Source organism: uncultured Victivallis sp., assembly GCF_944391105.1.
Lineage (GTDB): Bacteria > Verrucomicrobiota > Lentisphaeria > Victivallales > Victivallaceae > Victivallis.
The window spans coordinates 57672-107262 of sequence record NZ_CALXSK010000006.1; the positions used below are offsets into that span (position 1 = coordinate 57672).

The 49591-nt window shown below is 58.7% G+C and carries 50 protein-coding genes and 1 pseudogene (1 of these 51 running past the window's edge); 36 read left to right on the forward strand and 15 right to left on the reverse strand.

What is annotated here, in order from left to right; translation table 11 throughout:
- Positions 1–468, forward strand: the 3' portion of a protein-coding gene (locus Q0K10_RS03615) for a TPM domain-containing protein (protein ID WP_294503267.1). The gene continues 237 nt to the left of window position 1, outside the view; only the last 468 of its 705 coding nucleotides appear in the window; the start codon falls outside the window, past its left edge; the stop codon is at positions 466–468.
- Between the two features lie 6 nt (positions 469–474).
- Here the strand turns inward: Q0K10_RS03615 and Q0K10_RS03620 are convergent, their stop codons facing one another.
- Positions 475–1395, reverse strand: coding sequence for a LacI family DNA-binding transcriptional regulator (locus tag Q0K10_RS03620; protein ID WP_294503269.1), 921 nt, complete (start codon positions 1393–1395; stop codon positions 475–477).
- Positions 1396–4470: a glycoside hydrolase family 38 C-terminal domain-containing protein gene (locus Q0K10_RS03625; RefSeq protein WP_294503271.1), complete on the reverse strand. Its 3075-nt coding sequence runs from the start codon at positions 4468–4470 to the stop codon at positions 1396–1398.
- A gap of 409 nt (positions 4471–4879) precedes the next feature.
- Here Q0K10_RS03625 and rpsP point away from each other — a divergent pair, with 409 nt between their 5' ends.
- From rpsP to Q0K10_RS03660, 7 genes are all read left to right on the forward strand, one after another.
- The gene (gene rpsP, locus Q0K10_RS03630; RefSeq protein ID WP_294503274.1) at positions 4880–5293 is read left to right on the forward strand and encodes a 30S ribosomal protein S16; all 414 of its coding nucleotides are present in this window, start codon (positions 4880–4882) and stop codon (positions 5291–5293) included.
- 101 nt (positions 5294–5394) lie between these two features.
- Positions 5395–5727 carry a KH domain-containing protein gene (locus tag Q0K10_RS03635; protein ID WP_294503276.1) on the forward strand — a complete coding sequence of 111 codons (333 nt, stop codon included), beginning with the start codon at positions 5395–5397 and terminating at the stop codon, positions 5725–5727.
- Positions 5728–5748: 21 nt separating this feature from the next.
- A complete protein-coding gene (trmD, locus tag Q0K10_RS03640) occupies positions 5749–6471 on the forward strand; it encodes a tRNA (guanosine(37)-N1)-methyltransferase TrmD (protein ID WP_294503278.1) in 723 nt (240 codons plus the stop codon).
- Positions 6446–6793, forward strand: a complete 348-nt coding sequence (gene rplS, locus Q0K10_RS03645; protein ID WP_294503281.1) for a 50S ribosomal protein L19 — start codon at positions 6446–6448, stop codon at positions 6791–6793. Before trmD ends, rplS begins: the two co-directional genes overlap by 26 nt.
- 5 nt (positions 6794–6798) lie before the next feature.
- Entirely contained in the window at positions 6799–7455 is a 657-nt protein-coding gene (locus Q0K10_RS03650; protein ID WP_294503284.1) for a ribonuclease HII, read from the forward strand.
- A gap of 38 nt (positions 7456–7493) precedes the next feature.
- The gene (locus tag Q0K10_RS03655) at positions 7494–7964 is read left to right on the forward strand and encodes a YhcH/YjgK/YiaL family protein (RefSeq protein ID WP_294503287.1); all 471 of its coding nucleotides are present in this window, start codon (positions 7494–7496) and stop codon (positions 7962–7964) included.
- A 123-nt stretch (positions 7965–8087) separates the two neighbouring features.
- Complete coding sequence (locus Q0K10_RS03660; protein WP_294503291.1) at positions 8088–9215, forward strand: glycosyltransferase; 1128 nt, start codon at positions 8088–8090, stop codon at positions 9213–9215.
- Here the strand turns inward: Q0K10_RS03660 and Q0K10_RS03665 are convergent.
- Positions 9166–9690 carry a metal-dependent hydrolase gene (locus Q0K10_RS03665; protein WP_294503294.1) on the reverse strand — a complete coding sequence of 175 codons (525 nt, stop codon included), beginning with the start codon at positions 9688–9690 and terminating at the stop codon, positions 9166–9168. The two genes, Q0K10_RS03660 and Q0K10_RS03665, sit on opposite strands and share 50 nt — an antisense overlap.
- A gap of 1 nt (position 9691) precedes the next feature.
- Complete coding sequence (locus Q0K10_RS03670) at positions 9692–12493, reverse strand: alpha-L-rhamnosidase C-terminal domain-containing protein (protein ID WP_294503297.1); 2802 nt, start codon at positions 12491–12493, stop codon at positions 9692–9694.
- Positions 12494–12657: 164 nt separating this feature from the next.
- Between Q0K10_RS03670 and Q0K10_RS03675 the strand changes: the two genes are divergently transcribed.
- The 3 genes from Q0K10_RS03675 (at position 12658) to Q0K10_RS03685 (ending at position 15006) form a co-directional block, all read left to right on the forward strand.
- Positions 12658–13665 (forward strand): Gfo/Idh/MocA family oxidoreductase, encoded by a 1008-nt coding sequence (locus Q0K10_RS03675; protein WP_294503301.1) that lies wholly within the window; start codon positions 12658–12660, stop codon positions 13663–13665.
- 82 nt (positions 13666–13747) lie between these two features.
- Positions 13748–14338: a hypothetical protein gene (locus Q0K10_RS03680; RefSeq protein WP_294503303.1), complete on the forward strand. Its 591-nt coding sequence runs from the start codon at positions 13748–13750 to the stop codon at positions 14336–14338.
- Positions 14287–15006 (forward strand): hypothetical protein, encoded by a 720-nt coding sequence (locus tag Q0K10_RS03685; RefSeq protein WP_294503305.1) that lies wholly within the window; start codon positions 14287–14289, stop codon positions 15004–15006. Before Q0K10_RS03680 ends, Q0K10_RS03685 begins: the two co-directional genes overlap by 52 nt.
- Here the strand turns inward: Q0K10_RS03685 and Q0K10_RS03690 are convergent.
- The gene (locus tag Q0K10_RS03690) at positions 14978–17449 is read right to left on the reverse strand and encodes an alpha-galactosidase (protein ID WP_294503309.1); all 2472 of its coding nucleotides are present in this window, start codon (positions 17447–17449) and stop codon (positions 14978–14980) included. The genes Q0K10_RS03685 and Q0K10_RS03690 overlap by 29 nt on opposite strands.
- Positions 17450–17567: 118 nt before the next feature.
- On the opposite strand from Q0K10_RS03690, the gene Q0K10_RS03695 reads away from it, so the two are divergent.
- The 14 genes from Q0K10_RS03695 to Q0K10_RS03760 all read left to right on the forward strand — a co-directional run bounded on the left by Q0K10_RS03695 (position 17568) and on the right by Q0K10_RS03760 (position 30558).
- Positions 17568–18392, forward strand: a complete 825-nt coding sequence (locus Q0K10_RS03695; protein WP_294503312.1) for an AraC family transcriptional regulator — start codon at positions 17568–17570, stop codon at positions 18390–18392.
- Positions 18393–18521: 129 nt separating this feature from the next.
- A complete protein-coding gene (locus Q0K10_RS03700; protein ID WP_294503315.1) occupies positions 18522–19238 on the forward strand; it encodes a hypothetical protein in 717 nt (238 codons plus the stop codon).
- 81 nt (positions 19239–19319) lie between these two features.
- Positions 19320–20483 carry a hypothetical protein gene (locus Q0K10_RS03705; RefSeq protein ID WP_294503318.1) on the forward strand — a complete coding sequence of 388 codons (1164 nt, stop codon included), beginning with the start codon at positions 19320–19322 and terminating at the stop codon, positions 20481–20483.
- Positions 20480–21091, forward strand: a complete 612-nt coding sequence (locus Q0K10_RS03710) for a hypothetical protein (protein ID WP_294503321.1) — start codon at positions 20480–20482, stop codon at positions 21089–21091. Before Q0K10_RS03705 ends, Q0K10_RS03710 begins: the two co-directional genes overlap by 4 nt.
- A complete protein-coding gene (locus Q0K10_RS03715) occupies positions 21088–21954 on the forward strand; it encodes a hypothetical protein (protein WP_294503324.1) in 867 nt (288 codons plus the stop codon). Before Q0K10_RS03710 ends, Q0K10_RS03715 begins: the two co-directional genes overlap by 4 nt.
- A 52-nt stretch (positions 21955–22006) precedes the next feature.
- Positions 22007–24301 carry a secretin N-terminal domain-containing protein gene (locus Q0K10_RS03720; protein ID WP_294503327.1) on the forward strand — a complete coding sequence of 765 codons (2295 nt, stop codon included), beginning with the start codon at positions 22007–22009 and terminating at the stop codon, positions 24299–24301.
- Positions 24298–25896, forward strand: a complete 1599-nt coding sequence (locus Q0K10_RS03725; RefSeq protein WP_294503330.1) for a GspE/PulE family protein — start codon at positions 24298–24300, stop codon at positions 25894–25896. The genes Q0K10_RS03720 and Q0K10_RS03725 overlap by 4 nt, the downstream gene beginning before the upstream one ends.
- Positions 25897–25899: 3 nt before the next feature.
- A complete protein-coding gene (locus Q0K10_RS03730; protein ID WP_294503333.1) occupies positions 25900–27114 on the forward strand; it encodes a type II secretion system F family protein in 1215 nt (404 codons plus the stop codon).
- The gene (gspG, locus tag Q0K10_RS03735; protein WP_294503336.1) at positions 27111–27533 is read left to right on the forward strand and encodes a type II secretion system major pseudopilin GspG; all 423 of its coding nucleotides are present in this window, start codon (positions 27111–27113) and stop codon (positions 27531–27533) included. Before Q0K10_RS03730 ends, gspG begins: the two co-directional genes overlap by 4 nt.
- 9 nt (positions 27534–27542) lie before the next feature.
- Complete coding sequence (locus Q0K10_RS03740) at positions 27543–28055, forward strand: hypothetical protein (RefSeq protein WP_294503338.1); 513 nt, start codon at positions 27543–27545, stop codon at positions 28053–28055.
- Positions 28052–28462 carry a type II secretion system protein gene (locus Q0K10_RS03745; RefSeq protein ID WP_294503340.1) on the forward strand — a complete coding sequence of 137 codons (411 nt, stop codon included), beginning with the start codon at positions 28052–28054 and terminating at the stop codon, positions 28460–28462. Before Q0K10_RS03740 ends, Q0K10_RS03745 begins: the two co-directional genes overlap by 4 nt.
- Positions 28437–29090, forward strand: coding sequence for a type II secretion system protein J (locus Q0K10_RS03750; protein WP_294503343.1), 654 nt, complete (start codon positions 28437–28439; stop codon positions 29088–29090). The genes Q0K10_RS03745 and Q0K10_RS03750 overlap by 26 nt, the downstream gene beginning before the upstream one ends.
- On the forward strand, positions 29087–30157 hold the full coding sequence (locus tag Q0K10_RS03755; RefSeq protein WP_294503345.1) for a hypothetical protein: 1071 nt from the start codon (positions 29087–29089) through the stop codon (positions 30155–30157). The genes Q0K10_RS03750 and Q0K10_RS03755 overlap by 4 nt, the downstream gene beginning before the upstream one ends.
- 23 nt (positions 30158–30180) lie before the next feature.
- Positions 30181–30558, forward strand: a complete 378-nt coding sequence (locus Q0K10_RS03760) for a hypothetical protein (RefSeq protein WP_294503347.1) — start codon at positions 30181–30183, stop codon at positions 30556–30558.
- Between the two features lie 30 nt (positions 30559–30588).
- Here the strand turns inward: Q0K10_RS03760 and Q0K10_RS03765 are convergent, their stop codons facing one another.
- Both Q0K10_RS03765 and Q0K10_RS03770 read right to left on the reverse strand, forming a co-directional pair.
- A complete protein-coding gene (locus tag Q0K10_RS03765; protein WP_294503349.1) occupies positions 30589–30807 on the reverse strand; it encodes a hypothetical protein in 219 nt (72 codons plus the stop codon).
- 26 nt (positions 30808–30833) lie between these two features.
- Positions 30834–31907, reverse strand: a complete 1074-nt coding sequence (locus tag Q0K10_RS03770; protein WP_294503351.1) for a M42 family metallopeptidase — start codon at positions 31905–31907, stop codon at positions 30834–30836.
- 262 nt (positions 31908–32169) lie between these two features.
- Here Q0K10_RS03770 and Q0K10_RS03775 point away from each other — a divergent pair, with 262 nt between their 5' ends.
- From Q0K10_RS03775 to Q0K10_RS03785, 3 genes are read left to right on the forward strand one after another with little or no spacing between them, the layout of a single operon-like run.
- Positions 32170–33228 carry an NAD(P)-dependent oxidoreductase gene (locus Q0K10_RS03775; protein WP_294503353.1) on the forward strand — a complete coding sequence of 353 codons (1059 nt, stop codon included), beginning with the start codon at positions 32170–32172 and terminating at the stop codon, positions 33226–33228.
- Positions 33225–34505: an amidohydrolase gene (locus tag Q0K10_RS03780; protein WP_294503355.1), complete on the forward strand. Its 1281-nt coding sequence runs from the start codon at positions 33225–33227 to the stop codon at positions 34503–34505. The genes Q0K10_RS03775 and Q0K10_RS03780 overlap by 4 nt, the downstream gene beginning before the upstream one ends.
- Entirely contained in the window at positions 34502–35353 is an 852-nt protein-coding gene (locus tag Q0K10_RS03785) for a discoidin domain-containing protein (RefSeq protein WP_294503357.1), read from the forward strand. The genes Q0K10_RS03780 and Q0K10_RS03785 overlap by 4 nt, the downstream gene beginning before the upstream one ends.
- 274 nt (positions 35354–35627) lie before the next feature.
- On the opposite strand, the gene Q0K10_RS03790 is transcribed toward Q0K10_RS03785, so the two are convergent.
- The 5 genes from Q0K10_RS03790 to Q0K10_RS03810 are packed head-to-tail and all read right to left on the reverse strand — an operon-like array spanning position 35628 to position 40312.
- A complete protein-coding gene (locus tag Q0K10_RS03790) occupies positions 35628–37142 on the reverse strand; it encodes a sodium/solute symporter (protein WP_294503359.1) in 1515 nt (504 codons plus the stop codon).
- Positions 37143–37164: 22 nt separating this feature from the next.
- Positions 37165–37560, reverse strand: coding sequence for a hypothetical protein (locus Q0K10_RS03795; RefSeq protein WP_294503362.1), 396 nt, complete (start codon positions 37558–37560; stop codon positions 37165–37167).
- Positions 37493–38572 carry a hypothetical protein gene (locus Q0K10_RS03800; RefSeq protein WP_294503365.1) on the reverse strand — a complete coding sequence of 360 codons (1080 nt, stop codon included), beginning with the start codon at positions 38570–38572 and terminating at the stop codon, positions 37493–37495. The genes Q0K10_RS03795 and Q0K10_RS03800 overlap by 68 nt, the downstream gene beginning before the upstream one ends.
- Positions 38573–38593: 21 nt before the next feature.
- Positions 38594–39355: a prepilin-type N-terminal cleavage/methylation domain-containing protein gene (locus Q0K10_RS03805; protein ID WP_294503368.1), complete on the reverse strand. Its 762-nt coding sequence runs from the start codon at positions 39353–39355 to the stop codon at positions 38594–38596.
- A gap of 12 nt (positions 39356–39367) precedes the next feature.
- Complete coding sequence (locus Q0K10_RS03810; protein ID WP_294503371.1) at positions 39368–40312, reverse strand: dihydrodipicolinate synthase family protein; 945 nt, start codon at positions 40310–40312, stop codon at positions 39368–39370.
- Between the two features lie 213 nt (positions 40313–40525).
- Here Q0K10_RS03810 and Q0K10_RS03815 point away from each other — a divergent pair, with 213 nt between their 5' ends.
- Both Q0K10_RS03815 and Q0K10_RS03820 read left to right on the forward strand, forming a co-directional pair.
- Positions 40526–41434: a helix-turn-helix transcriptional regulator gene (locus Q0K10_RS03815; protein WP_294503374.1), complete on the forward strand. Its 909-nt coding sequence runs from the start codon at positions 40526–40528 to the stop codon at positions 41432–41434.
- 101 nt (positions 41435–41535) lie between these two features.
- Positions 41536–42240 carry an SGNH/GDSL hydrolase family protein gene (locus Q0K10_RS03820; protein WP_294503377.1) on the forward strand — a complete coding sequence of 235 codons (705 nt, stop codon included), beginning with the start codon at positions 41536–41538 and terminating at the stop codon, positions 42238–42240.
- A 58-nt stretch (positions 42241–42298) separates the two neighbouring features.
- Here Q0K10_RS03820 and Q0K10_RS03825 read toward each other — a convergent pair whose 3' ends face one another.
- A complete protein-coding gene (locus Q0K10_RS03825) occupies positions 42299–42691 on the reverse strand; it encodes a pyridoxamine 5'-phosphate oxidase family protein (RefSeq protein ID WP_366942954.1) in 393 nt (130 codons plus the stop codon).
- A 336-nt stretch (positions 42692–43027) separates the two neighbouring features.
- On the opposite strand from Q0K10_RS03825, the gene Q0K10_RS03830 reads away from it, so the two are divergent.
- The 6 genes and pseudogenes from Q0K10_RS03830 (at position 43028) to Q0K10_RS03855 (ending at position 48221) form a co-directional block, all read left to right on the forward strand.
- Positions 43028–43450: a MarR family transcriptional regulator gene (locus Q0K10_RS03830; protein ID WP_294503382.1), complete on the forward strand. Its 423-nt coding sequence runs from the start codon at positions 43028–43030 to the stop codon at positions 43448–43450.
- Between the two features lie 5 nt (positions 43451–43455).
- Complete coding sequence (locus Q0K10_RS03835; protein ID WP_294503385.1) at positions 43456–44106, forward strand: DUF6198 family protein; 651 nt, start codon at positions 43456–43458, stop codon at positions 44104–44106.
- A 120-nt stretch (positions 44107–44226) separates the two neighbouring features.
- The gene (locus tag Q0K10_RS03840; RefSeq protein WP_294503387.1) at positions 44227–45312 is read left to right on the forward strand and encodes a substrate-binding domain-containing protein; all 1086 of its coding nucleotides are present in this window, start codon (positions 44227–44229) and stop codon (positions 45310–45312) included.
- Positions 45313–45450: 138 nt separating this feature from the next.
- Positions 45451–45606, forward strand: a pseudogene (locus tag Q0K10_RS15575) (type II secretion system protein); the annotation flags it as partial.
- 268 nt (positions 45607–45874) lie between these two features.
- Positions 45875–46126: a hypothetical protein gene (locus Q0K10_RS03850; RefSeq protein WP_294503391.1), complete on the forward strand. Its 252-nt coding sequence runs from the start codon at positions 45875–45877 to the stop codon at positions 46124–46126.
- Between the two features lie 16 nt (positions 46127–46142).
- Positions 46143–48221 carry a hypothetical protein gene (locus tag Q0K10_RS03855; protein ID WP_294503394.1) on the forward strand — a complete coding sequence of 693 codons (2079 nt, stop codon included), beginning with the start codon at positions 46143–46145 and terminating at the stop codon, positions 48219–48221.
- A 217-nt stretch (positions 48222–48438) separates the two neighbouring features.
- On the opposite strand, the gene Q0K10_RS03860 is transcribed toward Q0K10_RS03855, so the two are convergent.
- On the reverse strand, positions 48439–48645 hold the full coding sequence (locus tag Q0K10_RS03860; RefSeq protein ID WP_294503397.1) for a hypothetical protein: 207 nt from the start codon (positions 48643–48645) through the stop codon (positions 48439–48441).
- Between the two features lie 289 nt (positions 48646–48934).
- Positions 48935–49591 (reverse strand): IS256 family transposase (locus Q0K10_RS03865; protein ID WP_294503400.1); only part of this gene is annotated, 657 nt, incomplete at its 5' end.

Consider the following 49591-nt stretch of genomic DNA (forward strand, 5'->3'; position numbering starts at 1 on the left):
ATCGCGCTTGGAGACGCCTGGAAGGTGGGAAGTAAGGGAAAGGACAACGGGGCGATTCTGATCATTGTGCCTGCGGATCGTCAGATACGGCTCGAGGTCGGATACGGCTGGGAGGGCGCAGTCAACGATGCGCGTGCCGGGGATGTGATTCGTGGGCTTCAGGAGTTTTTCCGCAGGAACGATTATGTCGGAGGTGCGGTCTACGCCGTCAGCAAGGTTCAGGAATTTGTGACGGGCAAAGCGCCGGACGGGGGGAGCACTCCGCCGGAGAAGGGACGCTCTCTTCCCCTTCGAGGCCCGAAATTGTTTTTCATCGCGTTGTTTGTGGTCGTTTTTCTGCTTTTGAGCCGCTTCTCGGGGGGCGGATTCGGGGGCTTTCACTTCGGCGGAGGCCGTTTCGGCGGTGGTGGTGGATTCCGGGGCGGCGGCGGCCGTTTTGGCGGCGGCGGTGCTTCCGGCCGCTGGTGAGGCCGGTCAATACTCGAGATATTCGAGCGGCGCGATCTCCGTGAAGCCGGGGGCCGGGGCACCGGGGGTGTGCAGCAGATCGAAGAGGATCGATGCGGCGCTCCTGGCGATCTCCGGGAAGTTCTGGCGGCAGACGATGACATGGCGGTAAACACGCAGAGCGGCTGCGTCGCAGGAGTCGAAGAATCCCCCGTACAACTCGCTCCGGCTTTCCGGGAGCATACGGCTCGAATTGCCGATGACGGCGGCGGGTTTCTGCGACTCGATCCGGTTGGTGGCGGGGTAGGGGTGAAACGGTATGCCGCGGGCGGAGAGTTCATGCTTCGCGGTCTCTTCCCGCAAATGCGAGACGGGGTTGTCTCCGCCGTATTCAAGGTAGAACTCCCGGGCGCCCCATTCGAGACAGCGTTCCACAAGCCGGCGTGTTCCCGCCCGGTTGTCGGTGGTCACGACCGGGCAGGCGGCCTCCTCCCAGTAACGGTCGATCAGCACGTGCGGAATCGGCAGGGCGTTGAGCAGCCTGTTCAGCTCCGTGGTTTCTTTCAGGTCGCCCGGGGGGATGATGAGTGCGCCGTCCGCGACCTGCTGGCAGAGTTTTTCCAGCAGATGTTCGAGTCGTTCGGTTGAGTTGCCATGCAGTACAAGCAGCAGATCATGATGTTCCCGGGTTACGAATTCATCCAGTTTGATCGCTGTTTCCAGTTCGACCGCCGCTTCCGGGGAGCCGAAGCAGAACCAGATGTTGCCGGTTTTCCCGGCGGCGAGCTGGCGTGCCGGGAGATTCGGCGCATATCCGTGCTTGCGGGCGAGTTTCCGCACCAGTTCGCGGGTGGTTTTACGAACGCGCGGATCGTTCCGCAACGCACGCGAGATCGTCGAGGCGTTCAGCCCCGACAATTTCGCGAGATCGTGGATGGTGACCGACATTCAGCGAACCACCTTGAACGTGCGGATTTCAAACGGCTTGAAGGTCAGGGAGACCCTGCCGTTTTCCGGCTTCACGACGCCGTCGCGGGTCCACTCGAGCAGATTCGTCTCGACGAGATGCGTCCCGCCGGGGAGCGCAAGTGCGGCTTCGGATGTGCGCCCGGCAAGTTCAACCAGCCGGATCACAAGACACTCCTCCTTTTCCGCCTTCTTGATGACCGTAAGCGCCACGTCATTGGCTTCGATCGAGACCGGGGAGCACGCCGTCGCGGAGACGCCGGGAACGGCGAACGCGGGCCGGTTCAGTTTCGCCGCCTCGGCGCGGACGCATGAGCGGTTCAGATTCCCCGTGTGCGGCAGAAACGCGTAGGTGAAGAGATGGCTTCCCTGGTCCGCGTCCCAGTCCGGGAATTTCGGTGAACGCAGCAGGCAGAGGTCGATCGTCGTTCCGAATACCTTGTGACCGTACTTGCAGTCGTTCAGCAGCGCAACGCCGTAGTTCTCCTCGGAGAGGTCGGCAAACTTCTGACCGCAGACCTCGAAACGTGCCGCGTCCCAGCTCGTGTTGCGGTGGGTCGGACGGCGGATCGTGCCGTACTGAATGTCGAAACTTGCCTCTTCCGTGAACACTGCCGCCGGGAAGGCGACACGCAGCATTTTGCGGTCCTCATGCCACTCGGCCTTCGTCTCGAAGTCGAGCCGTTTCGTTCCTTCCGCGAGTGTGACGCGCTGCACGAGCGAGGAGTTGCCGACCTTGAGTCTGAATTCGACGCCGGAGCGAACCGCCCCCTTCCAGGCGCGCGGCGGCTCGGTGCTCTTCGCGGTTCCGAGTTTCTGCTGTTCGTAATAGATCTCGATGTCCCACGCCTCGTGATTGTTCGGGCGGTCGACGTAGAGAGAGAAGTCGTTGGCGACGGTTCCGGTCGGAAGCACTTCGCGGTTCACCTCCTTGTCGAACGCGCTTATGAGGCGGCCGTCGGCGTCGAATTCATAACGGATCAGACTGTTTTCAAGCACCGGGGCGGCCAGCGGGGAAACGGCCTTTTTCTTCGCATCGCCGCGTTTCAGCACGGCCAGTCCATTCGCGGGTACGGTTGCGGAAACGATGCTGCGGCCGTCCTCCTCCTGGAGCGGCAGTTCATTCCCGGCGGCATCGAGAACGGCGAACCCGTTCCAGCTCTCCGGCAGTACGACCGGATCGTTCTGGGGGAGCGAGAGCGAGTTCACGAGCGTGAGCGCGCTGTCATCTGCCGTGCCGAGTTTTCGGATTGCCTGTCCTATGAGTGACGCGCAGGCGGCCAGCGCCGTGGCGTGTTCCTGCTCGGTCGTCTCGTAGACCTTCCGGATGGAAGACCCGGGGATGATGTCGTGGAACTGATTGATGAGAAGAGTCTTCCAGATTTTGTCAAGTTCTTCGGCCGGATATTCGCAGAGCGGGAGAAGCGCGTTGGCGAACTCGGTCGTCGCGAGCAGTTCCTCCAGTTTGCGGTTGTTGCGCTTTGTCCGCGCCTGAACCGAGAGCGTGCCGCGATGCAGTTCCAGATAGAGTTCCCCGCTCCAGGTCGGCAGTTGGTCGCGGTGGCGGTTGAGACGTTCGAAGAAGCGGTCGGCCCGGTCGAATTTGACCTTCGGGCACCCCTCGAGATCTGCGAGCCGCAGCGCCCGTTCGACATACTCCTCCTTGGGGCCGCCTCCGCCGTCGCCGATGCCGTAGAGACTCATGAATTCATCGAGGAACCAGTTTTCGTTGAACCGGGTCTCCGCGGCGACGAGTTCGCGCGGAACGACCGAGGCATTGTAAGTGTCCTCAGGCGGAAAGTGGGTCAGCACTTCGCTGCCGTCGATGCCGCGCCAGAGGAAGGTGTGGTACGGAAATTTGTTCGACCAGTTCCACGAGATCTTCTGGGTCAGAAAGTAGTCGCATCCGGCCTTGCGGATGATCTGCGGCATCGCCGCTGAGTAGCCGAACACGTCCGGAATCCAGAGATTCTTGACTTCCACGCCGAATTCGTCCATGAAGAAGTTCTTGCCGTGCAGGAACTGGCGGACCATCGATTCGCCGGAGATGAGGTTGCAGTCCGCTTCGACCCACATTCCGCCCTGAAGCTCCCAGCGGCCCGATTTAACGGCGGCTTTGATCTCCTCGTAGAGGGCGGGATAGTACTGTTTGACGAAGGCGTAATGCTGGGGAGAGGAGGCACCGAAGATGTAGTCCGGATACTGTTCGAGCAGTCGCAGCTGACTGGCGAAGGTGCGCGCACTCTTGCGGATTGATTCGCGCACGGGCCAGAGCCAGCCGGTATCGATATGGGCATGTCCGACCGCGGCGGCGGTCATTGCCGAGGCGTTTGCGCGGCGGGAGAGAACTTTTTTCAACGCCTTTCGGGCGACTGGCGCGTTGGCCGGATTTTCCGCATAGGCGTTGGCCGCATCGCTGATCGCCATGATGATTTCGCTGGCGCGGCGGGATCTCGGCTGGAGCTGCTCGGCCAGATCGAGCAGGATTTCGACGTCGAGCCGCAGAAGCCAGAGGTCCTGGTTGAACAGCCCGAGGCGCATGGTCTGGGCAACGCCTTTATAGTTGCCGTAGGGGTAGATCGTATTGAGCGGCGGTTCGCCGTTCATCTCCATGCCGAAGAGCGAATTTGCCGCCGCCTCGATCCAGAACTCGACCTTTTCGCCGGCGGAGAAGGTGCGCGGCAGCTGATAGAGCTCCTTGCGGTAGTTTTCCCCGAAGACGGAGCCGGCGGAGAGGCCGTAGTGAGGAACTCCCTCCGCGTTGAAGATCAGCGCCTCGCCGCCGAGATTGATCGACAGGGCCAGCCGTTTCCCGGCCCAGGCGGCAGGGACTTCGCCGGTCAGATGAAACCAGCCGCTCTCCCAGGGGCCTCCCCATGTCTCTCCTTCGCGGATCGGACGAAACTCCCCGTCGAGCCGTTCGGCATAAGGAACGGGGTCGACGCAGTGGCGGAATTCCGCCGAAAGCGGCATGGTTTCGAAGAAAAACTCGTCGGCAAGCCGTTTGTAGAAGTGACGGGCGCGCTCCAGATAAAAGTCGTATTCTCGCTGCTGCATGACCGGATGTCTCCATAGGGGTTGATAAAATGCAATCGGTTGCATTTTTTATTTAAGATAGCCGTTTGTTTTTGAAAAGCAAGGAGGAGAGCGTATGAAAACAGCTTTTTTGGTGAGGGAGGCGGTTTTCGAGGACGGGAAAGCGGATTTTGAGGGTTAAAAAAATCACTTTTTTGAAGAAAACACATCTTGCATAATCGTAATCAAGCTGTTATATTAAAGATTCTTGTATCATGGACATATCGGGACTTATGGTCAATCCTCGGGCCTGTGAGTTCCGGAGAAGTGCCCGCCGCGGTTGAAAATAATAACGTGGCTGTTCCCGCGGGCGGAGATTTCTCCTGTGTTCAGCGTGGATACATGGCGATCGAATTGAAAAGCGAGAAATCGAAAAAGAGGTAAAGGTTTTATGGTCAGAGTCAGATTGAAGCGCACCGGTACCCGCAACGCTTCCTGTTTCCGGGTGGTTGTGATGGATCAGCGTTCGAGCCGGGACGGCAAGGCGATCGAGGAGCTGGGATTTTACGATCCGCGCCGCAAGGATGAGAAGATCAATGTTGAGCGCGCCGAGTACTGGAAGGGCGTTGGCGCCGAATTCAGCGAGACGGTTGAGGCGATTGTGAAGCGCGCGAAAGAGGGACGGAGTCTGAAGGACATCGTCCGGAAGCCGTCGCTCTCGAAGAAGGCGAAGGCGAAACTTGAGGCCGAGGCAGCCGCGAAGGCGAAACTTGAGGCCGAGGCAGCCGCGAAGGCGGAGGCGGAAGCCGCTGCGAAGGCCGCCGCCGAGGCGCCCGCCGCGGAAGAGGCTCCCGCCGAGGCCTGATCGGAGGGACGCGGCCCGGTGTGGCCGCTGGACGGCGACGGCGAGAGGAGAGTCAAGTGAAATCTCCCGGGTCGCCGCTGTAAATGGAAGGATGATGAAAAATGCTTAAGGCATTGTTGAACTTTCTGATCGGGAGCTCTTCCGACGAAAAGGGCGCCTCGGGTGCGAAATCCGGCGCCGTCGGCGGCGGAAGTCTGCACGATCTGGAGGGGTTTGTCAGCTACGTGGTGTGCGCGCTGGTGGACAATCCCGATGAAGTGAAGGTCCGGACCGAGGAGACGGAGGAGGGTTGCACCATCCAGATCTCCTGCCGGAAGGAGGACATCGGCAAGATCGTTGGCAAGCGGGGGAAAACCATCATGGCGATCCGTTCGCTGGTCTCCGGTGCGGCCGGCCGTCAGCGCAAGCGCGTGTCGGTGGAAGTTCTCGACTGATTGACGGTTCGGAAAGAGATCATGCGGATCGACATTGTGACGCTGTTCCCGGAGATGTTTCCGGGGCCGCTCGGTGAGAGTATCATCGGGCGGGCCGCCGCCAGGGATCTGGTGCGGATCAACGCGGTCGATCTGCGGAAATATACCGACGATGCGCGCGGAACGGTTGATGACAAACCCTACGGCGGCGGACCTGGAATGCTTATGAAGGTCGAGCCGCTGGTCAGGGCGGTCGAAGACCTGAGGGGGGATCGCAGTCTGGTGATCCTGACCTCCCCGAGGGGTGAGCGGTTTACGCAGGCCGCTGCAGGCGAGCTGGCACGAATGGAGCACTTGATTGTGGTTGCCGGCCACTATGAAGGGGTGGATGAGCGTGCGATCGAACTGGTTGTGGATCGGGAGTTCTCGCTGGGGGATTTTGTCCTTACGAGCGGGAATCTCGCGGCCATGGTGATGGCCGATGCGGTCGTCAGGTTGCTGCCGGGGGTGCTCGGCAGCGATGAGTCGAGCGTCGACGAGTCGCACTCGTCGGGGTTGCTCGAATACCCGCAATATACGCGGCCTCCGGAGTTCCGGGGGAAGAAGGTGCCGGAGATTCTGCTCTCCGGCGACCATGGGCGGGTCGATGCCTGGCGGCGGGCCCAATCGGAACGGCTGACCCGGGAACGGCGGCCGGATTTATGGGAAATTTATTTGAAAACAATGGAGGAAGGTTCAAATGAACATACTCGACAAGATTCGTAACGAACAGGTGAATCCGGAGCGTCACCAGTTCAACATCGGCGACACGATCAAGATTTCCGTCAAGATCGTCGAAGGCGGCAACGAGCGTATTCAGCAGTTTCAGGGCACGGTGATCGCGCGCCGCGGCCAGGGGATCGAAGAGACCTTCACGGTTCGCCGGGTTCAGGCCGGCGAGGGCGTGGAGCGTGTTTTCCCGATCAACAGCCCCCGCATTGCGAAGATCGAAGTGATTCGCCGCGGCGATGTCCGTCGTGCGAAGCTCTTCTATCTGCGCGACAAAATCGGTAAGGCCGCCCGCGTCAAGGAACTTCGCACGAAGTAACTTCCTTGGACGGGTTTCTGACCGAATCTGACGAGCTCCTCCGCCCGGAACGCGAGTGCTGGGCGGAGGGGTTTTGCTTTGTCGCGGGGGTTGACGAGGTCGGGCGCGGACCGCTGGCCGGGCCGGTGGTTGCGGCGGCTGTGGTGCTGCCGCGCGGAGTGGCGCTGCCGTGCGTGAACGATTCGAAACAGCTCTGCGAGAGTGCCCGGGAGGAGCTCAATGCGGCGATTTTTGCTCTGCCGGGCGTTCAGATCGGGATTGGTGAGGTCGATGTCGGAACGATCGACCTCATGAACATTTTAAATGCGACGCATCTGGCGATGCGGCGGGCGGTCGAGCAGCTTCGGCAGGCTGATTTCATTCTTGTCGACGGACGGCCGGTGAAAGGACTTCCGCTGCCGTCACGAGCGATGGTGAAGGGAGATGAGAAGTCGGCCAGCATCGCGGCGGCCAGCATTGTTGCGAAGGTTCATCGTGACCGGATGATGGTTGAACTTGATGCGGTTTATCCGCAGTATGGATTCGCTTCACACAAAGGGTATGGGACAGCGGAGCATCTGGAGGCGCTCCGGAAGTACGGGGTCACGCCGGTGCATCGCAGAAGTTTTCGTCCGGTGCGCGAGATATTGACGCCCCCTCCGGAACAGCCGCTGCTTTTTTGACTGGTTGAGAAAATCGGAGAAATGCAAGGGAGGACATCATGATTTTCGATTCGCTGAACAATTTTATGCAATATGAAAAGCTCGCCCCGGCGGCATGGGAGAAGATTTCGAAGTTTCTTGCCGGTTGCACCGGGGAGACTGCGGCCGGACGCTACGAAATCGACGGTGATCGGATTTACGCTTCGGTTCAGGGGTATGAGACGCATGAGCCGGATCCGGACAAATTGGAGATTCACCGGAAATATGTCGACATCCAGCTGCTGCTCGCCGGAAAGGAGTCGATCCTCTGCCGCCCGGTCGCCGGGTTGAAGGAGACGGTTTCTTATGATGACGGGAAAGACATCGCTTTCTATCGCGCGGCGGAGGGAAATTCGGTCACGGTGACGCTTGAGCCGGGAAATTTCGCCGTGTTCTTTCCGGAGGAGGGGCATATGCCGGGGTTGGTCTGTGCCGATGCCGGGCGCAGTGTCGTCAAGGTCGTGGTGAAAATCGCCGTGACCGAGTTTTGAATCCGACGGCATCGGAAGTCCGGGAAAATCCCCGTGCATTTGTAACCGCGGCTTGTAAATGGGCCGCGGTTCATGTATAGTCTATCCAATCAGTCAAACGAAAATCGAACGGGGGCGGAAATTTTGAGGGTCGATCACGAGCGTCACGTGGCTCTGCTGCACTACTGGCTGCTGACCATGCGCGGCGGGGAACGGGTCTTTGCCGAATTGTGCGGGATGTTCCCCGGGGCGGATGTCTACACGCATGCGTGCAACCGCGCCCGGATTGTGCCGGAGATCACCGTTCATCCGATTCATGAGTCGCTGATTGGTCATCTGCCGGGGGGGCGCCGCTTTTGTCAGTGCTGTCTGCCGCTGATGCCGTTCGCTCAGAAGAGATGGGATTTCTCCGGATATTCGCTGATTGTGAGCAGCGAATCCGGGCCGGTCAAGGGAATCCGCAAGCCCTCCGGCTGCCGCCATATCTGTTACTGTCACACGCCGATGCGTTATATCTGGGACATGTACGACGACTATTTTCGTCGTGCTTCCCTGCCGGGCCGGGTGGCGATGCGGTTATTTCGGGAGCCGATGCGCCGGTACGATCTGAAGTCGGCGGAGTGCGTGGATCAATTCGTTGCGAATTCCCGGTTTGTTGCCGGGCGGATCCGGCGGATTTACGGCCGGGAGGCTGAAGTGGTTTATCCGCCGGTCGACACCGTTTTTTTCGGGAGCGGGCAGGAGCGGGAACGGAGCTTTTTTCTGCTGGCCGGGCAGTTGACCGGTTACAAACGTCCGGATCTGGTGGTGCGTGCCTTTTCCCGGCTGAACGAGCGCCTGGTGGTGGCGGGCGCGGGCGAGGAGCTGCCGCGCCTGCGGGCGATGGCCGGACCGAATGTGGAGTTCGTGACAGCTCCGGACGACGAGGCGTTGCGCGATCTCTATACCGGAGCGCGCGCGCTGATTTTTCCGGGGATCGAGGATTTCGGCATCGTTCCGGTCGAGGCGCAGGCGGCCGGCTGCCCGGTGATTGCGTTCCGTGGCGGCGGCGCACTCGAGAGTGTGGTGGAACACAAGACCGGGCTCTTTTTCGATGAACCGACGCCGGAATCCCTTCTGGAGGCGGTCGAAACATTCAGGGGATATCGTTTTGAGTCGGAGGAACTCAGGGCGAACGCCGCGCGTTTTTCCCGGGAGCAATTCCGGGCGCGGATGGCTCTTGTCATCCGTGGCGATGGCGGCGAAGGAGGAAGTCCACGATTTCCGCATTGAGTTTCGGCATGGGGTATTCGAGGATCGTCCGTTTTTTCCAGTAGATCAGCCCGAACGACAACGCGATGGCGGCGAATGCCGCGGCGTAGTTCTGCCACGAGTAGAACTCCCAGCCGAACGGGATTTTCCACACTGCGGCGGAGAAGGGGCGTCCGTATTCCACACCCCAGTCGCTGCCGGACCCGAGCAGGTCGAGCAGATAATGCAGATGCAGCAGCGCAAAATAGACGATCCATGCGACGACTCGCGGCCGCGAGAAACACGCCATCAGCGTTGCCGGCACGACTGCGAAAGCGAGATTGTGAAGCAGCACGTGATGGATCTCGTAGTACATCTTCCAGCCGCCGAGGAGTGAGAGCCCGTCGAGGTCGGGTGCGGAAGCGGCGATCATGCAGAAGAACCGCTCCCGCGGACCGAACGACGGAATGACGTTCCCGCAGATCCAGCCGGAAAGAATGTGAGTGGGAACGTGCACGCTACATGGATTCTCCATTGAAGATGACTTCAAAATCGGCGTGGGTGTCGTTGCTGAGATATTCGAGTTCGACGCCGGCCGGGGCGGTCGCGGTGATGAACAGTTTGTCTCCCTGTTTTTTCCACGCGGTTTCCACGCGGCCGTGGACGGTCGGCCGGGCGCCGGCGGCATATTCGAGTCCGGTGATTCTCGGCGAGATCCGGAATTTCTTCGCGCCGGGTGCGGCGGGGAGAATGCCGAGCAGCAGCCGAGGCAGGAAATAGAGCGGTGCGGCGGACCAGCCGTGGCAGTGGCTGCGGGTCGGGAACTCGCCGACATTGAGCGCGTCGGGATAGGTTTCCCAGACGGTGGTGGAGCCGAGTTCAAGCATGGGCAGGTAGTCACGGCGGATCGCCTTGAGGATTTCGTTTTCCATGCCGATCTTTTCGAGCGTTTCGTAGAGATAGAGCGAGGCGAAGGGAGAGCCGACCTTGATGAGTTCCGGTCGCGGAGTCACGGTGTTGGCGCGGGCGGCGGCGATGTGTTCCGGAGAGGCGATGTCGTAGAGCAGCGCGAGCATGCTTGTGTGTACGGAGGCGTCTTCGGAGACGGTTCCGTCGGCGTGGATGGAGTCGGGCCAGGCGAGTTTGCGCGAATCCCACATCGCATTGACCGCGCTTTTCAGCGCTTCGCGGCGTTCGCGGAAAGAGTCGACGGGTTCTTCGAGGGCTTCTCCGAGTTCGATCGCTGCGTTCAAGGCTCCGATGAGGAACATGGAGTTGTAAAGCAGAATCGGGTGGTCGGATTCGGTTTTGCTCCAGTCGAAGAGATTCCAGTGTTCGCCGCTCAGGAGGCCGGTGGCGGGGTCGATCATCGACTGTGCTCCGTCGAGATTCCGGACGACCATCGGCCAAACTTCGCGTCCGAATGCGAGGTCGCCGGTTTCGGCGCAGTAATCCTGAACCGAGATTCCCCACATGAAGCTCCAGACCGGGATCAGGCAGCTCCAGCCGGAGGGAACCTGGCAGCCGACCAGCGGCAGGCGCTCGAGCGACTGTCCCGCAAGCCGGATACAGCGGCGCACGAGATCGTAGGCTCCGTAGGTGGACATGGCGAAGAGGCTTTCGTTGCGGGCGTCGCCGACCCAGAGGGTCTGTTCGTAGAGCGGGCAGTCGGTGAAGGTGTCCTCCATGCAGAGTTTCAGCGTCCGGGCAGAGATCTCGTAGATGCGGTCGAGCCGCGGGTCGCTGCAGTGGAATTCCCCTTCCGGAATCACGGGATAGGTCGATTCGATCAGCCGCGCGAGCTGGATGCGCACCGGTTTCGTGGCGTTCCGGATCGTGAGGAACAAATATCTTCCGCTGCGGCGGCGCATGCTGCTGTACCGGTTGTATCCTTCCCGGCAGATGTAGCGCATGAAGTTGCGGTAAATGGCTCCGGTATGCTGAAGCCTCCCGTCCGGCAGAATGTATTCGACCGCCGAAACGTCGAGGATGGTTCCGGCTTCGGCGAAGAGTGCGAAATTCCAGAAGCCGACATCCTGTTCTCCGAGGTCATAGCACAGTTCGATATCGCAGCCGGGAACAGGGTTTACGACCGTACAGCAGTCGTCGTTGTAGATCAGCGCGTTGGGATTTTCCACATCGCCGGGTTCGAGCGGCAGGGGTTTCCGGTGCAGGAACGCCTGGTTCGGGTCGGCTGCAAGTTCGGATCGGTCGAGCATCCGGGGGGAGGGGAAACGGTTGCGGAACTCTTCGACGGTCCGGATCGCCAGTGCTTCGGCACTGATGCGGTTGAACTGTTCACGCCGTTCCTTCCCGATTCCATCCGCCCACGGGAACGGAATGTCCTCCGCCAGCCGGGCGATTTCAGGAAATTCGAACATGGCGATTTTATCGCTGCTGTCGTAGAAGTTCCGGAGCGTGACGCCCGCATCGGCGGGGAAGGAGACCTCACAGATCGGCTGGTGTCCCCAGAGTTTTGCAGCCGCGGCGACAAACAGGTTGTTGCCGGCATTCAGCGAGACTTCTCCGTTGAGATCGGATCGTCCGTTCACGCTGACCCTCATATTTTCGAGCCCGAGGTGGACGATCTGCGACTGCGGCGACTCGACGATGAATGCTGCCAGGAACGGCAGGAGATTGCCGTTGTTGACCGTGGTGTCTCCGGGGAACAGCAGTTGCTGTACGGGAAACGCAAGCGTGAGCGGTTCCGGCTGAACGCGATGTCCTCCGCAGAAACGGCGGAAGAGAGACTCCCGGCGGGAAAGCTGTTTGCAGTCGCGCTCGTGCAGGCCGCGCCACGGTCCGGCCTCCGCCCCGCAGATCACGGTGGCGGGCTTCCACTCCATTCCGGTGACTCTGGACGCATCGAAGAGTTCGAGCGGCGGCTGTTGAATGCTTGCCTTGACCGTGTTTTCCACCCATTGCGGCATTTTTGCGGCGAACCAGCTTTCGTCCGTGACGATGCGCTGATCGGGGTTGACGAGTTCGAGTTGAGCGAGGAGTCCGGCCCGCTGTGGAATCTGATGAAACGTTCCGCAGCCGTAGTAGCGGACGGTCGCCTCGATCTGATTCACGCCGTGCCGCAGGCAGCCGTTCAGGTCGTAGATGTCGTACTGAAAGTGTTCCGGCCATGCGCGCGCGGGGCCGTCTCCGAGCCACTGTCCGTTGACTTTCAACCGGTAGTAGCTGTCGGCGGTGATGAGCAGCTTCGCCGATTCCGGAAGTTTTTCAAGCCGGAATTCGCGCCGGAAAACCGAACAGAGATTATAATTGCGCCCATCGGAGTTGTCCGACCAGATCCAGGATGCCGAAATGTCCATGATATGTGCCTGTCCGTAAATAAAAAGTGGAGATCATTTTCGGTTAATATAGCCTGAGCCGTTCCCGGTGTCAAACCGGCCGGTTCCGAAAATTTGCATTCCGGCAGGATGGCTGTATCTTATGAGGAATGAATGCAACGGAACCGGGAATTCGAGGAGGGATCATGCTGAACTGGGGAATCATCGGAACAGGGCGGATCGCCGGGACTTTCATCCGGGCGCTTCTGGCGGGATCGAGCGGACGGCCGTTGATCGTGCTCGGGCGCGATCCGGAGCGGACGCGGCGATTTGCCGCGGAACACCATGTGCCGGAATCGACCGTGAATCTCAGAACACTGCTGCTTGATCCGCGGATCGACGCGGTCTATGTCGCGACGCCGCACGTTTCGCATGCCGAGCTTTCGATCGCCGCGCTGAAGATGGGAAAACCGGTGCTCTGCGAGAAGCCGATGGCTCTGGCCTCCGCCGACGTGGAATCGGTGCTGGAGACTTCGCACAAGTGCGGAAAACTGTTTCTGGAAGGGTACATGTACCGCTGGCATCCGCAGACCGCGAAGCTCGTGGAGCTGCTGCGCGCCGGGGTTGTCGGCGAGATCAACATGATCGAGAGCGCGTTCGGTTTCGCCGCAAAATACAATCCCGCCGACCGGCTGTTCGATCCGGCGCTCGGGGGCGGGGCGATCCGGGATATCGGAGGTTATCCGCTTTCGATGGCGATGCTCGTGGCGGGAGCTGCGCTCGGGCGGGAGCCCGGTGCGCCGGAGCGGTTTCTCGCAGGCGGGGTGACGGCGCCGGGAAACATCGACCGTTCCAGCTGTGCGATCGCCGTCTGGGGTGGACGAATTGTCGCGCAGCTCTCCTGTTCGCTGGGGGCGACGCTGGACGCCGCTTTGCGGATCCATGGTTCGCAGGGGCGGATCGTCGTTCCGGATCCGTGGGTCTGCAACCGGACCGAACCGGAGACCGGTTTGATCCGCATCGAGCGTGATTCCGGCTGCGAGGAGATTCTCATCCCCGCCGACCGCACCAGTTTCGGTTATGAGGCGGACGGCTTTGCCCGTCTGCTGCAATCCGGTGCGCGCGAAGCGGTTTCCGCCCCGTTCCGCATTGCGGAAAGCCGCGCATTGAACCGGCTGCTCGACGAATGGTTTCAGGCGGTTACCGCGAAATAATTCATCGCTTGCGGACTTGCTTCCTGCCGTATTCTCCATTATATTGATCGGTGGAGATGACATACAGGGAGGACGTTCAAGTATGGAACAGTGTTCGAGCATGTTGAAAAACAGTTGCGATCCGACCGATCCGAATTCCTATTCCGGCAGCGACAGTGAGCGGATTCATCAGGCGGCCCGGGCGGCTTTCGGCGCGGGTGTGCTACTGCGGATTCCGCCGCGACGGCCGCTGGAAACGGAGGAGTTCCCGCGCGATTACTGGCTGATCGATACGGCGATTCTGCTGCCGGAAAATGCGACGTTGATTCTGGATAACTGCCGGATCCGGCTTTCGGACCGCTGCCGCGACAACTTCATCCGCAGTGCAAACTGCGGGCTCGGTGTCACGGAGGTGCCGCCGCTCCGGAACATCCATATTCTCGGAATCGGGAATGCTGTGCTCGAAGGAGCGGAACATCCGCGTGCAACCGGGGACTCCGTGAAGCAGCTCGGGTTGCAGACGTTCGGAACGGATGCGGACAAAACCGGCGAAACTCCGACCGGCGACTGGAGAAACATCGGGATTCTGCTGGCGAACGTTCACGATTTCTCCATCGCAATCTCACGATCCGGGATTCTCACATGTGGGCGGTTTCTCTGGAATACTGTACGGAAGGGCACATCCGCGATCTGAATTTCCGTTCCTCCGGAAGCCGGGTCATCGACGGAGTTGCACGGAGGATTCTGAACCAGGACGGACTCGACCTGCGGCGCGGCTGCCGGAACATTGTGATCGATACGATCACCGGGACGACCGGCGATGATCTGGTGGCGCTCACCGCGATTTCGCGGGAGCCGCACCTCTGCGGCGAGCCCGGATTCAGTGAGGTGTGTTCCCCGGGGATGGCCGGGATGAGCGAGGAAATCAGCGGCGTGATTCTTCGCAATGTCATGGGGCATTGCGTCTGTGGACACCACATCGTCCGGTTTCTGAACACGGGAGAGATCCGCATGCGGAACATTCTGCTCGACGGTGTGATCGACACCTCCCCGGAAGGCCTCCGCGATTGCGCCGCCGTGAAGATCGGAGACGTGAATCCGGCCTGGGGCGGCCGGACGCCGCTCGGCAACACGTCGGAGTTCCTGATCCGGAACATCCGGTCAAATGCGGAGCGGGCGATCTTGATCGCCGGCTCCCTCACGGACTCCCTGATCGACGGCGTTGTGAACGGCAATCCCGGCGCGGAACCGGTTTCCGGGCGGAAATTCACCCGGAATGTCCGGATTCAGGCGGTGCTGACCGCAGGCGAAGAGACTCCGGTTCCCGAACCGTCTAGCTGTTCAGGCGGTGATAGAAGATGAGGCCGCTTGACCGCGGTTCGGCGAGTTCGACCGGGAGTCCCTGCGTCATGAGTTCTTTCCCGCTCATGATGAACGGTTCGAAACGGTTGTCCGCATCTTCCAGACGGTATTTCGCGTCGGGTTCGAGACCGCGCAGCCGGATGTCGGCGGCGCGATAGGGGCTGTCCACTCCCCGGAACGCTTCGAGAATGCCGCGTCCGAGGTCGGGCCGGTCGAACTGCAGCAACGTCCAGTTTCCGGTGGCGGCATGGAATGCGTCGAGACAGTAGTAGTCTCCGGAAAAGCACTCCTTCGCCCGCAAATATTCATGGAGCCGCGCTCTCAGCCACTCGTGCGGATACTCCATGGTCAGCGGGCGATAGGCGTACATGAAGTAATGAACGACGAGCCCCGGTCCCATCGAGGCGCGGAAGTTGTAGGTGTCGTTGCCCATCTGATTCTGCACTCCGAAGCTGAACGCGGGCAGATAGTGCGACAGCCCGGCAACATGGGTGAGCTGCCACTCGGGATCGAATCCGTCCGAACACTCCATGTCGCTGGCCCAGAGCGGAAGGCTGTACCGCAGCGCTTCGAATTCAAGCCGTCGCCCGCCGGAGGCGCAGTTGTCGATCACGACCCGCGGGAATTTTTCCCGGATCGCCCGCCAGAGCCGGTAGAGCCCGGCCACGTAGCAGATCTCATTTGCTCCGCGGCGGTTCGGCGCATCATTTTCCCGCCACGGGTCCAGCGGTGAGATGTTGAAATCGATCCGCAGGATGTCGAGCGAATTTTCCTCAATCAGGTTCGACAGCGTATCGAAGCACCACTGCCACGCATCGGGGTCGCCGAGATTCAGGAGCAGGTTTTCGCCGGTGGAGGCGGACTGGAGGAAGTACTCGGGGTGGCGGTGAAAGATCTCCGCATTTTTCACTGCGCGTTCGGGTTCGATCCAGAGCAGCTGCTTCATCCCTGCCGCGTGGGTGGCTGCGGAGATATTCCGGAGTTTGTCCGGCAGAATCGCCGGGTTGAATTTCCAGTCTCCGGTGTTCCGGCTCCAGGTGGAGTCGAATTCGTCGGGGCTGTACGATCCCGGCGGCCCGTACCAGCCGGCGTCGATCCAGTGAAGCTGGAACGGCATTTTGCGTGCGACGATGTTTGCGATCCGGTCGAGATGCTCCTGTTCTATCATGCCGCCCCAGTTCGCGCTGGAGAGCGGCGGTTCGGCGATTTTGCCGTCGATGCGCGGCTGAATCTTTTCCCGCAGATACCGGCGCCAGAGATTCACGCCATGTTCCGTGCCGCCGGTTTCGTTCCAGACGAGGGCGATCGACGGCAGATCGAGCCGTTCGCCGGGTTCGAGTTCGAGATCGATCATTTCGATTCCGGCGGAGATGATGATTTCGGCGGCTTTGCGGCGAGGGGTGACTTCCGCGCGCCACTGACCGGCCCAGCCGACGGCGATTCGCAGATTGGCGTTGTCGTCCGTGAGATCGAAGCAGGGCAGCCATTCGACGGAAGGACGCCCTTCCGTCGCGCCGAAGCGGATTGTCGTATCGGCATCCAGGAAAGTATCCACCGGCGTGAAGGAGTTGCGGAACGCCCCGCTGAATCCGGCGGTGCCGGCCATGTGGAAACTGCCGTGCCGACGCTTCAGGGTCGCATGATCCATCGCCGCCTCGAGATGGAGGGAGTCGACCCGGGTGAGGCGCGGAGAACGGACTCCGGTCGGGTTTTCAAGGGAGACCTGATACTCCAGTACCGGCAGATCGCGGAACCGTTTCATTGTGATTGTCAGGCGCAGCCCGGCTTCTTTCCCCCCCGAGGTCAGGGTGTAAAGCGTGTGGTCGCCGCGTTCTTCGCAGGTGCGTTCGACTCCGTAACGGCGATAGAATTCCGCGGCGTCGAGTGTCCCGAACCGGAAGTCGACCGGCAGCTTCGTTGCGGCGCGGAACGACGTTTCCCGGGTTCCGAGCCGGATTGTTTGCCCGGAACAGGTTGTGACTTCCGGCGCACACCAGTCGACATTGGCCAGATCGATTCCCTCCGGGGAGTTTACGACCAGATCGAATTCCGTCGCTCCACCGAGCTCCGCCTCGACGGGGATTCCGCCGTCGGCGTAGCGGACCGGGGGTGTTGCGGCGATGCACGTTCCGCCGGCTTCCACGGAAAAAAAGGCCGGAGAGATTCGATCCGGGGCGCTGTCCGTGGCGGAATTCCGTTCGATTCCCGCCGTGGCGCGGAAGCTCCGCAGCGGTTCCGGCGCGGTGATGCGGATCCGGCTCGGCGAATGGGTGCCGAATCCAGAATCATATTCAGAGTCCCCGACCTTCAGCGGGCCGGAACCGGTCAGGCTCACCCCGCGCATCAGAACTCCCCAGCCCTGCTCGATCTGCTCACTGCGGCAACCCGCCGCGCCGCCCTCCGCGAGTTTCCGCAGAAGATCCGTGTTTTTCATGGTTTCCATCCGGCACCTCCGAAAATGTTTTGTCATAATGATACCACACATTTGCATTTTCCGGAATGCAGGATATTGTTTTTTTTATGTAAGAAATCACTTTTTTCACTACGGGATCGGTTCAGTCGTGGAACAAATCGAAGACGCCTCCCTCAATTTTGAATATCTCGGCGGCGGAGTCACGCCGGTCGCGTGCGACGATGACACCGGTCGGCGGCAGTTTCCGTTTTATGTGCTGGTCTGCAACGAAGGCATGTCCAGCCGGGTGGAGCGGGAGGGAGGCGTCACCGCCGTGCAGGACGGGGAGTGTTATCTGATCCGGAAAGGAGAGGTGCACCGCCTGCGGGTGCAGACCGGCAAAAATCCGGTCTCAATCTGGTGTCACTTCCGGATTACGCTGCTGCACGGGATGGACCTGCTGGATTTTTTCGAGTTGCCGGAAAAGTTTTCTCCTCCCGCGAGCCTTCTGATTCGTGAAGCCTGCCGTTCTCTGACGGAAGGCGTTCCGGAATCCGGGATTCGGCGGCTGCTCGCACGCAAGCATGCGGGGCTGACTCTGGTGGAGGCAATCGCCTCCGCCTGTCCCGAACGGGAGGACGTCGCCGCGAAACTTGGAGACCTCCGGCGGCTGGCTCCGGCATTGGAATTCATGGGCAGCCATGTCGCCGGGAAAGTGCGTCTGGAGGAGGTCGCATCCCGCGCGAATCTTTCCGCGTCGCGTTTTTCAGTGCTTTTCCGGCAGGCGATGGGGTGTTCTCCCGGTGTTTACTGCCGGGCTCTGCGTCTGCGCCGGGCGCATGAGCTTCTGACGGGCGGGGCGACTCCGGCGGAGGCGGCCGCCGCACTCAACTTTTACGATGTGTTTCATTTCAGCCGCTGTTTCAAGCGTCATTTCGGCGTGACTCCGGCGGAATATCTGCGTCGTCGCCGGGAACGGACCCTGCCGTTTTAAGGAGAACGCAGGAAAAAAAAGGTTTCTTGTATGCGAAACACAATAAAGCGGGAATCTTGCGCGTTAACTGAAAAAAGACGACATGGTTTTCAAAGAATTGGAACCGTTCATGCCAATGCGGGGGGGCAGATGATGAAACAGACGGTACTTCTCTTCGGGACGCTTGCGTCCGCACTTTTTTTCTGTCCGGCGTTCGCCGCGGATGGGGAAACGGAATCCGCTCCGCCGGAGAGTCGTCAGCGCGATGATGGGCAGTCCGGAGGCCGTCGCAGTGGCCGTCCGGGCGGCTGGAGCCGCGAGGGCAGGCGCGGCGGGATGATGATGGGGGCTCCTGTCAATCCGCGCGCGGAGGCCGAGGCGAAGATCAAGGAGAAATTCCCGGAAGAGTATGCCGCCGTTGAAAAAATGCGCGCGGAAGCCGAGGCGAAACTTCAGGAGCTCGCGAAGAAGGCCGGTGTCGAAATTCCGAAAACCATGACCGAACAGCTCGCCGAACTCAAGGCGAAATTTCCGAAAGAGATGGCCGAGATCGAGGAGCTCGGCAAAACCGACCGCCGCGCCGCGTTTCAGAAGATTCGCGAACTCGCCGAAAAGGCCGGAGTCAAACTGACCATGCCCGGTATGGGCGGCCGTCCCGGCATGCCGGGACGCAACGGTTCCGAGGATGCGCCTCCGCCGCCGCCGCGTGAGAATCCGATGCGTCAGCTGCGGCTTCTCCGGCAGAAGTTTCCGGAGGAGATGGCCGAAATCGACCGCCTCCGCCGCAGCGATCCGGAGGCCGCGCGGACGAAAACTCGCGATCTTCTGAAGAAACTTGAAACGGAACAGCCCGCCGACAACCCTTAGAGTGCGGAATTCACAGGGCGCAAAATGATGCAAAGCGGTCATATCAGGGAGTTCTCGGTACTCGCCTTCGGGGCTGAAACGGTGCGTGGATGTTTGTTCCGCCGCCGGGGGGCGCAGTATTCGATCATCCGACATGGGGTCGAGACGGTCGACTCCAACGATCCGGCCCAGGCGTGGAAGCATCTGCTGCGGCAGCTCGGGCGGGGGCGTGAGTGTCCGCTCTTTCTCACCGGCGCGCTGCCGAAGGGAATCTTCTTCCGGTTCGACTCGATTGAACTGCCTCCCCGTGCGCGGCGCGAGGCGCTTGAGATGGAGCTTTCGCAACGGATTCTGACGATTCCGGAGAATCATCGGCTTCAGTTTTATGCCGGAGCGGCCGATGCGGAAGGGAACGTTCCGGTGAACGTCTACGTCATTCCCGGCAGTTCTCTGGAACATCCCGCCGCGATGCTGACGCAGGCGGGGGGGCGCGCGGATGAGTTTCTCTATCCGCTTCTGGCGTGGCGGGCGGGCGATCCGCCGGTCGACCTGGCGCGGCTCGATCCCGAATTCGGGTTCGCCGACGGCGAGTGGAGGCCGAGTCCGCAGAACCCGGATTACGGGCCGTGGATCAGGCGATTCCAGTCTGAGTTCAAGCTGCCTGTCGAAGGTGATTTCCGGGTGGAAGATTATTTCGAGTGTCTGCTTGCGGCGCGGCTTGTTGTGCAGCCCGGTTTCCGGCAGGCAGAGCGCGGGCTCCGGCTGCTGCCGGACCAGATGCGTCCGCGCCGTTACCGCAACCAGCTGAGAATCACGGCTTTGCTGGTGATTCTGCTGGCGGCGGTCTACATCTGGTCCGCCGCGGGCGGGATCCGCGAGAACTACCTTGCCCACCGGGCGGCCGTTGCGGAGCGCGACCGCATCAAGCGCGAAAATACGACGCTCACCTCGAAACTCAAGGCGTCGGAAAAGGAGCAGCGCGAACTTGCGCGCGTCGTGAATTTGAAGGCGGGAGAGCCGGAAGTCATCGAGAAACTTGCAATGCTGACTGAACTTCTGCCTTCGAACGCGATGGTTTCGAGCCTGCGCTGGAGCGAATCGAGCGTAGACCTCATGATTCAGAGCGAGGCGGAGAATCTTGATCTGCCTTCCCTGCTGCGCCGGGTTCCGTACTGGAAGGTCGGTCAGCTTCAGCAGCGCCGCATGGGCGACACCGTTACGATGATCACCTTGAAGCTCGTTCCAAATGAGGAGGCGGAAAAATGAAAACCTCATTTCGGGAATTCGTCAAGACCGGGAAGGGCAAGTTGACCGTCGCGCTCTGCGCGCTGGCGCTGAGCTGGATTTTCCTCCTCTGGAACTTCAGCGGTTCGTTCGGGGATCTGATGCCGGGCGAGGAGCGGATCGACAGTCTTGAGCGGGAAATCAAGCAGCTCAAACAGCAGAATGCAACTCTGTTTGCGCGCAGAAAAGCCGCTGACGAACTCAAGGCACGCTATCAGAAACAACTTGAAGGCTACTGGCGCGAGGAGCGTGACGGCGTGGTTGACACGGAGTTGCGCAACAAGATCCAGCAGGCTGCCGGCGAGGTTGAGTTGAAGCTCAACAGCCTCGGTTCGGTGCGAACCACACGGATCAACAGTGATCTTTACTACGCCGAGATCGATCTTTCGACATCGGGTTCGCTTGAGACGCTCGTACGGTTTCTCGGCCGGATTCAGGAGATCCGGCCGGTGCTCTCCTGGCGGCGGCTCGATCTGCGTCCCGAGATGCGCAACACCGACCTGGTCGGCAACATGAATTTCAACGGGGCAATCCGGGTCATCGGATTCGACGGGGAAGCCGGTGAGGAACGGAAAGGAGGCGCGAAATGAGAGCCGCCTTGATTGTGGTCAACGTGCTTCTGGCGGTCTGGCTGCTTGCGGTCGTTGCGAGCCGTCTGACGGGCGATGGCGATGTCGAGGAGTTTTCGGTCAAGAAAAGCGGTTCGAAGAAGAACGTCCCCGCAGCGTCGGCCGCCGCACCGAAGAGCACAACTTTGCTTTCTCTGGATTCGCGCATGGCGACGATCATCGACAACAACATCTTCAACAGCGACCGCTGCCCGAACGCGATGTTCGGCCGCGGCCGCTCGACCCGGATCGAACTCACGCTGGTCGGCACCTTCGAGATTGACGGTGTCAAAGGCGCGATCATCAAACAGAAAGCGGGGTCGTCGAACAATCGCGGCGGTTTCATGGGCGGCCCGGGCGGTCCCGGCGGGCGCTGGGGCGGGCGGAACAATTCGTCGAATTCGAACACCCGCAGCCCGATCCGCGTGCAGTTCGTGGACGGCGTCTGGCGGAACTTCGGCGGAACCGACGCCGCGACGCTGCAGCAACAGCAGCAGCGCGAACAGACGCTCACGCTCCGGCAGTATGTTCGGGTCGGCGAGACGCTCAGCAATGGATACACGCTTGAGGAGGTCTCCCGCACCGGCGCGGTGCTGACCCGCGGCAGCGACCGTATGGAACTGGAGATCCAGGATCCATCGCTCGGCATTGCAACGGCCTCCGGCACAACGCAGCGGCGCCCGAATTTCTTCCAGCAGATGCAGCAGATGCAGCAAATGCAGATGCGCCAGAACTTCCAGATGATGCGCATGATGCAGCGGACGCTCCAGCAGAACCAGAACCGGGGCAACACCGGCAACCGCGGCGGAGCCGCTCCGCCTCCGCCTCCGCCGCCCGGACGATGAGCAGTGTGAAGTGTTACGACGTATGACGATCAGCATAAAACCTGGTGAAACCATGATGAAAACGACAAACAAAATGTTCCATCCGCCGCGGGTTGCGGCTCTGGCGGCGATCGGCCTGGCCGCGCTGCTCACCTCCTGTTCGATTCTGCAGCCGGAAGAGGACGGCGAGGAGCAGAATAAGGGGAGATTCGACTTTCTGCGCAGTGAGCAGAAAGACCGGGTCCCCGCCGAGCCTGAAACCATCGAGCAGGAACAGGTGCTTCCCGACAAAAGCGTCTCATCCGAACACAATGGGAAGGTGCTCGAGCAGCTGAACGCCCCCGGCAAACCCGCCGAAGCGAAGGAGGAGAGCACGCCGGAGGTCAAGACGGAACCGCGTTTTTACGATGACTTCATTTTCATGAACGGCGACGAGGAGTTGTCGGTTTCGCTCATCTTCAACAGTGCGCCGCTGCTGGACGTTCTCCCGGCGTTCGCGGACGTGCTTGGATTCAACTTCGTCGCGGACAGCGATCTCAAGGGAACCGTGACGCTGAATCTGAATTCGAAGATGACCCGGCGGGAACTCTGGAACACGTTTGACCGGATGCTCTATCTCTCCGGCGCCGGCGTCACGGTCGAGGATTCGCTGCTGAAGATCATGGCGCTGCCGAAACTCGCGCAGCAGGCGGATGCGAAGGTCGGGCGCGAAGTGTTCTGCTATCCGCTCAAGAACTCGACCGCGAAAGATGTCGTCACGCAGATCAAGCCGTTCCTCGGCAAGGACAGCGTCTGTGTCGAGCTCGCGCGGCCGAACGCGGTACTGGTCTGCGACGACTCCGCGAACATCGCGAAAATCCGGCAGATTCTCGATACGATCGACCAGGGGGTCCGCCGCAACTGGCCGCGCATGGCGATTCCGTGCCGCAACATCCTGCCGACCAGGGTCATCGAAGAGCTGCAGAATGTGCTGCCCGTGCTCGGATTCACGATCACCGAAACGACCGACAAGACCGAACTGCCGGGGGCGATCCAGCTGGTCGGTGTCGACCGGTTGCAGATGATCGTCGTCTCCGCCGCGACGCAGGACGCGATCGACGAGATCCGCAAATGGGTCGACATCCTCGACAGCGCCGATTCGATCGATCAGGAGCGGGTGTTCGTCTACAAGGTCGGCCACAACCGTGTCGACCAGCTTGCGCAGGCGCTTTCGATCATCTACAACACGCAGGGCGCCACTCAGACCATCGACACCGAAACCGGTACCATCCGGACCAATACGCTGAACACGGTGACGACCCGTTCGACCAGCACGACGAGTTCGAACAACCGCAACAACACCGGGTCGACCCGCACGACGAGCACGCAGACCGATCAGAGTTCGAGCCTCTTCGACACCCCGGTCCGGATCTTCGCGGACGGTATGTTGAACCGGCTCGTGATCCGCACGACCCCGCGCACCTACGCGAGCATCAAGGCGCTGCTCGACCGGCTTGACGTCGTCCCGGCGCAGGTGCTGCTGCAGGTGCTGATCGTCGAGGTGACGCTGACCGAGTCGACGCAGTTCGGACTCGAATTTTCGGCCAAGGGTTCCGGCAGCGGCATCGACTCCGTGCTCGGTACGAATTATGATAACCTCACCCCGTTCGGAGAGACGAAACAGGAGGGGTTCACCGCGCTTCTGAACGACCCGAACAACCCCGAGAACAAGTTCGGCTATATCCGGGCACTCGCCGGAAACAGCGCGGTCAAAGTCATCTCAAGCCCGCAGCTGCTCGTTTCAAGTCACACCGAGGCGAGGATTCAGGTCGGCAGCGAGGTGCCGGTCCTCACGCAGGGGTTCACGTCCACTTCCTCCATGGGCAACATGTCACAGAGTTACGAGTACAAAGATGTCGGTGTGATCCTGACGCTGACGCCGCAGATCACCAGTACCGATCTGATCTCGCTGGATATCACCCAGGTGCTCTCCGCGGCGATCCAGAATACGACCAGTTCCGAGATCGATTCTCCGGAAATCACGAAACGTGAGATCGAAACCTCCATGACCATCGCCCACGGCCGCACGATGATCATCGGCGGGTTGATTCAGGAGAAGCGCAATGACGATCTGCAATCGGTTCCGTTCGTGAACGACATCCCGTTCCTGCGCCGGCTGCTCGGCAGCACCGAGGCGAAGATCGAGCGTTCCGAAATCCTCGTTCTCATCACCGGCTACATCGTGAATGAGAAGAGCCAGGTCGAGGAACTTATCAAACGATATAACGAGGCGCTCGAAACCCTCAACGATTTCGACAATACGCTCGGCGACAAAGCCAAGCCGCGCAAGGGCGCGAACAAGCTCGACCACTCGGAGTTCTGGCGATGAGCGACAATGCGTTTGATTTCAGCGCCGCGCGCCGGCGGCTGCGGGAGCTTCTCGCGGAACGGAATCCGGAGTATCCGGCTTCCCCCTCCCGTGAGGAGGCGCGCGCCGCCGACCGTGCGATGGTACAGGCCGGGACGCTGACCGAGTCGCAGCTCGCCGCGCTCTACTCCGAAGCCTACGGGTGCGAACCCGTAGACGAAGAGGAGTTCAAGCTGCCGGAACCGTTCCCGGACGCCCCCTATGACTTCTTCAACGCGAACAGCTGTCTGCCCGAGGAGTGGGATGAGGAAGCGATCACATTCCTGGTGGTCGACCCGTATGAACTCGAACAGCTGACCTTTCTCGTGCGCCGCACCTGGAAGACCGGAACCCGCTTCCGCTTCGTGCGCCGCACGTTTCTCGAACGACTGCTGAGCAAGCTCCAGAGCGTCGAGGAGGAGAACGAATTGATGGAGGTCGAGGACGAGAACATGCTCCGCTCGATGGCGGGCGAGGCGAAGATCGTCCGGCTGGTCAACGACATTTTCACGCGCGCAATCGAGCTCGGCGCATCGGACATCCACATCGAGCCGGGCGAGGAGAGCGTTGCGGTGCGCTGCCGGGTGGACGGCGTCCTGACCGAAATCATCAGTACGCCGCTGTCTCAGTTTCCCGCGATCGCGTCGCGCATCAAACTGCTCGGCGGACTCAACATCGCCGAGAGCCGCCTGCCGCAGGACGGCCGCACGAACATTCAGCTCGGGCGGCAGGAGCTCGACATGCGTATCTCGACGATTCCGATCCTGACCGGAGAAAGCATCGTGCTGCGACTGCTGAATCAGGAGGCGATCTCGTTTGACCTCGGCATCCTCGGGATGTCGCCGACGCACCTCGCGCAGTTCCGCAAGCTCATTCAGATTCCGCACGGGATCATCCTCGTGGTCGGCCCGACCGGCAGCGGCAAGACGACCACGCTGTACAGCGTCATCAACCATCTGAACGACAACCGCAAGAAGATCATCACGGTCGAGGACCCGGTCGAATACAAGATGGCCGGGCTCTGCCAGATGCAGGTCAACGCGAAGATCGGCGTGACCTTCGCGACCGGACTGCGCAGCATCGTGCGCCAGGACCCGGACATCATCCTTGTCGGCGAGATCCGCGACCGCGAAACCGCCGACATCGCGATCAACGCCGCGCTGACCGGCCACCTCGTGCTCTCGACGCTGCACACGAACGACGCGGTCGGCGCCGTGACCCGATTGCTCGATATGGGCATGGAGAACTTCCTCGTCTCCTCGGCGCTGTTCGGGGTGCTTTCGCAGCGGCTTGTGCGGAAGATCTGTCCGGTCTGTCACGGGAAGATGACCGATGAGGCCGGGAACAAATGCCGCCGCTGCAACGGCTCCGGATACAAGGGGCGGTGCGGTATTTTCGAGCTTCTGACCGTCGACGATGAACTGCGCGCGGCCATAAACCATAACGCATCGAGTTCCGAACTCCAGGAGATCGCCGTGCGGCACGGCATGGTCACGCTGCAGGAGGACGGCATGGAGAAAGTCCGGGCCGGAATCACCACGCTCGAAGAGTTGAACCGTTCAACTGCGGAGTTGTAACCGATGGGACTGTACAAATACCTTGCCGCCGCAAAAGGCGAAGCACCGCACGAGATTCTGATCGAAGCCGACAGCATCTCCGAGGCGCAGAACAAACTGCGCAGCCGGAAGATCGTGCCCGTGCGCTTCTGCGGCGAGGCGACCGTCTCCGGCGGGAAATTCAGTTTGCGCCGCAGCAAGGTGAACACTTACGAATTCACGCGCCAGCTCGCGCCGCTGCTCGATTCGCACATCCCGCTCGAACGGGCGCTCGCGATCATCGCGGACAGCTCGGCCGAACCGGAACAGCACGACTTTGTGAACGGCCTGCGGCAGGGACTGCACGAGGGCAAGAAGTTTTCGGAGCTCGCGCGCAGCCACGGGAATCTCTTTCCCGGCTACTACGCCAACCTCATCGAATCGGGCGAGGAGACCGGCTGCCTGCCGGAGGTCACGAACGAACTCTACAAGTTCATGGGCGAGAGCAAGGAGTTGAAGGATTTCATCGTTTCGAGCTCGATCTATCCGCTCGCGATTCTCGGGGTCACGCTGATTGTCACGGTACTGCTTTTCACGGTGTTTGTGCCGAGGTTCGCGAAGATCTTCATCGACATGGGGCGGGAGATGCCGCCGTCGATGGAGTTTCTGATTGCGATGAGCACGTTTTTCTCCTACGCCTGGTGGCTGGCGCCTCTGCTTGGCATCGGGGGCTGGGTGCTGCTCAAACGGATTCTCGGAGAGGACGGTTTGCGTCTCGCGCTGTCGCGGCTCGTGCTGAAGCTGCCGCTCTTCGGGCGGATCGTGATCGATCTGGAGATGTGCAAATACATCCGCACGCTTGCGATTCTCATTTCGAACCATGTCGAGATCATCCGGACGGTGCGGATTTCCGGGCGGATCATCGCGAATCCGGTCATCGCGGCCGGATTTTCGGAGATTGACCGCAAACTCAAGGGGGGAGACAAACTCTCCGCGGCGCTCGCCGGCAACCCCTTCGTCCCCGCGAGCATGGTGCCGATGCTGCGTGTGGGCGAGGAGTCCGGAACCGTGGGGGAGATGCTCACGAAAATCGCCTCCCACCTCGAAAATGATACGAAACTCAAGATCAAACGGCTGCTGAGTCTGTTCGAACCGGCGGTGATCGTCTTTCTCGCCCTGGTCGTACTGGTCGTGGTCGTTTCGATCTTTGTCGCCATGATGGAAATCAACTCAATCAGCCAGGGAGGACCCGCGATATGAAAAAGAACCGTACGAGAAGAAGCTGTTTCACCTTGATCGAAGTCGTGGTCGTGATCATCATTCTGGTCACGCTCGCCTCGATCGCAACTCCGCTTTATCTGAACTATGTCAAGAAGGCGAACGTCGGCGCTGCAACGACGCAGATCAAACTGCTTGAGGATGCGTTGACCGGTTTCCGGCTCGACGTCGGGAGTTATCCGGAGACGCTGGAGGGGCTCGTCGACAACGTCGATCAGAACGAGAAGTGGGACGGCCCCTATATCAAACCGGCGATTCCGAAGGATCCGTGGGGGAACGATTACGTCTACATCTATCCCGGCGAGCACGGTGATTTCGACCTCCTGAGCTACGGCGCCGACGGCCAGCCCGGCGGCTCCGGTGAGAACGCCGATATCACGAATTACGTCGCAACCGAGTAAGCCGCCGCGATGCGTACGAGGCCGTTCACTTTGCTGGAACTTGTCGTGGTGATCGCGATCATCGCGATCACCACCTCTCTGGCGGTGTCGGCTTTCCGGGGCGAATCGCCCGTGCAGAAGATGAACAACGCCGCGCTCGGCTTCGAAAGCTGGTGTGCGCAGGTGCGTTACTCCGCCATGGAAAACGGTACGGACCGGATTGTCGCATTTCATCCGGAGGAGCGGATCTTCCTCGCAGTGGATCCGGAAGCCGCGCAATCGGAATTGGCGTGGCCGTTTCAGGAGGAGGAACGGCCTCCTCTTCAATGGAAGCTGCCGGACGAATTTGAACTCGACTCCGATACGCTGAGTGCGGAAGCCGGGGAGGATGGTTCGATCGAGGTGTTCCGCTTCTTCTCCGACGGGGGGGCGAATGCTGCGCGGGAATTCGTGCTGAAATTCCGGAATTTCGAGCGGAGATTTCAGATTTCTCCGCTGACGGGTCTGCTCCGGCAGTCGGAGGGGGAGACGGACGCGCCATGAAGAGAAGAGGTGTTTTCACGCTGATCGAAGTCGTGGTTGCGCTCGGAATCCTGACGCTGTCGCTCGCAGGATTGCTCCAGATTCTGGCGGCTTCGCAGAACCGGCTTGCGCGCGCTTACGAGAAGTGGCGCGAAACCCATATTCTCATGCAGGCCGCCGAGTATTATCTGCTGCAGCCGGGCGAGGATCCGGGCGGGATTCCCTACACCTACTTCCCGTATGCGGACTACGAGGCGCTCTGCTACTACCGGGATGCGGAGAATCTTCCGGAGGAGTATGTGAACATCCCCAACCAGCTGCCGCTGCGGACCTGCGTTATCGAACTGGTTCGACTGCGCGACCGGAAAACCGTTGAAACCATTCTTGTGGACAGGATCAGCTATGAAACGACTCTTGAAGGCGAATAAACACCGGTTCACGCTGGTCGAAATGGTTGTGGCAATGGCGGTCCTCATCGTCGTCGCACTGATTCTCGGCACCGCGTCGGCGGCCTTCTACAACGGCTACCAGCGCTCGGTCAAGGTGACGGAACGGTTGAAAACCTGCCAGACGATCGACCGGGTCATGGATGGACTCGTGCGCAATCTGATTCCGTTCGAGTGGGAGGACGAGCTCAATTCAACCCGCTTCGTCTTTGAAGGGGAACCCGATTCTCTGCATTTTACAACCATGCAGCGCAGTTACGGCAACGATCGCGGCGCGTTTCTCTTCGTCCGGATCCGGGTCGAGAACGAGGAGCTCATCGCGGAATATTCCAGTTATCCGCGGCTGCCGTGGGAGGAGGAGGGCTCCCGGGAGTATGCGCGCGAGGTGCTTGCAACGCAGGTGCGCAGCGTGAGTTTCCTCTATGCCGAGGAGGACGACGACGAGATCGTCTTCGAAAACTCCTGGATCGAGGACGATCACGAATCCACCCCGCTCGCGATTCAGATGACCGTCGAGTGGCTCGACGGAACGACGGAACAGTGGCTGCGCCGTACGGCCGGTTCCTCGTCGAACAGCACCTTCGGCAAACGCGAGACTCCGATGTTATGAGCAGGCTCGACAACAGACAATCCGAATCGGGTTCCGCTCTGGTGGCGGTTCTCTGTTTGATTTTCACGGCAGGAATGCTCGCCGCAGCGACCCTGATGCTGTCGAAGTACGGCACCTTCACGATCCAGGCGCACGTCGAACTTCAGAAATCGCTTTACATCAACGAGGGGGTTGCAAACCGCGTGCAGTACCTGATTGCGGCGGACCGTTCTCTCTACTCGACCGTGGAGGTCGGGCGGACCGACTATGCCGAATACGAGCATGACCGCTTTTTCGCCGACGGGGTTGTGCACCATCTGAATTACTACGGAACACCGGTCGAATTTACGATTACCGACGCGTGCAGCGGGTATGATTTGAGTGCGGGCAACTTTCAGAACACACTCAATCGGATTTCGAACTCCGATCTCTTCGACGAGACGCTGCATGACTCCATCGACAATCTTTCCGCCGCGTTGACCGACTACATGGACAGCGGCGATGAACTCTCCCTGAACGGTTTCGAGGAGGCCGACTACGAGGATATCGGCATGTCGCCGCTGCCGCGGAACAGCGCCCCCCAGTTTCGCGAGGAGCTCGCGTGGGTGCCCGGACTCCTCAATATGTTTCCGCCGGATAAGAACGGGCGGATGAGCGCAATCCGGTTGATCCCTCCGGAAGGGCTGGAGATTTCGACCGGATCTCCGAGCATCTTCACCGCCGACCGGCTCATGCTTCAGACCTACTGCAATCTGGAAGAGGAGGAAGCCGATGAGGTGCTCGCGGCGCTCGATGTCTATCGGCGCGAGCGGATTCTGCTTGAAGATCAGCTCGACGAACTCATGGTTTCCCGACTCGGCGGGCTTTCCTGGCAAGAGAGCGGAACCTACACCGTCACGATCGGTCCGCAGCTTACGCAGCTGCCGGAATCCGTCGCGACCGCCGACGAGGACGCCGGACGCAACCGGACCGGGCTTGAACGGCCGTCGCGCCGACCGTCATCCCGACTGACTTTCACGTTTCCCGGGTTCAACATCACCGGCCCGCAGGACAATACCGTGCAATATCTGGAGTGGATGTTCCATTGATGAAACAAGGAGAGAACGGAATCATGACGATGAGGAAATGTTTGATTCTTCTTCTGCTGTTGTTCTGCTTTGCAGCACCGCCTGCCATGCAGCGGGCCGAGGCGATGGATCCGGTCACGATCGCGATTTTGACGCCGATCGCGATCAAGGGGGCGCAGGTTGCCGCGCCATACGTCATGCGCGGACTCATGAGCGGGGCGCAGCACATGGTGTCGATGGGGTACGATCTCATCAACTTTTTCCGGCTGCCGCTCGGCGTGCTTCAGGTGACGGTCGGGATTCCGTTCGGGCAGCTCGGAAACGGGGCGCGCAATATCATTGCCGGAGGAATCGCCCCGTTCAAGTTCGTCATCAAGACGCTTCTGCTGCCCGTTGCGTTCTGCCGGATCGGCGGCGGTTGAGGGCTGATCCGGCATTTTCCGCGGGAAAGATCAGAAGAAAACGAAATAGAGACCCGTCGCGACGCACCCGATGGCGATCAAACTGAGCATGATCTTCGCGGGGGCGCTGCTTCGCCGGGCCCTTGCGCTGCCGGGCGCGGTGCTGCGTCCGGCGAGCTGATTGAAGCTGCGGGTATGCATGTAGCGCTTCAAATTCTTGCGGGTGTGCTGCCGCCGCTGCAGTGCGGCGGCCAACTCGGACTGGGTCACGTCTGCTTCTCCTTTCCTTTTCGTGTTCAGTCGATTCCGGGGATAAAACTCTCGTCGCCCTTCAGCGACGCGATCGATTCAGCCAGCAGTTGGACGGCGCCGTCTACGTCGCGCAGATCGCACATCTCGACCGGGGAGTGCATATAGCGGTTCGGGATGCTCACGAGCGCGGTTGCGACGCCTGCGCGGGTCATCTGCATCTGTGCGGTGTCGGTGCCGCCGGAGGCGCGGTGCGCGGCGGTCTCCTGATAGGCGATCCTGTGCTCTTTGGCGATTTTGCGGATCAACCGCCCGAGGACGGGATTGTTGTCGCAGCTGCGGCTCAGTTCCGGACCGGCGCCGAGTTTGATGTCGCCGAGCAGTTTTTTCGGGATGTCCGGGATGTCGGTCGCGAACCCGACGTCGATCGCGAAGCCGACCTGCGGATCGACGCCGAAGCAGCTCGTGTGCGCGCCGCGCAGCCCGACCTCTTCCTGGACGGTTCCGACGCCGTAGACCGCGACGTTGAGTTTGCGTTTCGAGAGTTCGCGCATCGTTTCGGCCACGACGAACGCGCCGACCTTGTCGTCCATTCCCTTGGAGACGAACCGGTTCTCATTGAGCATACGGAAGTTTGAACGGACCGCGACCGGGTCGCCGATTGAGACGAGCTTCTCCGCCTCCTCGCGGTTTGCCGCACCGATGTCGATCCACATGTCGGAGAGATCCGGTGCGGTGTCGCGTTCGGCGGGCTTGAGCAGGTGAATCGGTTTTTTGCCGATCACGCCGGGAATGCGTCCGTTCGCAGTCAGGATTTCCACTTCGGTGGCCGGGACGTTCAGCTTGTCGATCCCGCCGTTCGGGCGGAAGTAGAGCAGTCCCTCGTCGGAGATGTAGACGATCTGGAATCCGATTTCATCGTAGTGCCCTGCGAGCATGACCCGCAGCGGCGCTCCGGGATTCAGGATCCCCATGGTGTTGCCGAGCACGTCGGTTTTGACCTCCGGGCAGAAGCCGGAGAGATAGTTGCGGAATACGGCCGCAGCCTCTTCTTCGAACCCGGACGGGCTCGAAGCGGTCATGAACTCCTTCAGAAATTTCAAACTCGATTCAGGCAGCATATCGACTCCTCGAAAGGTGATGATTGATGGAATATGGTATATCATACAAGATAATCCATTTTCCTCGATTTTCCAGAACGTTTTCCACAAAATACGGGATTATTTTTCGGGGGTGCAGAAGGGGGGGCTTTTTTTCGGAAAAAAAACCGGTCCGGGTTGCGTACTGCCGGAATGCGCGGTACATTTTATAGGGGAAACAGTACGATGAGAACGGCTTTGCCTGGAACAAGGGGCCGGAGGACGTTATTGGTCGGGGATGAACATGCAGATTGAATTGTTGAACGAAGCGCTGCGCGGCGTCTATCGGCCGGAGGAGTATCCGGCGCTTGCGGAGCAGATGCACGAATGGCGCGCGGCAAAACCGCTTTCGGGACGGCGGATTTTCGACGCCACGCCGGTTTTCCGCAACACGATGGTGAAATATATTGCGCTTCTTGAGGGCGGCGCGGATTTGACGGTCGGATACGGACGCGGAATCCCGTATGACGGACGTGTGGTCGAGACTCTGCGCGAATGCGGCGTGGCGCTTGCGGACGAGGCGGCGCTCGGGCGCACCTACGATGTTGTACTCGACTGCGCCGGGGCGAATGCCGATGTGAAGGCGCGGTACGGCTATGTCGAACTGACCCGCTCCGGGATGTACCGCTACCGCGACTGTTCGCAACCGGTCTACCTCGCGGACGACGGGCGGATCAAGGAGATCGAAACCGCACTCGGAACCGGGGACGGCTTCCGGCGCGGCATGGCTCACTTCGGATACGGCGACTTCGCCGGAAAACGGATCGTCGTGTTCGGCTGCGGCAAGGTCGGTTCCGGCATCGTGATGTACGCCTCGCTCGGCGGGGCGCGGGTGACGGTCGTCGACGATGTGCGGAGAGTCGTGCCGCCGTTCGGCGCGTCGATCGTCGACCTCGGCGACCGCGCGGGAATCGAAAAAGCCCTGAAGGAGGCCTGGTGTGTGGTCTGCGCAACCGGCATTCGCGGCGCTCTTTCCGGACGGTTCGATCCGGCCGTCCTCACCGGCGGAAATGCGATCATCGCGAACATGGGGGTCGAGGATGAGTTCGGACCGGAGATCCCGGCGGAACGCGTGCTGAATGCGAAAGAACCGTTGAATTTCGTGCTCGAGGAGCCGACCCATCTCAAGTATATCGATCCGACGATGGCGCTCGACAACTACGGCGCACTTGAGGTGCTCGGCGGCGGACTCGCACCGGGATTGAACCGCCCCTCGCCGGAACTTGAGGAGAGGATTCTCGATACGGTGCGGCGTTCCGGCGTCGTCGCACCCGAGCTCGGATTTCTGGAGAAAAACCGATGAACACACTTCTGATTCAACGTGTCCGGCTGGATGGAAAAGAGACCGATATCCTCATCGAGGGGAACCGGATCACCCGCATCGCGCCGGAAATCGCGCCCGGGGACGCCCGCGTGATCGACGGCTCCGGCAAGGCGGTGATTCCACCGTTCTACAACACGCACACCCACGCGGCGATGACGCTGCTGCGCGGCTACGCCGACGACATGGAGCTCTTCACCTGGCTCAACGACTACATCTGGCCGGCGGAGGGGAGGCTTACGGGGGAGGAGATCTATGCCGGGACGCGGCTCGCTCTGCTCGAAATGATCCGGTCCGGAACGGTTTTCTTCAACGACATGTACTGGTATCAGCCGGATGCGATCCGCGCGGTCGAGGAGATGGGGATGCGGGCGGCGATCGGGCTGCTCTACATCTCCGGCTCCGACGGTGCGGTGCTGGAACGCAACCGGAAATGCAATGAGGAGCTGCTCGCCTGGAACGGCGGCGACTCGGGACGGATTCAGGTGGCGCACGCCCCGCACGCGGTCTACACGGTCTCGGAGGAGGTGCTGCGCCGCGTCGCGCAGGAGGCGCAGATCGACGGACACGTGATCCACATTCACGCCTCCGAGACCGCGCGCGAGGTGGAGGAGTGCGTGGCGGCGCACGGCATGACGCCGATCGCGTACCTTGATTCGCTCGGGATCCTCGGGCCGCGGACCGTGCTCGCGCACGCGGTGCATCTCTCGGACGAGGATATCGAGATCATCCGGGAGCGAGGCGCGTATATTTCGCACTGTCCCTGCTCGAATTTCAAACTCGCGTCGGGACAGTTTCGTTACCGCAGGGTCGTGGAGATGGGCAGCTGCCGTTTCACGATCGGCACTGACGGGTGCGCGTCGAACAACAATCTTTCGATGCTTGAAGAGATGAAATTTGCGGCGCTTTCGGCGAAGAACGAGTCCGGCAGCCCGACCGCGGGGCGGGACGGCGACATCTTCCGGGCCGCGACCCGCACCGGGGCGGAGGCGTTCGGCATCGACGCCGGGATCATCGCGGAGGGAAAACTGGCGGACCTCGTTCTGGTTGATCTCGACAATCCGCTGCTCGTTCCTGACTTCAATCTGACGGCGAATCTGGTTTATTCTGCCGATTCGAGCTGTATCGACACGGTGGTCTGCGATGGACGGATTTTAATGGAAAACCGGAAGATTTCCGGCGAGGCGGAGATCCTTGCGGAAGCGCGTCGGGTCTGTGCGAAGATCCGTTCCTTCCGGGAAGGAGGCGCGGAAGCATGACGACCGGAAAAGCGTTGGCGATTCTGTTTTTTGCCGCGGCAACGGGAGTGCTCATGGCTGAGGAATACCCGAATTATGCCAGGAATTGCACGACGTGGAGGAGTTCTGTAGAGTATCCGCAGTATGAGAGTTGTCTTGCCGTGGATGGAATCGCTTCGACGCGCTGGTCCTCCGGACGGACGGACAGCGAATGGCTGATGCTCGACCTCGGGCGGGTGCGGCGGATCGGACGGATCGTGTTGAACTGGGAGACCTCCGCGCCGTTGAGTTATGTGATTCAGCTTTCGACCGATGATGAACATTACACGGATGTGTTCGAGCAGACGGCGGGAGTCAAAGGGGCGTTCGACATCGTTGACATTGCACCCCGCGAGGCGCGGTTCATCCGGATCGACTGCCGGGAGCGGACGACGGAGTACGGATTTTCCCTCTACGAGATCGAAGTTTATCCGCCGGTGAAGAGTCCGGCTTATCGGAGCAAGGCGTGGGCCGGCGCGTCGCTGATGCCGGAGGGGGCTCCGGAGTACGCGACGGACGGTTCGCTCCGGACCTCGTGGCGTGCGCCCGGCGGCAAGGCGCAATGGATTCAGTTCAATCTCGGAAAGGTACGTCGTGTCTCCCGGCTTGAGATTGACTGGGGGCAAGGATCTCCGAAGAGCTTTACGGTTCAACTTTCCGAGGACGGCAGACGTTTTTTCGACGCCTACGTGGCGACGGACCGCCCGCCGCTTTCGAAGGAGACGATCCAGCTTACTGCTCCGCGTCGTGCGCGTTACATCAAACTCAATTTCAAGGAGAGCATCGCAGGAAACTGTTACGAGATCCGCGAACTGGAAGCATTGCCGTGAGCGGCAGGAGGCTGTCTGCCTGAAAAATTTCCGCCGCGATTCCTGCGGCGGCGGCCCCGGGAATCCGGGACCGTCTGGCTGTGGGAGATTCGAATCGGCTGTTGGAAGCAATCCGCCCGGTATGAGATCTGCATCGCGGAAAACGATGCGGGCACCGGGAAAAATCGAATACGGTTACATCTGTCCCGTCGGAGATTTTCTGGCGAAGGACGCAATGTTTTTCGAGTGACTCTGTTTGAATCATGCCGGGCGCATTGAGTTTCCGCGATGGGATTCAGGATTCCCGATCCAGCGTCCAGACCGTCAAGCCCCGGAGCCGATCCGTAACCGGTTCCGGCCTGGCCAGAGAGTATCCGACTGCGACGATCAACATCACCAGGTTGCAGACGGGGCCGGCCATGTAGATGTGGATGTCCCATCGCAATTGTGGAGGGAGAACGCCGAAGTAGTTCAGAATGTTGTAGACGCTGAACACCAGTGCGGCCCACATGCCGAACAGAATCGCCCGGTTTCCGACCCGGGTCGTGAAAAATCCCAGAAGGAACGGCGTCAGCCCCGCTGAGCAGAACAACGCACAAAGCACCGTTCCAAGATCATAGACGCTTTCCCGCGGAATCACGGAGATGATCCACGCTCCGCCGATCATGAAGAGTCCCGCGACACCGGAGGCGAGTTTGGCATTCACCAGTTCGAAATGATCCTCGGATTTCCGCCGGATCAGTCGGAGGCAGTCCACGGTCCAGATTGTGGAAACCGCATTGATGGAACTTGAGAGGGAACTCATGGCCGCGGCAAGGCAGGCCGCAATGATGATACCGCCCACCCCCGGCCAGATCTCGGTCAGAATGAAATGCGGCAGAACATCGTCCGGTTTCATCGCATTCACTTCCGGAGAGGGATACACCTTGTAAAACGCAAAAAGACAGCTGCCGATGAAAAAGAAGAAAATCCAGGTCGGTACGCTCATCACGATGCACAGCAGTGTCGCCTTGCGCGCCTCCCGCAGTGACGGCGCCGCGATATAGCGCTGTACGACATTCTGATTGCTGGAAAATTCTGTGATGAATCCGAGAAACCCGATGATGCTCATAACCCAGATTGTCCGTTCACTGAAACTGAAATCCAGCGGGCCGAGGCTGAATTTGTCATACTGCATGCCGATTTCGAACACCTGCGGGATTCCACCCGGCAATTGTACCGCAACTGCAACGATGCAGAGGAGTCCGCCTCCGAGCAGAATGATCGTCTGCACCACATCGGTCCAGACCACCGCTTCGATTCCGCCGAATACCGTATAGAAGCAGGTGATGACTCCGAACAGCAGAATGGCCGATGTTTCACCGATGCCCAGCATCTCCGACAACGGCAGAACCACCAGATATAGAATCAAGGCGAGCCGGATCAATTGCCCGACCATCGAATAAATTGCCGCGTAAAGCCGGATTCCGGTTCCGTAACGGGACTCCAGATATTCATAAGCGGTCGTCTTGCGGCCGCGCCGGAAAAACGGAATGAAAAGCCAGCAGGCGATGAGTGCCGCGACCGGCATGAAAAGATTCGGCGTAAGTTGCCGGTAGTCCAGAATGAAGGCGGCGGCCGGAAGTGCGAGAAACGTGATCGAGCTGATCGAGGTTCCGACCATGGACAGCCCGAGAGCCCAGCCGGGAATCTTGCGCCCTCCCAGAAAATACTCTTCACTGCTGTTGTTGCGTTTCAGAAAGTAAATCCCCATTGCCGCCATCCCCAGCAGAAAAAGGATGACGACTCCGAGATTGATGATATTGGCCATGATGATCCTGTTCCTTCCGCTGTCAGAGCGCGTCCAGCTCGATGGTGGTCAGCCCGATTTCCTGCTTGGAAATGCTGTACACGATCCAGAGTTTTCCTCCGACGATCATCGAGCGGAAATAGTTCGGTCCGGAGGGGCGGTTCAATTTTCCGATGCCCTTTTTCGCTCTGAGCCTCGCTCCCCGGACAAAACGCGCGGTATCGAAACAACGTCCATCTCTGGAAAGCAGGAGATACATATTCCGCCGGTAGTCGTAATTGGCAATGATATACGCCCGGCCGTCCGGCAGATTTCCTGCCGCCGGCATCGCTTCGCCGGGTATGTTGGTCTCTTCGGCGGGCGGGTAATCGTCATCGGCATTCCGTTTTTCGGCGGCATAGTAGAAGCCGCGTTTTTTTAGATTGTCGCGGATCACCACATACGAACCGTCGGGGCGCCGGAATTCGGCGTAGTGGGCGAGTCCGTTGTTGCCGTCCGCGGCAATATGCAGTTTCCCGGGGGGGGCAGCGCGGCGGAGGTGTCTGGGTCACGATTTCAGGACGGGTTTCCGCAAGGGTGTCCAGATCTGCGAGAAACTCTCCGGGCGCCTCTTTCAGAAGCGGCAATTCGTTCCATTGCGGCAGTGGAGCGAGTTTTTTGAAGCGTCCCGGCGTCACCTCCTGCCGGTCCGGCAGACGGCGATCCACATATCCGGGCGAGTCCGGAACCAGACGGTCTCCTTCGATCCTCCAGCGCTGCCGGTAATGCAGAAACGTCCAGACGATCTCATTGGTGAATCCGGTCGTTTCGTCGAATTGATCGCGCCAGTGTTTCTCCGAAACCGAAGGAGGAAGCCCGTGATGACTGTTCAAACTGATACTCAGATCATCCGTTACGCCGTGAATCGCCAGAAGCCTTCCCCGGGTGTAGAGTCGACCGTTGTGCAGTTCCAGTCTGCAGGAGCCGGTGACCAGAATTCGGTTGCCATAAGTGTAGAGTCGACCGTTGTGCAGTTCCAGTCCCCCATGGCTGAAATATTCGTCTATGGTGTCCGGCGCGAAAGTCCAGGAACGGCGGCGCACCGGCAGAGGAGCCGGGGAGAGACTTGTATACTGCAGATGTTCCGTATTCAGCGGAGTTCCGGTTGCCGGATCGAACGCAACCACCGTCCCGACAATGGTCTGCCCGGGGCCGTTTTCGTCTCCGAGATGGCAGGTCCACTCCACCACGACCCGGTCGCCGATCCGGATCATTTTCGGATCATGATTCGCCCAGCCGATGACGGGATCCATCCCGGGGGCGGCGAGTTTGTAGTGAGTTGTCCCCGGTTGTTGCGGCAGGCTGATCCCCGGGGCGGCCGCGTCGATCTTCCAGGGAATTTGCATCTCCACCGGCGCAGCAACTGCGCACAGCACCGGAATCATGCAGAGGGGGAATATGTTCAAGCGCATCGTTTTGAATCCTTTCTCTCCTCACGGAAATTTCGGCGACATGGTCTGAGGCGCACCGTCTGCAGTGATACAGGTTTCAAACCCGTTCGGCATTTCGGCGAGTCCCTCCCGGGTGTAATCCGACACGTGGCCGTCGTAGTGGGCGGCATTCGCTCTTCCGGCATGCCACAGTTTTGCCGCACCGTCCGCTCCCTGAGAACTCGCATGAATGTAGGTCGATCCCAACCGGTCTCCGTTCGAAACGGAAAAATCATACCCGGAATCAATCAGTTCCACCGTTGCACTCGGCCGCCGGAGTTTGTTGAAGATGACATAGGCGTATTTGTTTTTCTTGCCATGAGAACCTCCGGTCATGCCCGGTCCGAGCATATCGATCCGTTTCTGCAGATTTCCGCTTGAATTCAACAGATCCCAATAGACGAAATATCCATACCCGGTAAATCCGGAACCCGTCTGGGTCAGATCGGTTACGGGGCATGCGAGCACCTCCTGACTGAGGTATTGTGTTCCAACGACCTGTCCCTCGTAAAGCCCGCTCAACGAGTGAGCCCAGAGCCGCTTGCCGCTCGCTGTTGCCGCCGCATAATAGATGGCCGGAAAAATATCTTTGTTATCATTCCGATACAGCGAAGCGCCCATTCCACATTGCTTGAGATTATTTTTGCAGACCGCGGCCCTGGAACGCTCCCGGGCCTGATTCAGCGCGGGCAACAGCATCGCCGCCAGAATCGCAATGATCGCAATCACAACCAGGAGCTCGATTAATGTGAATCTCTGCCTCATCTTCTTCTCCTATCATTTTGATGACGATTGATGCGGGAATCGATAATCGGCCTGTTTCCACAGAGCGATGAAACGGCTGAAGTCGCGGATCTGCTCGAGCTCTTCGGCATTGAATTTCTCTGCCGGAGTGCGGCAGACGTCGGTGATCGGCAACCCGAGGCAGCGCAGAAATGTCTTTGCTCCACGTGGATAATGGAATTCCACATTGCGTTCCAGCGTGTTGAATATGAGCTGCATTTCATCGGCCCTGGCCGGTTCCGCGAAGACGGCGCGTGCGTGCTCCACGAGTGCATCCGGGAAAAAATTGGCGGCAATGCCGCAGAAGCCGGCACAGCCACTGCGCAGGGAGTCCGTGAGCGTCGTCAAATTTGCATTGAAAATTTTCAGGTCGTGCCCGGCCACTGCGGCGCTTCTGGCCCGGAGCAGGCGCCGGTCGCAGCAGGTGTCCTTCATAAAACGATATCGGGTGGAGTTTTCCGCTATGCGGCCGAGAAGTTCCGTTGAAATCAGTCGCTTGTACGGTACAGGGCACTCGTACAGGCCGAATTGAATTCCCGGCAGCCGGTCGGGAAGCGAGAGCAGCTTTTCTTCGACCCGGGATTCCGGAAGCGCTTCCGGAAAGATCACGCCAAGCGGCAGAATCACCACATCGACGCCGGTGTCGGCCATTCTGCGGATCGAATCGATCTGCTCGGTTTCATTTTTGCCGAATCCGCCGCAGGAAGCCACCGGCACCCGCCCTTTTGTCCGTTTCACTGTCCAGTCTGCAAGTTCGATCCGTTCCGATTCGGAGAGATGAAACATTTCGCTGCTGAGGCAGGCCGTGAAAATTCCTGTGACTCCGTTCTCCAGATACCAGTCAACCAATGCCTCGCAGCCGGTCCGGTCCATCGTGCCGTTCTCCGTGAACGGCGTGAGCATGACCGGCCAGACTCCGGACTTTATTTCCGTATGCATTCTGAAATTCCTCTTTTTGATTTCCGTTTATATTATGAACCGGATTCAAAAGAAAAACAAGAGTTGTAATTAGACAAAAAAACGTTCTGATTTTGCAATTCGTATTCAAGAATGGTGATATTCCGCGAAATATCTTTTTTTTTGAAATTATTTTGTATAATAGGTTGCATTTTTTTCAAATCTGCATTCCCTTAAGAAAGCGGAGGGCTGCGGATGGAACATTCATGGAAAAGACGACTCAGAGAACTGGCGGAGAAGCTCCCCCCCTGTCCGGCGGAACAGTTCCCGGTCCCCGATGGGATGCCCGGAGAACCGGGGGGCATTCTGATTCAACGTCGTTGTGACGAGGTGAAGATCAATCCCGGACGCGAACGGTTGAAGCTCTATCATAAACGCTTTGTGCTGACCGTTGTTCTGGAACAGGAGGGGTTGATCTGCATCAACGATCTGAGCTGTCCGATCGCACCGGGTTACGCTTCGCTGGTCTATCCCTATCAGTATCATCATTACATTCTGGATCAGAATGCTTTTTTCTGGCTGGTCGTGACGTTTGAACTTGATCGGATGTTTTATCCGGAAACTCTCTATCATTGCAGTGTACTGATGACGGAATTCACCGGGATGCTGCTGGTCCGGATGCTGGAAATCTATCTGGAACACGGTGGAGGCAGTCTGCTTGTGCGCCGCCATTTGAATTCCCTGCTGGCGGAGCTGGATGCGGAACCGCGCCGTATCGCGGCAGGGACGCATCTGCCTGCCACCGACTCCCGGGTCCTGCTTTTTGAGGAGATCAACGGATATATCTGTCTGCATTTGTCGGATCCGGAACTTTCGGTTGAACGAATCGCCCGAAAACACGGCGTTTCAAAGTCCCATCTTTACGGGATTTTTAAAAAAATGCTGGGATGCCAGCCGGCGGAATATATCCGGCAATTGCGGTTGAGAGAAGCGTGTCGTCTGCTGAAGTCGGGACGCTGGATGCTCTCCGAAGTTGCGGATCAGACTGGTTTTTCCTCATTGTCGGTTTTCAGCCGCAGTTTCCGGCAGATGACGGGACGCTCTCCGAGCGAATATCTGCGCGAGGCAATCGCTGCGCCGGAAGAGGAGGAGATGCGGCTCTGATTCTTCGCACCGCTTTTTTGTGATTCTCCATTGACATGGATGGAAAGTTGCGGTATACTGTCGATTGAGGCGAAATCGAAAATATTCATCAAGGTTTTATCATGAACATCAATTCCTGTGATCCGCTTTATCGTCGCTATCAGCCGGAACGGACCTCCCGGGTTCGGGAGGAGATCGAGTGGTCGATCACTTACACTTACAACGCTCTCGACGCAGACGCGCCCCGGCTGCTCCTCATCGGCGACTCCATCTGCAACGGGTATCAGAATGCCGTTCGTGAAAAGCTCCGGCATATCATGAACACCTCATTCTGGGCTTCCTCGAAGTGCGTGACCGACAGGGATTATTTTCGTGAACTCGACCTGATCTTATCGGGATACCGCTATGACGTGATCTCCTTCAACAACGGGTTGCACAGCCTCGTAACCGACATTGCGGAGTGGACGAACGCCTATCGTTCCGCAGTCGCTTTCATTCGGGAGAAGTGTCCGCACTCCCGGTTGTTTCTGACCAACAGCACGCCGTTGAAGGATCCTGAGAAGACCGCCCGGGCCGTGGAGTTGAACCGGATCGTCGACGAGACTGCGAAAATGGAACAGCTCCCCGTGATCGATCTCTTTTCGCTGATGAATCCTCTTGACCGCGATAAATTCTGGTGTGATGTTTACCACTTCCGTCCCGAGGCGATCGAACTGCAGGCCGAACTCATCGCCGGAACCGTCGGCATTCTGCCGGAGGTCGCGGCCTCCCGGAGAGAGGTCGTTCAGCACGGGACTGCAACCGGGCCGTCCGGTGCTCTGAAGTGATTCCGGATTCCCCGCCGGAGGATCAGCGGGGATGGAACCCGGGAAATAGCCCTGAGCGTCAGAATTTGATCACGACCGGATCGTGCGAGAAGGAGTAGATCGTGGCGGTCGCGTCCTTGAAGTAAAGCACCTGCGTGTTGTCGTCGTCGGGGCTGTACATCTTCTTCAGCGACGGATAGGCGTCGAGCATGGAGGCTTTCGCTTCACGGCGGTTGTCGTCGACGAGCGTGCCGGAGAGACGGATCCACTCATCGCCCTTCATCGCGCAGAGTTCGGTTTTCCCGTTGACGCCGAGCTGGCGCGAGACGTTTTTCTTCCGGCCGGTCTGGATGTAGAGTTTGCCTTCGAAGATATGGATGGTGCCGAACGGGCGCACGCGCGGCTGATCGCCGTCGACCGTGGCGATGTAGTAGACCCCGGCATCCTTCAGAAACTGGTAAACATCCTGCATTGTCATCGTATTTTCCTCCTTGTTTTCCGTCATCTCGTCAACCGACCGGCATCCGCAGAATACAAGAACCGCGGCGCAGAGGAGCACCATGACCGACAAAATTTCTCTTTTCTTCATTCATCCTCCTTTTCGGTTAGAGTCTGTTGTTTTCCCTGCCGGGCATTTCGGTAGAAAAGCATACACCCGGAATCTTCTCCCGTCAAACGAAAAAGATGGCTTATCCGGAAAAATCGGGAAAAACCGACCGCTTTGCAGAAATCATGCCGGATATTCTGCTTGAAAAGAGTTTCCCTTTATGCTATATTATTAGGATACTAATGATTTTTAAGAGATAAAATGGAACACTCGCTGCACTACATTCTTCTGGCGGCCCACACGCTGTTTCAGAAACGGTTTCTCGCCCGGCTGCTGGGGGAGTATCCGGAGCTGCTGCCCGGTCAGCCGAAGGTGATCGACTTTCTGATGAGCCATCCGGCCTCCTTTCAGCGGGAGATTGCCGACGGTTGTCTGATCGATCCGGCGACGCTCTCTCCGATTCTCGGGAAGATGGAGAAATCAGGATTGATCCGGCGCGACAAGAGCGATGAGAATCGGAAAAATTCGATCGTCTCGCTCACGGCCCGGGCCGAGGAGATCGGACGCCGGATGAGGGAACTTTTCCGCGAGACGGAAGAAACTGCGTGCACGGGGATTCCGGAACAGGAACGGGATTGTCTGCTGAGCTCTCTGCAAACAATTCTGAAAAATTGTCGGGGTTGAATCACATGAAATATCGTTACAGCAAAAGGAAACGTTTTATTCTGTTCATCATCGGGCTTGTGCTCGCCGGACTCGGGGTCGCTCTCAGTACACGGCCGGGGCTTGGGACGTCTCCCATCACGAGTCTGCCCTACGTCATGACCTTCATCATTCCGTGGACGCTCGGGATGACGACGGTCGGAATCAATTTGCTCTTCATCTTCATGCAGGCGATGATTCTGAAGCGTCGGTTCGGCTGGGCGCAGCTGGCGCAGCTTCCGACGCTTTTCGCATTCGGATTTTTCATCGATCTTGGAATGTGGGTCTCTTCCTTTTACATTCCGGAGGCGTATCCGCTGCGATTGGTCGAGGAGCTGCTCGGGTGTGTGGTTCTGGCGACCGGCATTGCGTTTCAGTTGCTTGCGAATGTCTCCTACATGCCGGGCGACGGTTTCATTCGGACGGTTTCGGAAGAGTACAAGATTCCATTTGGAACGGTGAAAGTCTGTTTCAACGTCTCCATTGTGGTGCTTGCGGTTCTCGTTTCGCTCTGTTATTTTCAGAAAGTCAGCGGAATCCGGGAGGGGACGGTGCTTGCGGCGGTTCTGGTCGGCCTCACGATTCGAATGCTTCAGCAGCCGCTGCGTTTCGTGAAGAAACAGCTGGTCAAGGCGTAAGCCGCCGCCCGATTGGCTTCCCCCGGCGCGTTTTTTTCGGAAGAAAAATGTTCGTTTGATTGACAACCCGACTTTTTATGGTATGTTATTGAAACCAAAGAGAGCGTGGGAGAGCATGACATGAAAAAGATTTCCGGGAAAAACGACGTGTGCCGGGAACACCTTCTTTCGGAAATCACGAGCGGGATATTCCGTCCCGGAGAGCGGCTGCCGGCGGAGCGCGAGTTGAGTGAAACATATCAGGTGAGCCGCAGCACCGTGCGGAATGCGTTGAGTGAACTCGAAGAACAGGGAATCGTCGAGCGCCGTCCGCCGGTGGGGACTTTTGTTTCCAGTGAGGCGATGAAGCGGATCGAACAACTTTCTGTCCGTTTCTCGCGGCTTCGCGCGTTTTTCGTCATGACGACCGGGCAGATCGACAACCCGTTTCTGCAGAAGCTCTTTCTCGCTCTGAAAAGCCGGATGCCGGATGAGGTGGAGCTTGCGGTCCGGTTGAGCGACAGCTGTCGTGGCGTGTTCGAAGGGGAGAAGCCGGACATCGTCTTTCTCTTCGGAAACTATCCGGAGGAGGAGCTGGTTATGCTCTCGAGGCAGATTCCGCACCTGGTCATCTGGGGAAGGATTCATGAGACGTTGAACTTCGTGACCACGGACGACTATGCGGGCGGGCGGCTGATGGCGGAAGCTGCGTGGCGTGCGGGGCATCGTCATCTGGCGATTCTCGGCCCTCTCGGGACCGATCCGCAGTGCGAATTCGCGTTGCGTGCCAAGGGGGCTGCTGCGTTCTGCCGGGAGCATAATATGCAGTTTCAGCTCCACCGCATGACGCTGGAGGAGTCGCTGAATTTGACGGCTGCCACGTTTTTTGCGCTTGACCATTTTCTGCGGGAGGATCCGGCGCTTTCCATGGTGTTGGCGCTGTGTGACCGGGAGGCGATTGCGATGATCGACTGCTGCCGCCGCCGGGGATTGAAAGTTCCTGGTGATATCAGTATTATCGGATATGATGATCAATGTTTTGTCGGTTCGATTGATCCGCCGCTGACCACGATCCGCAGCGCCGCCGTGGAAATCGGTGAGCGGCTGGCCGGATTTTCGCAGGCGGTTCTGGAACATTCATCCGGCGAACCCGTGACGATCCGTGAAGCGATCACGCCGTTTCTGGTCGAGCGCAAAAGCGTCCGGATCCTTCCCGTTGTCGAATAAACAGGCCAGAGGCGCACTATTTTTTCACTTTTTCATGGCGGGGTCTTGACATTTTGCAATGATTGTGGTATAATTTAAATACCATGATATATGGATTTACTCCTCATGAGAAAAAGAATTCATAGCAGGAAAGGGACGATGGTGAATACCGTGAAGAGAAAAGATTTTACCTTGATCGAGCTCCTGGTTGTGATTGCGATCATTGCGATTCTTGCCTCAATGCTGCTGCCTGCATTGAATCAGGCGCGTGATCGTGCCCATGAGACCGGTTGCCTTTCCAACTTGAAGCAACTGATGCAGTATGAGCTCATGTATGCCGATGACAACGGTGGGCGTGTGCAGACTTTTGTCTGGTACCAGCAGCCGGGTTTTTTTGAATTACTTTGGAATTACGGATCCCTCCAAGATTCCTTCGGGAATATTCTGTCCGAAATCGGAAGCCCGGCTGGCTTCGTTTCCGGACATGAGGAGGAGTTACGGGATCAACGCCGACGGATTCCGCAGCAATGCCGCCTATGGATTTGACGGAACCCGTACGGCTGATCCGGCTGATAACTATTACATGATTCAGCGGGTGCAATCTCCGTCGCGCCGTTTTCTGCTGGCGGACGGAGACGACCTCTGGTTCGCCTTCAATCGAACGCTGGACACGTGGCTGCTGGATCCGGAAGATATGAATCCCGCATACCGGCATGGGAACAACTCCCTTAATACGGCATTCTGGGATGGTCATGCAGAACGACGCAATTATAAGAATTTCCAATACGATCTTTCGCTTGAGAATCAGATTCTGTGGGCAACTTACAGCAGGTGAATGAGGGGGGGCTGTCATGCGTCTGGGATTTTCTCTGATGTTGTTTCTGTGGACCATGTTCCCGACATTTGCAGGAGATGTGGTCATCACAGTTGATTCCGGTGATGAAAAAGGTCCGGTCAACGAGCTCGTTTTCGGCCACAATCTGGAGGCCGGAGACAGTCGTGGACTGTTCAGCCTGCCCGCCGATGCGCCGGAGCCTCGCACGTTTGAAGTCGGATACGCTCAGGGTTACTGGGATCCGGTTAATCAGCGACCTGCGCCCGGGGTAGTGCAACTCATGAAGCAATTTCGATTTGGCGCCTTGCGTTATCCCGGAGGATGCCTTGCACACAATTTTCGCTGGAAAGAGACAATCGGGCCGATGGCCGAACGGGGGAGTGAAAACTGGTATTTCGGTTTGGACGAGTTTCTGCAACTTTGTTCCGCTTTGAAATGCGAACCGCAGATTATTGTCACAGATTACGGGCTTGATTCCAGCTTGATTCCGCAGGATGCCGCGGATCTGGTGGAGTATTTGAACATGCCGGCCGATCCGGCCTATCCCTGGGCGATGAAACGGGCCGCAAACGGACACCCCGCTCCTTATGGAGTGAAGTATTTTGAAATCGGCAATGAGAGCAGCCACGGCAACCATGGAAACAAACCTTTCCGTCGTTATTCCGAAGTGGAGTATGCCGACTATTTCAATTCAACGGTACGGGCGATGAAAGCGGTTGATCCTTCTATCAAGACAGGCTATGTTCTGGATGGCCCTTCGACCGCCTGGGACAAATATATTGTGAAGCATTGCTCTGAGTTGGCGGACTTTGCTATCGTGCACAGTTATTATCCACGGACCGATTCTCTTGACCCGAAAAATGCCTTTCTCGCGGTGATGGCGGGGGGACCCCAGTTCGATCAATTGCTGGAGGAGTTTCGTCAGAGAATACGGGAAGGGGGACGCGAACTGCCGATTGCGTTGACTGAATTCAATATGAGTTCCATCTCCGGAAGGCCTGATGCCATGCGCTTCAGTTTTCTGGCCGGGATGCAGAATGCGGAGACTTTGTGCAAGCTGATTGATCCGGAAGAAAACATTCTTCTTGCCAATTACTGGTTTATTCTCAATGCGATGTATGGTATTGTCACCACCATTCCGGACAGCACTGCAATTGCGCCGGATTATGATGGGACGCTGGTTTCCCGCAAAGCGGCTTCGCGTTTTTTCATGGCGCTGAAAAAATTCACGGGAAGTGAGGTGATCGGATGCCAGGTGATTGGCTCCCCGAGTTTTGAAGCTCCGTCCTTTGCCGGAATTCTCGCTTCGCGCGGGGAGAAATCGGAGCCGGAAGGGGAACCTGTGCCGGTTGCGTTGGAGAAATATGATTTTTCCAGTTTCAGCAGGTATGGGAATCGGCTGCAGATTGCGGGCAGTGTGGTCGGGCGTGATCTGACGGCGACGCTCTGCGATTTTGACCGGGAGGCTTATCCGGCATTTGCCGTTGTGCCCAGACCAAAAGAGATTCCGCGCGGTCGGGCCTGGGTGGCTGTAGTTGATTTTGAAGCGAGATTCCTTCCAGACGGGGAGAGTACGGGAACCGCATCGGTTGGATTCGGTCTGATGGATTCCCGTGGCTGGGAGGCCACGCGTTGTGCTTCAGCCGTATACGGGCTCAACAAATTCAGGGAGTGGACGAAATTTTCACTTCCGCTGCAACTTCTGGACGATTCGGAACGGGTGAATCTCCTGTTGCGGTTTGAGCATGTGAATGGCAGGTTGTCCGGAAAACTTGAGTTGCGCAATCTCTCGGTGAAGGTGAAGGCATCCGGTTGTTTTCCCGCTTATCCGGGAGTTACCGCTTATGCGACGAAATCCGCTGACGGGAAGAAGCTTTTCGTAATCGCATTTAATCGCAGTTATGATCAGACCATTCCGGTGGACATCAGGCTGTCCGGATTCAAGGCGTCGGTTGCCGATATTGAAGAGTTGTACCAGGACAATGTTGCGACCGTCAAGGATTTTGCAATTGCGGAAAAGCAGCGGGAAGTCACCGGCGATGCGTTCCGCTATGCGCTTCCCCCGCATTCCATGACGGCTTTTGAATTCCAGTAGGGAAACGGAATTGGCTGCAGTCGGTTCCGGACTTTTCCGGCAGGTCGTTTCTGTAGGTTTCCGTCTTGACTTTTCCGAGAGAAAGCTGTATGGTTGCGGCGAGTCAGTTTCTGTGATAAGATGGGAGGTTCCTTGCAGTGCCGGGACTGAGTCGGCGTCTGAATAGAAGAGTACCGGCTTGATTTTCCGCAGGGGAATGCTATTGTATGGAAGATCATCAGAAAAGAAAGGAGTATATAATGATAGTGTGAGCAGATTTATTTTCTATTTCTAGTCCCGTAAATGGCGGAAGAAGAGGAATACAACCAATCAAAAACAAGATAAAAGATAAGAAAAAAACTGCCGCTCCATAAATTTTAGAAACAGTCATTTTCTTATCTGGGCTGAAGTTGTTGTTTTGATTTTTGAAAACACCTGTTCCCATTTTTCCTCATCTCTCGGACTTTAGTGAGATATTATGCGGTAACATATCATGAAAAAATCATGTTTCTCTATTGATGTTCAAGTTATTAAATGATTTTTCATAATCGACCAAAGGGTGATAAGGCCGCTATTGAAGATGACATCCTGTTTTTGGTAGTGTCCGATATTTTGCGCACATTTGTTTCTGAGTGATTACAGATGACAAACGTGAGTTGGCGCAGCCGAAGCAACCGACCGACCAGAGAGCTCCGGAGGAGCAGGTCGGTTGCGTAGGCGGAGCCTCCCGCCTTTTACCTTATACCACCTTCGTAAAGTTTGCAAATGTTCATGTACTGCCGAGTGCCCCATTTTGTTGTAGAAATATGCCTGAGTCTGGCTCCGACCAGCATCATAGCCGAGTACCCATCCGGAAAGCTGCCGACAACCCGGGTACGGCGACGAATCTCTTTCATGATGCGTTCGAGACCGTTATTTGTCCGCAACCGGCTCCAGTGCTCATACGGGAAGTCCATATAAGACAACGTTTCCTCCACGCTGGTTTCTACAAAACTTGCGATCCGTTCCAGTTTCATGGCTCTTAATTTTTCGGCCACCAGAGCGGCTTTCTGCCGAGCAGCAGCTTTATCTTCTTGAGCATGAATTGCTTTGAACATCGCCACCACCTCGCGAAGATGTTTCCACGGACACATGGTGAAAGCATTTCGATACCAGTGTACAATGCAACGTTGCCATTTTGCCTCGGGGAAGAAATCGCCGATGATCTCATACAATCCCAGACATTTATCCGAAACGATCAGCCTCACTCCTTTGAGTCCACGTTCTTTCAAGTAGCGCAGGAAGCTGCTCCAGGATTCCTTATCTTCACGGCTGCCTTCGGCCACGCCAAGGATTTCACGATACCCCTCGTCGTTCACGCCGACCGCAACCAGAACAGAAACATTCTGAAC

Excerpts from the sequence above, each read along its gene's own strand:
- Q0K10_RS03620 (WP_294503269.1), bottom strand. The coding sequence starts at position 1,395 with ATGTCGGTCACCATCCACGATCTCGCGAAATTGTCGGGGCTGAACGCC.
- Q0K10_RS03625 (WP_294503271.1), bottom strand. The coding sequence starts at position 4,470 with ATGCAGCAGCGAGAATACGACTTTTATCTGGAGCGCGCCCGTCACTTC.
- rpsP (WP_294503274.1), top strand. The coding sequence starts at position 4,880 with ATGGTCAGAGTCAGATTGAAGCGCACCGGTACCCGCAACGCTTCCTGT.
- Q0K10_RS03635 (WP_294503276.1), top strand. The coding sequence starts at position 5,395 with ATGCTTAAGGCATTGTTGAACTTTCTGATCGGGAGCTCTTCCGACGAA.
- trmD (WP_294503278.1), top strand. The coding sequence starts at position 5,749 with ATGCGGATCGACATTGTGACGCTGTTCCCGGAGATGTTTCCGGGGCCG.
- rplS (WP_294503281.1), top strand. The coding sequence starts at position 6,446 with ATGAACATACTCGACAAGATTCGTAACGAACAGGTGAATCCGGAGCGT.
- Q0K10_RS03655 (WP_294503287.1), top strand. The coding sequence starts at position 7,494 with ATGATTTTCGATTCGCTGAACAATTTTATGCAATATGAAAAGCTCGCC.
- Q0K10_RS03670 (WP_294503297.1), bottom strand. The coding sequence starts at position 12,493 with ATGGACATTTCGGCATCCTGGATCTGGTCGGACAACTCCGATGGGCGC.
- Q0K10_RS03675 (WP_294503301.1), top strand. The coding sequence starts at position 12,658 with ATGCTGAACTGGGGAATCATCGGAACAGGGCGGATCGCCGGGACTTTC.
- Q0K10_RS03680 (WP_294503303.1), top strand. The coding sequence starts at position 13,748 with ATGGAACAGTGTTCGAGCATGTTGAAAAACAGTTGCGATCCGACCGAT.
- Q0K10_RS03685 (WP_294503305.1), top strand. The coding sequence starts at position 14,287 with ATGTGGGCGGTTTCTCTGGAATACTGTACGGAAGGGCACATCCGCGAT.
- Q0K10_RS03690 (WP_294503309.1), bottom strand. The coding sequence starts at position 17,449 with ATGGAAACCATGAAAAACACGGATCTTCTGCGGAAACTCGCGGAGGGC.
- Q0K10_RS03700 (WP_294503315.1), top strand. The coding sequence starts at position 18,522 with ATGATGAAACAGACGGTACTTCTCTTCGGGACGCTTGCGTCCGCACTT.
- Q0K10_RS03710 (WP_294503321.1), top strand. The coding sequence starts at position 20,480 with ATGAAAACCTCATTTCGGGAATTCGTCAAGACCGGGAAGGGCAAGTTG.
- Q0K10_RS03715 (WP_294503324.1), top strand. The coding sequence starts at position 21,088 with ATGAGAGCCGCCTTGATTGTGGTCAACGTGCTTCTGGCGGTCTGGCTG.
- Q0K10_RS03720 (WP_294503327.1), top strand. The coding sequence starts at position 22,007 with ATGATGAAAACGACAAACAAAATGTTCCATCCGCCGCGGGTTGCGGCT.
- Q0K10_RS03725 (WP_294503330.1), top strand. The coding sequence starts at position 24,298 with ATGAGCGACAATGCGTTTGATTTCAGCGCCGCGCGCCGGCGGCTGCGG.
- Q0K10_RS03730 (WP_294503333.1), top strand. The coding sequence starts at position 25,900 with ATGGGACTGTACAAATACCTTGCCGCCGCAAAAGGCGAAGCACCGCAC.
- gspG (WP_294503336.1), top strand. The coding sequence starts at position 27,111 with ATGAAAAAGAACCGTACGAGAAGAAGCTGTTTCACCTTGATCGAAGTC.
- Q0K10_RS03740 (WP_294503338.1), top strand. The coding sequence starts at position 27,543 with ATGCGTACGAGGCCGTTCACTTTGCTGGAACTTGTCGTGGTGATCGCG.
- Q0K10_RS03745 (WP_294503340.1), top strand. The coding sequence starts at position 28,052 with ATGAAGAGAAGAGGTGTTTTCACGCTGATCGAAGTCGTGGTTGCGCTC.
- Q0K10_RS03750 (WP_294503343.1), top strand. The coding sequence starts at position 28,437 with ATGAAACGACTCTTGAAGGCGAATAAACACCGGTTCACGCTGGTCGAA.
- Q0K10_RS03755 (WP_294503345.1), top strand. The coding sequence starts at position 29,087 with ATGAGCAGGCTCGACAACAGACAATCCGAATCGGGTTCCGCTCTGGTG.
- Q0K10_RS03760 (WP_294503347.1), top strand. The coding sequence starts at position 30,181 with ATGACGATGAGGAAATGTTTGATTCTTCTTCTGCTGTTGTTCTGCTTT.
- Q0K10_RS03770 (WP_294503351.1), bottom strand. The coding sequence starts at position 31,907 with ATGCTGCCTGAATCGAGTTTGAAATTTCTGAAGGAGTTCATGACCGCT.
- Q0K10_RS03775 (WP_294503353.1), top strand. The coding sequence starts at position 32,170 with ATGCAGATTGAATTGTTGAACGAAGCGCTGCGCGGCGTCTATCGGCCG.
- Q0K10_RS03780 (WP_294503355.1), top strand. The coding sequence starts at position 33,225 with ATGAACACACTTCTGATTCAACGTGTCCGGCTGGATGGAAAAGAGACC.
- Q0K10_RS03785 (WP_294503357.1), top strand. The coding sequence starts at position 34,502 with ATGACGACCGGAAAAGCGTTGGCGATTCTGTTTTTTGCCGCGGCAACG.
- Q0K10_RS03790 (WP_294503359.1), bottom strand. The coding sequence starts at position 37,142 with ATGGCCAATATCATCAATCTCGGAGTCGTCATCCTTTTTCTGCTGGGG.
- Q0K10_RS03800 (WP_294503365.1), bottom strand. The coding sequence starts at position 38,572 with ATGCGCTTGAACATATTCCCCCTCTGCATGATTCCGGTGCTGTGCGCA.
- Q0K10_RS03805 (WP_294503368.1), bottom strand. The coding sequence starts at position 39,355 with ATGAGGCAGAGATTCACATTAATCGAGCTCCTGGTTGTGATTGCGATC.
- Q0K10_RS03810 (WP_294503371.1), bottom strand. The coding sequence starts at position 40,312 with ATGCATACGGAAATAAAGTCCGGAGTCTGGCCGGTCATGCTCACGCCG.
- Q0K10_RS03815 (WP_294503374.1), top strand. The coding sequence starts at position 40,526 with ATGGAACATTCATGGAAAAGACGACTCAGAGAACTGGCGGAGAAGCTC.
- Q0K10_RS03820 (WP_294503377.1), top strand. The coding sequence starts at position 41,536 with ATGAACATCAATTCCTGTGATCCGCTTTATCGTCGCTATCAGCCGGAA.
- Q0K10_RS03825 (WP_366942954.1), bottom strand. The coding sequence starts at position 42,691 with ATGCAGGATGTTTACCAGTTTCTGAAGGATGCCGGGGTCTACTACATC.
- Q0K10_RS03830 (WP_294503382.1), top strand. The coding sequence starts at position 43,028 with ATGGAACACTCGCTGCACTACATTCTTCTGGCGGCCCACACGCTGTTT.
- Q0K10_RS03835 (WP_294503385.1), top strand. The coding sequence starts at position 43,456 with ATGAAATATCGTTACAGCAAAAGGAAACGTTTTATTCTGTTCATCATC.
- Q0K10_RS03840 (WP_294503387.1), top strand. The coding sequence starts at position 44,227 with ATGAAAAAGATTTCCGGGAAAAACGACGTGTGCCGGGAACACCTTCTT.
- Q0K10_RS03850 (WP_294503391.1), top strand. The coding sequence starts at position 45,875 with ATGATTCAGCGGGTGCAATCTCCGTCGCGCCGTTTTCTGCTGGCGGAC.
- Q0K10_RS03855 (WP_294503394.1), top strand. The coding sequence starts at position 46,143 with ATGCGTCTGGGATTTTCTCTGATGTTGTTTCTGTGGACCATGTTCCCG.
- Q0K10_RS03860 (WP_294503397.1), bottom strand. The coding sequence starts at position 48,645 with ATGGGAACAGGTGTTTTCAAAAATCAAAACAACAACTTCAGCCCAGAT.